The organism is Pseudomonas marginalis, from assembly GCF_900105325.1.
Classification (GTDB): Bacteria; Pseudomonadota; Gammaproteobacteria; order Pseudomonadales; family Pseudomonadaceae; genus Aquipseudomonas; species Aquipseudomonas marginalis.
Genome location: NZ_FNSU01000004.1, coordinates 1 through 57,671 on the forward strand (window position 1 = coordinate 1; position 57,671 = coordinate 57,671).

35 protein-coding genes, 2 tRNA genes and 4 rRNA genes (1 of these 41 running past the window's edge) are annotated in these 57,671 nt (G+C 60.3%); 33 read left to right on the forward strand and 8 right to left on the reverse strand.

Features of this window, described 5'->3' with window-relative positions; all coding sequences use genetic code 11:
• The 7 genes from BLW22_RS30665 to BLW22_RS30695 form a co-directional block, all read left to right on the forward strand.
• A 16S ribosomal RNA gene (locus BLW22_RS30665) occupies nt 1-982 on the forward strand; the annotation flags it as partial.
• 83 nt (nt 983-1,065) lie between these two features.
• A tRNA-Ile gene (locus tag BLW22_RS30670) sits at nt 1,066-1,142 on the forward strand.
• A gap of 30 nt (nt 1,143-1,172) precedes the next feature.
• Nucleotides 1,173-1,248, forward strand: a tRNA-Ala gene (locus BLW22_RS30675).
• Between the two features lie 249 nt (nt 1,249-1,497).
• Nucleotides 1,498-4,387: ribosomal RNA gene (locus BLW22_RS30680) — 23S ribosomal RNA — on the forward strand.
• A gap of 152 nt (nt 4,388-4,539) precedes the next feature.
• A 5S ribosomal RNA gene (gene rrf / locus BLW22_RS30685) occupies nt 4,540-4,655 on the forward strand.
• A 109-nt stretch (nt 4,656-4,764) separates the two neighbouring features.
• A 5S ribosomal RNA gene (rrf, locus tag BLW22_RS30690) occupies nt 4,765-4,880 on the forward strand.
• A 376-nt stretch (nt 4,881-5,256) separates the two neighbouring features.
• A complete protein-coding gene (locus BLW22_RS30695) occupies nt 5,257-7,137 on the forward strand; it encodes a methyl-accepting chemotaxis protein (protein WP_074848286.1) in 1,881 nt (626 codons plus the stop codon).
• Nucleotides 7,138-7,175: 38 nt separating this feature from the next.
• Here the strand turns inward: BLW22_RS30695 and BLW22_RS30700 are convergent, their stop codons facing one another.
• From BLW22_RS30700 to BLW22_RS30720, 5 genes are all read right to left on the reverse strand, one after another.
• Nucleotides 7,176-7,640: an SRPBCC family protein gene (locus BLW22_RS30700; RefSeq protein ID WP_065947095.1), complete on the reverse strand. Its 465-nt coding sequence runs from the start codon at nt 7,638-7,640 to the stop codon at nt 7,176-7,178.
• Nucleotides 7,641-7,659: 19 nt separating this feature from the next.
• The gene (locus tag BLW22_RS30705) at nt 7,660-11,037 is read right to left on the reverse strand and encodes an amino acid adenylation domain-containing protein (protein ID WP_074848288.1); all 3,378 of its coding nucleotides are present in this window, start codon (nt 11,035-11,037) and stop codon (nt 7,660-7,662) included.
• Nucleotides 11,034-11,972: a diiron oxygenase gene (locus BLW22_RS30710; protein ID WP_074848290.1), complete on the reverse strand. Its 939-nt coding sequence runs from the start codon at nt 11,970-11,972 to the stop codon at nt 11,034-11,036. Before BLW22_RS30710 ends, BLW22_RS30705 begins: the two co-directional genes overlap by 4 nt.
• Nucleotides 11,969-12,727 carry a DUF3050 domain-containing protein gene (locus BLW22_RS30715; protein WP_074848292.1) on the reverse strand — a complete coding sequence of 253 codons (759 nt, stop codon included), beginning with the start codon at nt 12,725-12,727 and terminating at the stop codon, nt 11,969-11,971. Before BLW22_RS30715 ends, BLW22_RS30710 begins: the two co-directional genes overlap by 4 nt.
• Nucleotides 12,728-13,065: 338 nt before the next feature.
• Nucleotides 13,066-13,773 carry a GntR family transcriptional regulator gene (locus BLW22_RS30720; protein WP_074848294.1) on the reverse strand — a complete coding sequence of 236 codons (708 nt, stop codon included), beginning with the start codon at nt 13,771-13,773 and terminating at the stop codon, nt 13,066-13,068.
• Nucleotides 13,774-14,039: 266 nt separating this feature from the next.
• Between BLW22_RS30720 and BLW22_RS30725 the strand changes: the two genes are divergently transcribed.
• From BLW22_RS30725 to BLW22_RS30765, 9 genes are all read left to right on the forward strand, one after another.
• Nucleotides 14,040-14,933, forward strand: coding sequence for a TauD/TfdA dioxygenase family protein (locus BLW22_RS30725; RefSeq protein ID WP_065947098.1), 894 nt, complete (start codon nt 14,040-14,042; stop codon nt 14,931-14,933).
• Nucleotides 14,934-14,947: 14 nt separating this feature from the next.
• On the forward strand, nt 14,948-15,973 hold the full coding sequence (locus BLW22_RS30730) for an ABC transporter substrate-binding protein (protein ID WP_065924670.1): 1,026 nt from the start codon (nt 14,948-14,950) through the stop codon (nt 15,971-15,973).
• A 1-nt stretch (nt 15,974) separates the two neighbouring features.
• Nucleotides 15,975-16,826, forward strand: a complete 852-nt coding sequence (locus BLW22_RS30735) for an ABC transporter ATP-binding protein (protein WP_065924671.1) — start codon at nt 15,975-15,977, stop codon at nt 16,824-16,826.
• Between the two features lie 12 nt (nt 16,827-16,838).
• Nucleotides 16,839-17,687 carry an ABC transporter permease gene (locus BLW22_RS30740; RefSeq protein WP_065924672.1) on the forward strand — a complete coding sequence of 283 codons (849 nt, stop codon included), beginning with the start codon at nt 16,839-16,841 and terminating at the stop codon, nt 17,685-17,687.
• Nucleotides 17,688-17,746: 59 nt separating this feature from the next.
• Entirely contained in the window at nt 17,747-18,667 is a 921-nt protein-coding gene (locus BLW22_RS30745) for a LysR family transcriptional regulator (protein WP_027608061.1), read from the forward strand.
• A gap of 235 nt (nt 18,668-18,902) precedes the next feature.
• Nucleotides 18,903-20,438 (forward strand): MFS transporter, encoded by a 1,536-nt coding sequence (locus BLW22_RS30750; RefSeq protein ID WP_065924673.1) that lies wholly within the window; start codon nt 18,903-18,905, stop codon nt 20,436-20,438.
• 15 nt (nt 20,439-20,453) lie between these two features.
• Nucleotides 20,454-21,512: an HlyD family secretion protein gene (locus tag BLW22_RS30755; protein WP_065940998.1), complete on the forward strand. Its 1,059-nt coding sequence runs from the start codon at nt 20,454-20,456 to the stop codon at nt 21,510-21,512.
• Nucleotides 21,509-22,954, forward strand: coding sequence for an efflux transporter outer membrane subunit (locus BLW22_RS30760; protein ID WP_074848296.1), 1,446 nt, complete (start codon nt 21,509-21,511; stop codon nt 22,952-22,954). Before BLW22_RS30755 ends, BLW22_RS30760 begins: the two co-directional genes overlap by 4 nt.
• Nucleotides 22,955-23,060: 106 nt before the next feature.
• The gene (locus BLW22_RS30765; RefSeq protein ID WP_065924676.1) at nt 23,061-23,639 is read left to right on the forward strand and encodes a hypothetical protein; all 579 of its coding nucleotides are present in this window, start codon (nt 23,061-23,063) and stop codon (nt 23,637-23,639) included.
• Between the two features lie 198 nt (nt 23,640-23,837).
• Here BLW22_RS30765 and BLW22_RS30770 read toward each other — a convergent pair whose 3' ends face one another.
• Both BLW22_RS30770 and BLW22_RS30775 read right to left on the reverse strand, forming a co-directional pair.
• Entirely contained in the window at nt 23,838-24,542 is a 705-nt protein-coding gene (locus BLW22_RS30770) for a DUF3142 domain-containing protein (RefSeq protein ID WP_074848298.1), read from the reverse strand.
• Entirely contained in the window at nt 24,539-26,701 is a 2,163-nt protein-coding gene (locus BLW22_RS30775; RefSeq protein WP_074848300.1) for a PA5441 family protein, read from the reverse strand. Before BLW22_RS30775 ends, BLW22_RS30770 begins: the two co-directional genes overlap by 4 nt.
• Nucleotides 26,702-26,881: 180 nt before the next feature.
• Between BLW22_RS30775 and BLW22_RS30780 the strand changes: the two genes are divergently transcribed.
• From BLW22_RS30780 to BLW22_RS34750, 16 genes are all read left to right on the forward strand, one after another.
• Nucleotides 26,882-28,486 (forward strand): glycosyltransferase family 39 protein, encoded by a 1,605-nt coding sequence (locus tag BLW22_RS30780; RefSeq protein ID WP_065924679.1) that lies wholly within the window; start codon nt 26,882-26,884, stop codon nt 28,484-28,486.
• A 33-nt stretch (nt 28,487-28,519) separates the two neighbouring features.
• Nucleotides 28,520-28,765: a DUF2789 domain-containing protein gene (locus tag BLW22_RS30785; protein ID WP_065924680.1), complete on the forward strand. Its 246-nt coding sequence runs from the start codon at nt 28,520-28,522 to the stop codon at nt 28,763-28,765.
• A gap of 325 nt (nt 28,766-29,090) precedes the next feature.
• Nucleotides 29,091-29,501, forward strand: coding sequence for a MarR family winged helix-turn-helix transcriptional regulator (locus tag BLW22_RS30790; RefSeq protein ID WP_065924681.1), 411 nt, complete (start codon nt 29,091-29,093; stop codon nt 29,499-29,501).
• Nucleotides 29,498-31,576, forward strand: coding sequence for an FUSC family protein (locus tag BLW22_RS30795; RefSeq protein WP_074848302.1), 2,079 nt, complete (start codon nt 29,498-29,500; stop codon nt 31,574-31,576). Before BLW22_RS30790 ends, BLW22_RS30795 begins: the two co-directional genes overlap by 4 nt.
• Entirely contained in the window at nt 31,573-31,782 is a 210-nt protein-coding gene (locus BLW22_RS30800) for a DUF1656 domain-containing protein (RefSeq protein WP_012721577.1), read from the forward strand. Before BLW22_RS30795 ends, BLW22_RS30800 begins: the two co-directional genes overlap by 4 nt.
• Entirely contained in the window at nt 31,779-32,669 is an 891-nt protein-coding gene (locus BLW22_RS30805) for an efflux RND transporter periplasmic adaptor subunit (protein ID WP_027608075.1), read from the forward strand. Before BLW22_RS30800 ends, BLW22_RS30805 begins: the two co-directional genes overlap by 4 nt.
• Nucleotides 32,666-34,108 (forward strand): efflux transporter outer membrane subunit, encoded by a 1,443-nt coding sequence (locus BLW22_RS30810; protein ID WP_065924683.1) that lies wholly within the window; start codon nt 32,666-32,668, stop codon nt 34,106-34,108. The genes BLW22_RS30805 and BLW22_RS30810 overlap by 4 nt, the downstream gene beginning before the upstream one ends.
• 81 nt (nt 34,109-34,189) lie before the next feature.
• Nucleotides 34,190-34,822 (forward strand): hypothetical protein, encoded by a 633-nt coding sequence (locus tag BLW22_RS30815; RefSeq protein ID WP_027608077.1) that lies wholly within the window; start codon nt 34,190-34,192, stop codon nt 34,820-34,822.
• A 251-nt stretch (nt 34,823-35,073) separates the two neighbouring features.
• Entirely contained in the window at nt 35,074-36,570 is a 1,497-nt protein-coding gene (locus tag BLW22_RS30820) for a YdgA family protein (RefSeq protein ID WP_065924684.1), read from the forward strand.
• Between the two features lie 300 nt (nt 36,571-36,870).
• A complete protein-coding gene (pgaA, locus tag BLW22_RS30825; RefSeq protein WP_065947308.1) occupies nt 36,871-39,351 on the forward strand; it encodes a poly-beta-1,6 N-acetyl-D-glucosamine export porin PgaA in 2,481 nt (826 codons plus the stop codon).
• Between the two features lie 12 nt (nt 39,352-39,363).
• On the forward strand, nt 39,364-41,361 hold the full coding sequence (pgaB, locus tag BLW22_RS30830; protein WP_065947309.1) for a poly-beta-1,6-N-acetyl-D-glucosamine N-deacetylase PgaB: 1,998 nt from the start codon (nt 39,364-39,366) through the stop codon (nt 41,359-41,361).
• 2 nt (nt 41,362-41,363) lie between these two features.
• The gene (gene pgaC / locus BLW22_RS30835) at nt 41,364-42,704 is read left to right on the forward strand and encodes a poly-beta-1,6-N-acetyl-D-glucosamine synthase (RefSeq protein WP_027608081.1); all 1,341 of its coding nucleotides are present in this window, start codon (nt 41,364-41,366) and stop codon (nt 42,702-42,704) included.
• A 2-nt stretch (nt 42,705-42,706) separates the two neighbouring features.
• Nucleotides 42,707-43,189, forward strand: a complete 483-nt coding sequence (pgaD, locus tag BLW22_RS30840) for a poly-beta-1,6-N-acetyl-D-glucosamine biosynthesis protein PgaD (RefSeq protein ID WP_065924687.1) — start codon at nt 42,707-42,709, stop codon at nt 43,187-43,189.
• 452 nt (nt 43,190-43,641) lie between these two features.
• A complete protein-coding gene (locus BLW22_RS30845) occupies nt 43,642-45,363 on the forward strand; it encodes a ShlB/FhaC/HecB family hemolysin secretion/activation protein (protein WP_074848304.1) in 1,722 nt (573 codons plus the stop codon).
• Nucleotides 45,364-45,392: 29 nt separating this feature from the next.
• Nucleotides 45,393-53,771 (forward strand): two-partner secretion domain-containing protein, encoded by an 8,379-nt coding sequence (locus tag BLW22_RS30850; RefSeq protein ID WP_235865635.1) that lies wholly within the window; start codon nt 45,393-45,395, stop codon nt 53,769-53,771.
• A 2-nt stretch (nt 53,772-53,773) separates the two neighbouring features.
• Nucleotides 53,774-54,349 carry a hypothetical protein gene (locus tag BLW22_RS34750; protein WP_133822175.1) on the forward strand — a complete coding sequence of 192 codons (576 nt, stop codon included), beginning with the start codon at nt 53,774-53,776 and terminating at the stop codon, nt 54,347-54,349.
• Nucleotides 54,350-54,556: 207 nt separating this feature from the next.
• Here the strand turns inward: BLW22_RS34750 and BLW22_RS30855 are convergent, their stop codons facing one another.
• Nucleotides 54,557-54,814 carry a hypothetical protein gene (locus BLW22_RS30855; RefSeq protein WP_027608116.1) on the reverse strand — a complete coding sequence of 86 codons (258 nt, stop codon included), beginning with the start codon at nt 54,812-54,814 and terminating at the stop codon, nt 54,557-54,559.
• Between the two features lie 401 nt (nt 54,815-55,215).
• Here BLW22_RS30855 and BLW22_RS30860 point away from each other — a divergent pair, with 401 nt between their 5' ends.
• Nucleotides 55,216-57,671, forward strand: partial view of a hemagglutinin repeat-containing protein gene (locus BLW22_RS30860; protein ID WP_235865636.1) — the 5' portion only. 1,603 nt of this gene lie beyond the right edge of the window; 2,456 of the gene's 4,059 nt are visible here — the first part of the coding sequence; the start codon lies at nt 55,216-55,218; its stop codon lies off the right edge, out of view.

Sequence of the window (57,671 nt, forward strand, 5' to 3'; positions counted from 1 at the left end):
TTACTGGGCGTAAAGCGCGCGTAGGTGGTTTGTTAAGTTGGATGTGAAATCCCCGGGCTCAACCTGGGAACTGCATTCAAAACTGACTGACTAGAGTATGGTAGAGGGTGGTGGAATTTCCTGTGTAGCGGTGAAATGCGTAGATATAGGAAGGAACACCAGTGGCGAAGGCGACCACCTGGACTGATACTGACACTGAGGTGCGAAAGCGTGGGGAGCAAACAGGATTAGATACCCTGGTAGTCCACGCCGTAAACGATGTCAACTAGCCGTTGGGAGCCTTGAGCTCTTAGTGGCGCAGCTAACGCATTAAGTTGACCGCCTGGGGAGTACGGCCGCAAGGTTAAAACTCAAATGAATTGACGGGGGCCCGCACAAGCGGTGGAGCATGTGGTTTAATTCGAAGCAACGCGAAGAACCTTACCAGGCCTTGACATCCAATGAACTTTCCAGAGATGGATTGGTGCCTTCGGGAACATTGAGACAGGTGCTGCATGGCTGTCGTCAGCTCGTGTCGTGAGATGTGGGTTAAGTCCCGTAACGAGCGCAACCCTTGTCCTTAGTTACCAGCACGTGATGGTGGGCACTCTAAGGAGACTGCCGGTGACAAACCGGAGGAAGGTGGGGATGACGTCAAGTCATCATGGCCCTTACGGCCTGGGCTACACACGTGCTACAATGGTCGGTACAGAGGGTTGCCAAGCCGCGAGGTGGAGCTAATCCCAGAAAACCGATCGTAGTCCGGATCGCAGTCTGCAACTCGACTGCGTGAAGTCGGAATCGCTAGTAATCGCGAATCAGAATGTCGCGGTGAATACGTTCCCGGGCCTTGTACACACCGCCCGTCACACCATGGGAGTGGGTTGCACCAGAAGTAGCTAGTCTAACCTTCGGGAGGACGGTTACCACGGTGTGATTCATGACTGGGGTGAAGTCGTAACAAGGTAGCCGTAGGGGAACCTGCGGCTGGATCACCTCCTTAATCGACGACATCAGCTGCTCCATAAGTTCCCACACGAATTGCTTGATTCATTGAAGAAGACGATAAAGAAGCAGCCCGAAATTGGGTCTGTAGCTCAGTTGGTTAGAGCGCACCCCTGATAAGGGTGAGGTCGGCAGTTCGAATCTGCCCAGACCCACCAATTTTGTGTGGGAAACGCCTGTAGAAATACGGGGCCATAGCTCAGCTGGGAGAGCGCCTGCCTTGCACGCAGGAGGTCAACGGTTCGATCCCGTTTGGCTCCACCACTACTGCTTCTGCGTTATGAAAGCTTAGAAATGAGCATTCCATCAGTATGATGGTGAATGTTGATTTCTAGTCTTTGATTAGATCGTTCTTTAAAAATTTGGGTATGTGATAGAAAGATAGACTGAACGTTACTTTCACTGGTAACGGCTCAGGCTAAGGTAAAATTTGTGAGTGGCTCTTAATTGAGTATGATCGAATTTTCGGCGAATGTCGTCTTCACAGTATAACCAGATTGCTTGGGGTTATATGGTCAAGTGAAGAAGCGCATACGGTGGATGCCTTGGCAGTCAGAGGCGATGAAAGACGTGGTAGCCTGCGAAAAGCTTCGGGGAGTCGGCAAACAGACTTTGATCCGGAGATGTCTGAATGGGGGAACCCAGCCATCATAAGATGGTTATCTTACGCTGAATACATAGGCGTAAGAGGCGAACCAGGGAACTGAAACATCTAAGTACCCTGAGGAAAAGAAATCAACCGAGATTCCCTTAGTAGTGGCGAGCGAACGGGGACTAGCCCTTAAGTGGCTTTGAGATTAGCGGAACGCTCTGGAAAGTGCGGCCATAGTGGGTGATAGCCCTGTACGCGAAAATCTCTTAGTCATGAAATCGAGTAGGACGGAGCACGAGAAACTTTGTCTGAATATGGGGGACCATCCTCCAAGGCTAAATACTACTGACTGACCGATAGTGAACTAGTACCGTGAGGGAAAGGCGAAAAGAACCCCGGAGAGGGGAGTGAAATAGATCCTGAAACCGTATGCGTACAAGCAGTGGGAGCCCACTTTGTTGGGTGACTGCGTACCTTTTGTATAATGGGTCAGCGACTTATTTTCAGTGGCGAGCTTAACCGAATAGGGGAGGCGTAGCGAAAGCGAGTCTTAATAGGGCGTCTAGTCGCTGGGAATAGACCCGAAACCGGGCGATCTATCCATGGGCAGGTTGAAGGTTGGGTAACACTAACTGGAGGACCGAACCGACTACCGTTGAAAAGTTAGCGGATGACCTGTGGATCGGAGTGAAAGGCTAATCAAGCTCGGAGATAGCTGGTTCTCCTCGAAAGCTATTTAGGTAGCGCCTCATGTATCACTGTAGGGGGTAGAGCACTGTTTCGGCTAGGGGGTCATCCCGACTTACCAAACCGATGCAAACTCCGAATACCTACAAGTGCCGAGCATGGGAGACACACGGCGGGTGCTAACGTCCGTCGTGAAAAGGGAAACAACCCAGACCGTCAGCTAAGGTCCCAAAGTTATGGTTAAGTGGGAAACGATGTGGGAAGGCTTAGACAGCTAGGAGGTTGGCTTAGAAGCAGCCACCCTTTAAAGAAAGCGTAATAGCTCACTAGTCGAGTCGGCCTGCGCGGAAGATGTAACGGGGCTCAAACCATACACCGAAGCTACGGGTATCACGTAAGTGATGCGGTAGAGGAGCGTTCTGTAAGCCTGTGAAGGTGAGTTGAGAAGCTTGCTGGAGGTATCAGAAGTGCGAATGCTGACATGAGTAACGATAATGGGTGTGAAAAACACCCACGCCGAAAGACCAAGGTTTCCTGCGCAACGTTAATCGACGCAGGGTTAGTCGGTCCCTAAGGCGAGGCTGAAAAGCGTAGTCGATGGAAAACAGGTTAATATTCCTGTACTTCTGGTTATTGCGATGGAGGGACGGAGAAGGCTAGGCCAGCTTGGCGTTGGTTGTCCAAGTTTAAGGTGGTAGGCTGGAATCTTAGGTAAATCCGGGATTCTAAGGCCGAGAGCTGATGACGAGTTAACTTTTAGTTAACGAAGTGGTTGATGCCATGCTTCCAAGAAAAGCTTCTAAGCTTCAGGTAACCAGGAACCGTACCCCAAACCGACACAGGTGGTTGGGTAGAGAATACCAAGGCGCTTGAGAGAACTCGGGTGAAGGAACTAGGCAAAATGGCACCGTAACTTCGGGAGAAGGTGCGCCGGTGAGGGTGAAGGACTTGCTCCGTAAGCTCATGCCGGTCGAAGATACCAGGCCGCTGCGACTGTTTATTAAAAACACAGCACTCTGCAAACACGAAAGTGGACGTATAGGGTGTGACGCCTGCCCGGTGCCGGAAGGTTAATTGATGGGGTTAGCTAACGCGAAGCTCTTGATCGAAGCCCCGGTAAACGGCGGCCGTAACTATAACGGTCCTAAGGTAGCGAAATTCCTTGTCGGGTAAGTTCCGACCTGCACGAATGGCGTAACGATGGCGGCGCTGTCTCCACCCGAGACTCAGTGAAATTGAAATCGCTGTGAAGATGCAGTGTATCCGCGGCTAGACGGAAAGACCCCGTGAACCTTTACTATAGCTTTGCACTGGACTTTGAATTTGCTTGTGTAGGATAGGTGGGAGGCTTTGAAGCGTGGACGCCAGTCTGCGTGGAGCCAACCTTGAAATACCACCCTGGCAACTTTGAGGTTCTAACTCAGGTCCGTTATCCGGATCGAGGACAGTGTATGGTGGGTAGTTTGACTGGGGCGGTCTCCTCCTAAAGAGTAACGGAGGAGTACGAAGGTGCGCTCAGACCGGTCGGAAATCGGTCGTAGAGTATAAAGGCAAAAGCGCGCTTGACTGCGAGACAGACACGTCGAGCAGGTACGAAAGTAGGTCTTAGTGATCCGGTGGTTCTGTATGGAAGGGCCATCGCTCAACGGATAAAAGGTACTCCGGGGATAACAGGCTGATACCGCCCAAGAGTTCATATCGACGGCGGTGTTTGGCACCTCGATGTCGGCTCATCACATCCTGGGGCTGAAGCCGGTCCCAAGGGTATGGCTGTTCGCCATTTAAAGTGGTACGCGAGCTGGGTTTAGAACGTCGTGAGACAGTTCGGTCCCTATCTGCCGTGGACGTTTGAGATTTGAGAGGGGCTGCTCCTAGTACGAGAGGACCGGAGTGGACGAACCTCTGGTGTTCCGGTTGTCACGCCAGTGGCATTGCCGGGTAGCTATGTTCGGAATAGATAACCGCTGAAAGCATCTAAGCGGGAAACTAGCCTCAAGATGAGATCTCACTGGGACCTTGAGTCCCCTGAAGGGCCGTCGAAGACTACGACGTTGATAGGTTGGGTGTGTAAGCGCTGTGAGGCGTTGAGCTAACCAATACTAATTGCCCGTGAGGCTTGACCATATAACACCCAAGCAATTTGCGTCGAAAGGCCAGATTGCGGTGTGTGAAGACGCAATGAACCGAAAGTTCGAGATTTCACAAAACACCGACAGCTTTCACATACCCAATTTGCTGAAGCGAGGCCAGCTGGCCACGACTCAGTACCCGAATTTCTTGACGACCATAGAGCATTGGAACCACCTGATCCCATCCCGAACTCAGCAGTGAAACGATGCATCGCCGATGGTAGTGTGGGGTTTCCCCATGTGAGAGTAGGTCATCGTCAAGATTAAATTCCGAAACCCCTGTTTGCTAACGCAGACAGGGGTTTCGTTTATGTAGAAGTCCATGAATTTCATCGGCACGTTGCTAAAGCAACGCTCCGGTACACAGAATTTCTTGACGACCATAGAGCATTGGAACCACCTGATCCCATCCCGAACTCAGCAGTGAAACGATGCATCGCCGATGGTAGTGTGGGGTTTCCCCATGTGAGAGTAGGTCATCGTCAAGATTAAATTCCAGAACCCCTGTCTGCTCATGCAGACAGGGGTTTTGTCGTTTAGAAGGTTTATGAACTCTGTAAGCGAGCAGCAACTACGCCTACCCAACTCCAAAATCATGTTCATGGCACTGACCTGCTTTAAGAGCACGACGCAGGTAGTAGGGAAGAATTTTTACTTCTAAATCTTGTACGACAACCTTTGGTCGGTTTCCTACGTAAAAGGGCGATTCATCCCACAATCCCCTAAGCTTTCCTTCAGCTTGGCCGAAAGCCTGATGAGCCATGCGTGCACCGAAATAGAGCGGCCCGAGACGCCGCCTATACCGTTACATGGAATGTTCCTCTCGGCACGCTCACCCCCATTTGGCAAAAAGAAGTCGATGAAATGAATCTCAAATTCAGTCATAAAATTCTGTTGGCCGCGTCAGGCGTTGTGGTTCTGGCCTTCGCGTTATTCACGCTTTACAACGATTACCTGCAGCGCAGCACCATCAAACAGAATCTGGAGTCGTCTATCCAGCAGTCCGGTGAGCTCACCGCGAGTAGTGTGCAGAACTGGCTTAGCGGTCGAATACTGGTGCTCGAAAGTCTGACGCAAAACGTTGCCCATCAGGGTAGTGCTGCTGATCTTCCAGGGTTGGTCGATCAACCGGCGTTCACCTCGAACTTCCAGTTCACCTACGTTGGCCAAACCAACGGTATGTTCACCCAGCGCCCGGACGCAAAAATGCCTGACGGCTACGACCCTCGTCAGCGTCCCTGGTACAAGCAAGCCGTGGCTGCGGATAAACCCATGCTCACGCCGCCCTATATGGCCGCCGTGGGTGGGCAGATCGTAACTATCGCTATGCCGGTGAAAAAGAACGGCGAGTTGCTCGGCGTGGTCGGCGGAGACCTGAGCCTGCAAACCCTGGTGAAAATCATCAATTCGGTGGACTTCGGCGGCATCGGCCATGCGTTTCTGGTCAGCGGCGACGGCCAAGTCATCGTAAGTCCTGACGAAGACCAGGTGATGAAAAACCTCAAGGACATCTACCCAGGCACTAACGTCCGTATTGAGAAAGTTAATCAGGACGTAGTTCTCAAGGGCCAGGATCGCATCCTGTCGTTCACACCTATCAGCGGCTTGCCCGGGGCAGATTGGTATATCGGCCTGTCGATTGATAAAGACAAAGCCTACGCACCGCTGGGCAAATTCCGTACGTCTGCATTGATCGCCATGCTGATCGCCGTAGTCGCGATTGCCGTGCTCTTGAGCCTGCTAATTCAAGTGTTACTGCGGCCCCTGACCACCATGGGTATTGCCATGCAGGACATTGCCCAAGGTGAGGGCGACCTGACCCGCCGCTTGACGGTCACCAGTAAAGACGAGTTCGGTGAAGTGGGCAGTGCGTTCAACCGGTTCGTGGAGCGTATCCACGCCTCGATTTCCGAAGTGTCTTCTGCAACACGTCAGGTGCATGACCTGTCTCAGCGTGTGATGGCGTCATCCAACGCCTCGATCATCGGTTCTGATGAGCAAAGCGCACGCACCAACAGCGTGGCCGCCGCAATCAACGAACTGGGGGCTGCCACCCAGGAAATCGCGCGTAACGCCGCCGATGCTTCACAGCACGCCAGCGGTGCCAGCGAGCAGGCTGATGATGGGCGTAAAGTGGTCGAGCAAACCATCCTGGCAATGTCGGAGCTGTCGCAGAAAATCAGCCTGTCCTGCACTCAGATCGAAACCCTGAACGCCAGCACCGACAATATCGGCCACATCCTTGATGTGATCAAAGGCATCTCCCAGCAAACCAACTTGCTGGCACTGAACGCTGCGATTGAAGCAGCACGTGCCGGGGAAGCCGGACGCGGGTTTGCCGTGGTCGCCGACGAGGTGCGTAACTTGGCTCACCGTACCCAGGAGTCGGCTGAGGAGATTCATAAAATGATCACTTCGCTGCAAGTGGGGTCGCGTGAAGCAGTGACCACCATGAATGCCAGCCAGACCTCCAGTGAGGAAAGTGTCCAGGTGGCCAACCAGGCCGGTGAGCGCCTGGTCAGCGTAACGCAGCGAATTGTCGAGATCGACGGCATGAACCAGTCCGTCGCTGCGGCCACCGAGGAACAAACTGCCGTGGTGGAAACCCTCAACGTCGATATCAACCAGATCAACCTGCTGAACCAGCAGGGCGTGACCAACCTCAACGAAACCCTGAAAGACTGCGATGCGTTGTCGCAACAGGCCAATCGGTTGAAGCAGCTGGTCGACAGCTTCAAGATCTGAGCCGCTGAGTGTACGAGTAGGAGCGAGCCCTTTCGCTCCTACTGCTTACCCAGCAAGCGGCGAACATTGTCCAGCGCGCTGTCTGCGAAGCCTTGCACAAACTGCTCAAATCCTTCCTGTGCCGTCTCCAGGGGGTCGGCAATGATAGTCCAGGTTACCTTGGAGCAGTGTGTTCCAAGCGCTTCCACTTTGATTGCTGCCCACAACCTGGCCACGCCCAGGGTGTTGTAGATCGTGGTCCAGGTCATGTGCATCGCTTGCTCATCCCGGCTATTGAGTTGTTCTACGACGCGGTTGCCATCGCGGAAAAATTTCGTGCGTAAAGCGCCCACTCCGGTGCCGGTCATTTCGATATGCGTCAAGGAAGGGATGAACGCATCGAAGCCTGCAAACTGCCCCACTATGTTCCATAGACGGTTGGCATGGCAGTCGATCACCACAGAGGACACTATCGGCTGGCCGCTAGGGTTATGAATTAACGTATCGGGTTGCAGCGGTTTCATGAAGTTGTCCTGAAGCGGTTCAAAGAAAGCCGATGGCCTTGAGGTAGTTGCAGCCTTTACTCAGCAGTGCCGGGTCTTTTTCGGGGTATTGCTCGCCCATCTGCTGAACGCCGCGTTGCGCGTTGTCATGGAGGATCATCGAGGTGTCACCGATGTCTTCATCCAGTCGATCAAGGTAAAACCCGAGTACACCAAACATCGCATTGTCCTGGCTTACCGTTCGCAGCGCCTGCTGCCAATGCGCAGTACTGACCCGCTCGAACCGGTGGCCCGCCCGGTTGAATGCATCCAGGTAGTGCTCCCAGCTCAGTGGTTGCGGGTTATGCAGGTTGAATACGCTTCTATCGGCTTGAAAGCGATTGCAGTGGAACGCAATGAAGCGAGCCAGAAAGTCCACGGGCATCAGGTCGAAATTCAGGTCCAACCTCGGCAGCAAGCCCAACTGCAGCGACCCCTTGAGCATCAACATCAGGCGATTCTTTTGTGGCTGGCAGATACCGTTATGGCTGTTGAAGCTGATATTTCCAGGGCGATGGATGTTCACCCAGGCTCCTTGCTCCACTGCACGTCCCAGGACCCGCTCGGCGACCCACTTGGACAGGTTGTAGCCATTTCGGATGTACAGCGGCAGGGTGGCTGCCGCCGGAGCTTCGAGCACATGCCCCGTCGTGCCGATGCTGCTGGCGGCCGACAACGTCGAGACAAAGTTGAAGACTTTCTTGCAGCGGGTTTCGCACAGGCGCAGGCATTCGAATATGGGGTCGACGTTGTCCCTGGCCAGTGAGGCGTAGTCCAGCACGTGGTTGACCCGTGCTGCGTTGTGCACCAGCGCGCCAAAGTCTGCGGCGAGTGCGTCATACGCGTCACAGGCCAAACCCAATCGCGGCAGGCTGACATCGGCGGCGAATACTCGTACGCGGCTCAAGTCCAGATGTTCCAGTTGGTAGTCACGCAACGCCTGGGTAAAACGAGCCATCGCAGGACTCCCCGGCAAGTCACGCACCAGGCACGCCACCTCGGTGGCACCGGCGTTCAACAACGCCTCGACAATATGGACGCCGACGAAACTGTTGGCCCCCGTCACGATCACCTTGTGCGGATTGCCTGCGCGGTCCCCTTGCAACGGATTGATTTCCCACTCCCGTTGAGCGTCCATGGCCGCTTGGGCAGAGGATGCGTCTGGCAGTTCACCATCCTCCATCAGCGTTGCGAGCGTACGAATAGTCGGTACTTCAATGAAATGGCTCAACGCGAAACTACGGCCAAATTGCTCGCGAACGCGCAACAACAGCGTCGACAGCAAAATCGAATGGCCGCCCAGTGCAAAGAAGCTTTCATCGATGGGCAACTGGCGGGTGGGCAAGCCCAGCAGCTCACCCCAAAGGTCGCTCAATCGCGCTTGAAGCGGCGTATGCGCGGCGCCGGGAGTGGCCTGCAAAATGGGGAGGAAGGGGCGCGACAGCAGCCCCTTGCGGTCGACTTTGCCGTTGTCGCTGTGCGGCATGGCTGGCAGTTCCACCCAGAAACCAGGTTGCATGTAGTCCGGTAGCCACTGGCGCGCATGCTGCTGCAAGGCCACCAGCGAAGCGTTGAGTTCGGGCTGGGCGACAAAGGCGCAGATCCTGCTTTCATGGTCGATCACCACGGCCAGCTCGCGATACAGCCTGTTGCTGCGCAGGCATTGTTCAATCTCCCGGGGGTCGACCCGAAAGCCGCGGATCTTTACCTGATCGTCGCGACGCCCACCCAGCACAATCCCTGCGGCGGTCCACTGCGCGAAGTCGCCGCTGCGGTAGGCCCGCAGCCTTTGGCCGCCCGGCACCAGCAGTTCGACGAACGGGCTGTCAGCCTGCCGCGGCGCATTCACATACCCCAGGCTCACTCCGGGCCCGACGATGTACAACTCGCCCATCACCTGTTCATCCACTGGTTGCAGATCGTCATCGAGGATCAGCACCTGGCTATTGGCGATGGGGTAGCCGACATTACGATTATTGTCATCGGGGGCGAACGTCCGGTGCGTAATCAGTACCGTGGTTTCGGTGGGACCATAGAGGTTGTGCAACTGACACCGTCCTGCCAGCCGCTCGATTACATGGGGTTCGCAGGCATCGCCACCGGTGAGCAGATGCGTTAGGCCGAGGGGGGGATCCGGCGGCAGGATGTTGAGCAGCGCAGGCGGCAGGAAGGCATGAGTGACGCGTTGTCGGCGGAGCAATTCCACCAGTTGCCCAGGGTCGCGTCGCTGCTCCTCACTGGGTACGATCAACTCGGCGCCGGCAATCAGGGCGGGGAAGATTTCGATCAATGACGAGTCGAAACCCAAGGGCGAAAACTGCAGGACGCGGCTCCGTTCATCCAGTGTCATGCAGGACCCGAACCAAGCGGTGAAATGCGCCAGGTTACCTTGGCTGAGCAGCACACCCTTGGGCTGGCCCGTACTGCCCGATGTATAGAGCACCATGCACGGCATATCCGAGCAGGGGCGATCGTGCATCAGCGAGGATGAGGAGTTGGCGTTGTGCGCCTCGACTGTGCTGACATCCAGTGAAATGAAACACTCCCGTAATGGATGTTGGCCGGCATCCAGCAATACGTGGGCCCCAGCGTTTTCGAGCATGGCCCGATGGCGTTGTGTGGGTTGATCAGGTCCCAGTGGCAGGTACACCGCGCCACTGCCCAGTACGGCAAGAATGCTGGCATACAATTCCACGGATTTTTCCAGGCATACACCGATCACCGGTGGCGCCTCAAGCGCCTCCAGCAGCGGGCGCAATCGCAGCTGAATCGCCATGGCCTGTAGGTGCAGTTGGCGGTAGGTCACGGTGTGCCCCGCAATGTTCAGCGCCGGCCGGACGGCGAACAGGACAAGGCTGGCCTGCACCCGTTCGATCACCGGTACCTGGGCTTCCTGGATCAGGGCAGGGTTTGCCGTACGATTGAATCGATGCATAAATGCCAACGGCTCAAGCCCGTGCAGGCCGTGCTCGGGCCAGTCAGTGGCAATCGCGCGTGTAGAGAGAGACTCGGGGTCACGTGAGAAGCCACTGACTAGCAGTGCGACCCAATCCACCAGCGCGGTTGTTGCCTGCCGACGCAATCGCTGGCCGTTGCCACTGGGCTCCTCGGCGATGTCCAGCACGGCGAACAAGCGTCGGCCATGGTCATAGGCGCGCACTTGCAGCGCAGACAACCCACCGTCGCTCAACGGGCCAATCCCCAGGCGCAGACTTATACAGGTGGTTTCGCCCACGTCATCCGGCAACGGCAGGCTGCCGTCTTCAATCCACAGGTCGGTGGCCTCATCCCCTGAAACATGGCCGTACTGTTCCAGCATTGGCCTGATTTCGCCCAGTGCCTTGCTTGTGCCGCACCAGCCGATGGTCAGGCACCTCATGGCGACACCGACAGGTAGTCGCTCAGCACCTGCCCCACACTCGGCGTTTGCAGCAAGCCGCTGTTTTGCAGGAAGCCCATGATATTGCCCATCAACGGGTGCTGGCGGGTGATGGGGAACGCCAGCGCTGATATTTCATCGCGCAGCACACCGCGCAGGCGCTCGCTGATGTCCAGGTGTTCGATCAGGCGCAGGTCGAAGTTTTTCTGCAGGTCGTTGGTCAGGTAATGCGTCAGGAATGTCGGCAGTACGTGAGCGATGCTGTCACGGTCATCCGGGCTCGCGGCTTGCCAGTAGATGCGCACCAGCCGCGTCCAGAACTGCGCGTGGCGACCTTCGTCAAACAGGTGGTCGTCCATCAAGCCTCGTATGGAGGCCTTGACACTGCGGTCCTTGGAAAACGATGCGACATCGTGGGTCACGGTGTTTTCGGCGATGGCTACGCCAATCAGCTCCACAGCGTCGCTCAGGTGTTCCGGAGCCTGCGCCTGCGCCGCCGGCAGCGCGCGACTCAGTTCGATATGCCCAGGCAGGTCAATCGGTTGTATGCCCGTCATTGTGACAGTCTGTTGCATGAAATCCAGGGCCACCAAGGCGTGGTAGTCCTCGTCCACCACAACCGTCATCGCATCAACGCGACAGGCAAGCGGGAAGGGCAGCGAGAAGCGATTCTTGGCAATGCTGCGCGCGGTCTTGTCGACGATTTCGGTTTCGAAAATCACCACATCGTGGATGAACTTATAGAAGCTTTGCACCAGCACGAAGTCGCGCCATTGCGAGCAATGTTCCATGAAGGTCGCGTTGAGTACCAAGGGCTGACGGCACAGTGGGTAGATCAGCTTGTCGTCGTCCTCCAACAGGCGACGAGGGCGGGTTCGGATGGTGGCGCGGCGTTCCCAGTCGTCGGCGATGGTGGTGTATCCGGCGGTATTCATGGGTGTACCTCGTGCAGCGCGGCGCGCACCTCGTCCCAGAACGTGATACGGCTTTCTACGGCGGCAAGGGCTGCGTCCTGGGCCTGTTGCGGATAAGCCGGGTCTGCACCCACCAGGCGTTCGAGCAGTTCTTCAGCTGCTGGCCCGTGATGCTCAGTGTCCAACTCGATGTGTCGCCTGAAGTAGCCACACAAGGCTGGTGCCTGGCGATGGATGAGCGTATCGGGCTGCAGGAGGTGTTCGAACATACTTGGGATGACACGCTCACGCCCATGAAGGAATGCAGCTGCTACGCAATGGGTAGGGGCTTGCAGCGCAATGTACAGCGTGGCGCTGACGAAGCGCGCGGCCCCAGCAGGAACATCGGCCATGCGCAGGGCCGTGCTTGCTTCCACGCCCTGGTGCTGCAGTGCAATGAAACGGTGTATCGCCGAGGTGCTGGCGCCGACTTCGACCATGGCTTCCAGGTACCACTCGAAGTGGCTGCAATGGCCTTGCCTGGGGTGTGAGTCTGATTCTTCGCCCAGCACAATCTCATTGATCAAGCGTGCTGCTTGCGGGTCGGCCGGTGGCAGCCAGGGTAGGCGAGTGCAGGTCAGGTCCTGCTGCAGGCGTTTGGTGAGCGTCATGAAGTCCCAGACAGCGAATACATGGTTTTCCATGAATAGTCGTAACTTTTCCAGCGAAGTTATTTCCAGAAATAACGGATGGCTGCACAACAGCCGTTTTCTTTGTTCCAGTAAAGGTGGGTACATAGTTGATGCCTATAAATTATTGCGTCGCCGCTAAAACAACGTTGGGCTTTTGTATGCCGCAAAAAGATAAGAAAGATGTAAACCAGGCTTTGCGCGCACGCGCGCTCACGCAAGTGGGACTGCACGGTCGAATTAAGTGGCTGGTTTAGTGATGAAAGATAATAAGCGGGTTAAACAAGTTGGCGAGTATATGAATGCATTAGATGTTTTTCTAAATAATATAAGCTGTCGGTAACTTACTTTATAAGAGTGAGAAGTTTCTTCTGCGCGGGGCGCTACTTGGCCAGGTAGGGCACCCCGCAGTGCTCGACGGGCAAGCCGAGCGACCTGACGCCTTGTTAGAGCGTCTTCTTTGCGGCGGCGTCCAGGTCATTGAGATAGGTTGTGATCACTTCCATCCCGCGCATCAAGTGATTACGCAGCGTCAGGATGCTTTCCTCGACCTTCTTTTGTGCCACCAGGTTCAGCAGTTCACGGTGGTCTTCCTGGGAAGTCTCGCCCAGCCCCATCGCCTCGAGGTTGAAACGCAGGAAGCGCTCCTCCTCATTCAGTCCGTGCTCCACCAGCTTGAGCAGCCGCTGGTTGGGGGCCTTGCCATACAGGGTCATGTGGAACAGGCGATTGAGACGGCCAATCTCGGTGTAATCTTTTTCCTGTTCCAGGGCAAAGATGAGCGTGTCTGCCTCGGCGATATCGGCTTCGGTCAGCAAGGGAATCGACAAACGCAGGGCTTCAGACTCCAGCAACATTCGCAGCTCATAGGTCTCAGCCGAATTGTCTTCGATCAACGGTGCAACCACGGCGCCCTTGTGGGTGACTACATGCAGCAGTGACTGGGCCTCCAACTGACGCAAGGCTTCACGCACCGGCATGCGGCTGACCCCGAACAGGCTGGCCAGCTCCTGCTGGCGCATGGCGGTACCGCAGGGCAAGCTGCCATCAAGTATGGCATTGCGCAAGGTTTCTTCAATCACGGAGCGAGCAAGATGGGCGGGAATAGGGCCGGTGATCTTGATGCTGTTCAACGGATTCGGCTTCTGCGTCACGGTTACGCTATCCTCCTTATTAAAATAGGGGTGCTAATTGGATCCAATGCACACTAGAGGCTGCCCATAGGGCTTGTCAAACGGGCACGGTTTCGGCTTGTAAGCGTTTCAACGCGCGGCTCCGGCGGCCCACGCGCGGGTTTTGCCGAGTCTGACACGCCACTGACGTGTTGCGACATTACCGCATATAGATATTCTTTAACGGTATTTAAATTGCCGTTCTTATATCTATAAAGTCACTCTCCTGTCTGACCGGGAGTGAACTCATGTCCGCCACCTCTACTGTTCCAACAGCGACCCTTGCCGCCCAAACGTTCGAGATTCGACCACTGCCCGGCAGCGTCGGTGCCGAGATTGTCGGCCTGGATTTGTCCCGGCCAGTCAACGACCAGGATTTCGCCCGCATTCATCGCGCGCACCTGGATCACCACGTGGTGGTGTTCCGCGATCAACGCATCACGCCCGAACAACAGATCGCTTTCAGCCGCCGCTTTGGCGTCCTGCAGATCCACGTGCTCAAGCAGTTCCTGCTGGCCAACCACCCGGAAATCCTGATCGTCTCCAACATCATCGAAAACGGCCAATCCATAGGCCTGGGTGACGCAGGCAAATTCTGGCACTCGGACCTGTCCTATAAAGAGCTGCCGAGCCTGGGCTCGATGCTTCACGCCCAGGAGCTGCCGTCGGAAGGCGGAGATACCCTGTTTGCCGACATGCACAAAGCCTGGGACCAACTGCCCGAGCACCTGCGCAAAGCTGTTGAAGGCCGCAGTGCCGCGCACTCTTATACCGCGCGCTACAGCGAAACCAAATTCGAAGGCAACTGGCGCCCGACGTTGACGCCCGAGCAGCTTGCCCAAGTCGCGGAAGTGGTTCACCCCATCGTGCGCACCCACCCGGAAAACGGCCGCAAGGCGCTGTTCGTCAGTGAAGGCTTCACCACCCGCATCGTCGGCCTGCCGGAAGACGAAAGCCGCGACCTGCTGGCCCAGCTCTACGCCCACAGTGTGCTGCCGCACAACATCTACCGACACCAATGGCAGCCCCACGACTTGGTGTTCTGGGACAACCGCTCGCTGATCCACCTGGCCGCCGGTTGCCCGAGCCATCTGCGCCGCAAACTGTTTCGCACCACCATCCAGGGCGACGCGCCTTTCTGATTCGGAGCATGACCATGTCCAGGAAAACCCCATTTGCACGGCTGGCCGCGACCGTCGGCCTCGGTGTCAGCCTGTTGGCCGGCAGCCTGGTGGCGCCGACGGCTGCGCAGGCCGAAGGCGAGATCCGCATCGCCGAACAGTTCGGTATCGTCTACCTGCTGCTTAACGTAGTGCGCGACCAGAACCTGATCGAAAAATACGGCAAGCAGGAAGGTCTCGACATCAAGGTCGACTGGACCCAGCTGTCCGGCGGCGCAGCGGTCAACGACGCACTGCTCTCCGGCTCGATCGATATCGCCGGTGCCGGCGTCGGCCCGCTGCTGACCATCTGGGACCGCACCCATGGCAAGCAGAACGTCAAGGCCGTGGCCTCCCTGGGCAACTTCCCCTACTACCTGGTCAGTAACAATCCCAAGGTCAAGACCATTGCCGACTTCACCGACAAGGACCGTATCGCCGTGCCGGCGGTGGGCGTGTCGGTGCAGTCGCGCTTCCTGCAATACGCCGCCGCCAAGCAATGGGGCGACAAGGAATTCAATCGCCTCGACAAGTACACCGTCGCCGTCCCGCACCCGGATGCCACCGCTGCCCTGATCGCCGGCGGCACCGAACTGACCGGGCACTTCTCCAACCCGCCGTTCCAGGACCAGGCCCTGGCCAACCCTAACGTGCATGTGGTGCTGAACACCTACGACCTGCTGGGGCCGAACTCGCCAACGGTGCTGTTCGCCACCGAGAAATTCCGTAACGACAACCCGAAGACCTACAAGGCATTTGTCGAGGCGCTGACCGAAGCCGCGCAATTCGCCCAGAACGATAAAGGCGCTGCGGCCGACACTTACATTCGCGTCACCAAGGCCAAGATCGACCGCGCCGAGTTGCTGAAAATCATCGACAACCCGCAGTTCGAATTCAGCGTCACGCCAAAAAACACCTACCCGCTGGCGGAATTCCTCTACCGCGTCGGCGCCATCAAAAACAAGCCTGAATCTTGGAAGGACTACTTCTTCCAGGACGCCAAGCCCCTGCAAGGAAGTTGAGATGAACGCGCCCTTGCAAGGCCACACGGCCAGCAACCTGCACACCGCCGCACCATTGCTGGCGGTGGATAACGTCAGCCTGGAATACCGCACCCCCGAGCGCGTGGTGCGCGCCACTCACCAAGTCAGCTTCGAGATCGACCCGGCGGATCGCTACGTGTTGCTCGGCCCATCGGGTTGCGGCAAATCCACACTGCTCAAGTCCATTGCCGGGTTTATCAAGCCCTGCGAAGGCGAGATCCGCCTGCTGGGGCAAAAGGTCGAACAACCAGGCCCGGACCGCATTGTGGTGTTCCAGGAATTTGACCAACTGCCGCCATGGAAAACCGTCAAACAGAACGTGATGTTTCCGCTGCTGGCGTCGAAAACTTTGCCGCGTCGCGAAGCCGAAGAACGGGCGCTGCACTACCTCGACAAAGTCGGCCTCTGCGCCTTTGCCGACGCTTACCCGCACACCCTTTCCGGCGGTATGAAAGCCCGCGTGGCCATCGCCCGCGCCCTGGCCATGCAGCCGAAGATCCTGCTGATGGACGAACCCTTCGCCGCCCTCGACGCCCTGACCCGACGCAAGATGCAGGAAGAATTGCTGCTGCTCTGGGAAGAAGTGCGCTTCACCCTGCTGTTCGTCACCCACTCCATCGAAGAAGCGCTGGTGGTGGGCAATCGCATCCTGCTGCTGTCGCCGCATCCGGGGCGCGTGCGCGCGGAAATCCACAGCCATCAATACGACTTGCACAGCCTCGGTGGCGTGGAGTTCCAGGCGTCGGCGCGGCGGATTCATCGCCTGTTGTTCGATGAAGCGCCCGAGGCCGAACGTGAGTTGGGTTTCGCCGACATCCGCATCGCTTACTAAGGGGACAACCCAATGCGCCAGGAATACGAAATCAACCTTGAGCCGCTGCTCAGTGTCCCCATTGAACGCGAACTGCCCCTGCGCCAACGCCTGTGGCAGCAAGGCTGGCTGCGCAAGGGCCTGATCCTGATCGTGCTCGCGATCCTTTGGGAAGCCGTCGCGCGCTACCAGAACAACGACCTGCTGCTGCCGAGTTTCCTGCAGACCTTTCACGCGCTCTATGACGGCCTGCTCAGTGGCGAACTGCTGGGCAAGGTGAGCATCTCGCTGGTGGTGCTGATCAAGGGCTACCTCATCGGCATCGTGCTGGCGTTTGCCCTGACCACCCTGGCGGTGTCGACGCAACTGGGCCGTGACCTGCTGAGCACCCTGACCTCGATGTTCAACCCACTGCCGGCCATTGCGTTATTGCCGCTGGCGCTGCTGTGGTTCGGCCTGGGCCAGAACAGCCTGATTTTCGTGCTGGTGCATTCGGTGTTGTGGGCGCTGGCGCTCAACACCTATTCCGGGTTTCTCGGTGTGTCCGAAACCCTGCGCATGGCCGGTCGCAACTATGGCCTCAAGGGCATGCGTTTCGTGTTGTTCATCCTGATCCCGGCCGCACTGCCGTCGATCCTCGCCGGGCTGAAAATCGGTTGGGCCTTCGCCTGGCGCACCCTGATCGCCGCCGAGCTGGTATTCGGTGCGACCAGCGGCAAGGGCGGCCTGGGCTGGTACATCTTCCAGAACCGCAACGAGCTGTACACCGACAAGGTATTCGCCGGCCTGGCGGTGGTGATCCTGATCGGCCTGCTGGTGGAAAACCTGGTGTTCGACACCTTCGAGCGCCTCACCGTGAAACGGTGGGGCATGCAGCGCTGATACCCCCAGCCTGCTACGATTGCGGCCAGCTCACTCCCGACTGACCACGAGTGCTTGGCATGCAACTACCCGACATGAACCTGTTGGTCGCCCTCGACGCCTTGCTCGACGAGGGCAGCGTGGTGGGCGCCGCGCGGCGGATGAACCTCAGTCCGGCGGCCATGAGCCGTACCCTCACACGTATTCGCGAAGCGGTGGGCGATCCGATCCTGGTGCGCGCCGGTCGCGGCCTGGTGCCGACGCCCAAGGCCTTGCAGTTGCAAGGCCAGGTGCGCAACGTGGTGGAGCAGGCGGCGTTGCTGTTTCGCTCGGCGGATCAGGTTGATTTAAGCACCTTGCGCCGTCGCTTCAGTGTGCGCGCCAATGACTTTTTCATCGGCGTGTATGGCGGTCGGCTGTTCGACACCATGGAGCGCATGGCGCCACTGTGCGAGCTGTGTTTCGTGCCTGAAGGCGACACCGATGATGAAGCCCTGCGCGAAGGGCGGCTGGACCTGCGCGTGAGCAACACCATGCCGGTCACTCCGGAAGTGAAGGTGCAGAACCTGTTTTCCACCACCTTCGTGGGCCTCGCGCGGGAGGACCATCCGTTGTTTGACGACGAGATCACCGCCGCGCGCTTCGCCAGCTATTCCCATATCAGTATCTCGCGGCGTGGCATCGCCCGTGGGCCGATCGACACCGCGTTGAATGCCCAGGGCCTGGAGCGGCGGGTGGCGATGATCGCCCCGGGGTTTCACGGTGCGATGTTCATGTTGCCCGATTCCGACCTGATTCTGCCGGTGCCCAAGGAAGCCCTGTTGAGCGCCAACCGCTTGAAGCTGCCACTGCGCGCGTTTGCGTTGCCGATCTCGCTGCCGACGTTGGTATTGGCCCAATCCTGGCACCCGCGCTTCGACAAAGACCCGGCTCATAAGTGGCTGCGCGAAACGATGCGTGAGAGCTGCCACGCCACCTGGCTGGAAGCTCAACCCACCTAAACATCAAGCGTACACAGTGCAAATGTGGGAGGGGGCTACACCCCGATTGCGTTGGATCAGATAGAAAATCTGTGTCTGGCGCACAGCAATCGGGGGTAAACCCCCTCCCACATGTAGATTTGTGTCGGTTTCAGGATTGTGTGTGGTGCAGTTATAAGCTGCCAATAAGTAACTTTTTGTCATGCATGTGCCTGATTAAACTGCTCGGGTATTTCTAATCCCGAGCTGCCTGTTCATGACTTCCCTCGCTGCCCCCACCCTTGCGGCCGCAGCCAGACCCACCGCCATCACCCCGCCTGTATTTGGCCCGCGCATCATCATCGGCCTGGTCGGCGTGTTGCTCGCGGTGCTGGTGTCCGGCCTCAACGAGATGGTCACCAAGGTGGCCCTCGCGGATATTCGCGGCGCGCTGTACATCGGCTTTGACGAAGGCACCTGGCTGGTGGCCGCGTACACGGCCACCTCCGTGTCGGCCATGGCCTTTGCGCCCTGGTGTTCGGTGACGTTTTCCCTGCGGCGCTTCACCCTGTGCGCTATTGGCTTGTTCACCGCACTGGGGATCCTGTGCCCGTTTGCGCCGAACTACCAAAGCCTGCTGCTGCTGCGTACCGTCCAAGGCCTGGCCGGCGGTGCCTTACCGCCGATGCTGATGACCGTGGCGCTGCGCTTCCTGCCGGCCAACGTCAAGCTGTATGGTCTGGCTGGCTACGCACTTACCGCCACCTTCGGGCCGAGCCTTGGCACGCCATTGGCGGCGCTGTGGACTGAATATGTCGGCTGGCAGTGGGCGTTCTGGCAGATCGTCGGGCCGTGTCTGTTGGCCATGGCCGCCGTGGCCTACGGCTTGCCGCAAGACCCGCTGCGCCTGGAGCGCTTCAAGCAATTCAATTGGCGCGGCCTGTTGCTCGGCTTTCCGGCGATCTGCATGCTGGTGATCGGCATTCTGCAGGGCAATCGCCTGGACTGGTTCGAGTCGGGCCTGATCACCTTCCTGCTGTGCGGCGGCAGCGTGCTGCTGGTGCTGTTCATGTTCAATGAATGGTCGCACCCGATGCCGTTCTTCAAGTTGCAGATGCTCGGCCTGCGCAACCTGGCGTTTGCCCTGATCGTGCTGGCAGGCGTGCTGATGGTGCTGACCTCGGTGATCATCATCCCCTCGAGTTTCCTCGCCCAGGTCCAGGGTTATCGCCCATTGCAAACCGCGCCGGTGATGCTGCTGATGGCGCTGCCGCAATTGATCGCACTGCCGCTGGTGGCGGCGTTGTGCAACCTGCGCTGGGTCGATTGCCGCTGGGTCCTGGGGATCGGGCTGGGGATGTTGGTGCTGTGTTGCGTGGGCAGCGCGCACCTGACCTCGGCGTGGATTCGCGATGATTTCTACGGCCTGTACCTGCTGCAAATCTTCGGGCAGCCCATGGCGGTGTTGCCGCTGCTGATGCTCTCCACCGGCAGCATTCAACCGGCGGATGGGCCGTTCGCCTCGGCCTGGTTCAACACCGTCAAAGGCCTGGCCGCCGTGATTGCCACCGGCGTGCTGGATGCGCTGACCACCCAGCGCCTGCACTTTCACTCGACCATGCTGGTGGACCGCCTGGGTAACTCGCCGCTGGCCGACGGCGATGCGCCGGGCCTGGCCCACCGCCTGCACGAGCAGGCCGTGGTGCTGACTTCTTCGGATCTCTATTACGTCATGGCCGCTGTCGCGGTGGCGTTGATCCTGCTGATTTTCTGGATGCCCACGCGGATTTTTCCGCCTCGCGCACCGACCTAGCCACAAGGACTTCTCATGAAACGCAAAGACAAAATCGCCGTCTCCGTTATCGCCGTGTTTGCTGTCGGGGTGCTGGTGTACCTGGTCGCGCCCGGCCTGTTGGGCAACAAGCGCCAGGCCACCAACGACGCCTTCGTCGCCGCCGATTTCACCCTGGTGGCGCCACGTGTGGCGGGCTTTATCAAGGAAGTGCTGGTGGAAGACAACCAGCGCGTCAAGGCCGGCCAACTGTTGGCGCTGATCGACGACCGCGATTTTCGCGCCGCCGCCCAGGCCGCCGACGCCGACACCCTGGTCGCCCAGGCCCAGCTGAAAAACGCCACCGCGACCCTGGAGCGCCAAACCTCGGTGATCGCCCAGGCCCAGGCCACCGTGGCGGCAGACCGCGCCGAAGTGGCCTTCGCCGAACATGAACTGAACCGCTACAACCACCTCGCCGGCGTGGGCGCGGGTACCGTGCAGAACGCCCAGCAAGCCAAGACCCGCATCGACCAGGCCAACGCGCGCCTGGCCAACGCCACCGCGGTGCTGGCGGCCGAGCGCAAGCAGGTGGAAATCCTCACGGCCCAGCGCGATGCAGCCGAAGGTGGACTCAAGCGTGCCCAGGCCGCGTTGGAAATGGCCAGCTATCAGCTGTCCTACACGCGCATCGTCGCGCCGGTGGATGGCATGGTTGGTGAGCGTGCGGTGCGGGTCGGTGCCTATGTGACCCCTGGCAGCAAGATCCTCGCGGTGGTGCCGTTGGCCGAGGCCTACGTGGTCGCCAACTTCCAGGAAACCCAGCTGTCCCATATGCACGCGGGCCAGGCCGTGCAGGTGCGGGTCGACAGCCTCGACGGGGAGTTGCTCAACGGCCACCTGGAGAGCCTCGCGCCGGCGACGGGTGTGACCTTCGCATCGGTCAAGCCGGACAACGCGACCGGCAACTTCACCAAGGTGGTGCAGCGTATCCCGGTGAAAATCGTCCTCGAACCCAACCAACCGCTGACCGAGCGCCTGCGGGTCGGCATGTCGGTCGAAGCCAGCGTCGACACCCAGCCGGTCGCGCCGCAGCGTGAGGTGGCCCAGCAATGAGACACCTTGCCTGGTTAACCCTGAGTGTTATCAGCCTGAGTGCCTGCACTGTCGGGCCGGATTTTCAGCGCCCGCACACGCTGCAAGCCACGCGGTGGAGCGAACCTCAAGGGCGACAAGCCGCCAGCCGAGCAGTGAGTGATCCGCTGCAAGAGCGCTGGTGGGACGTGTTCCACGACGAGCAACTGTCGGCCCTCACGCGCCGCGCGCTGACCGATAACCTCGACCTGAAGCTGGCCAGCAGCCGCCTGCAACAAAGCCGTGCGGTCCGCCAGGTGACCACCGCCGAGCGTTATCCCACTGTCGACGCCACGGGCGCCTACCAGCGCAAACGCAACAGCGGCAAAGGCTTGAGCGACCCCTCCGGCGAAAACGGCCGTTCCGCGTTCAACCAGTGGGACGCGGGCTTCTCGGCGTCCTGGGAGCTGGACTTCTGGGGGCGGGTCAAACGCGAAACCGAAGCCGCCGACGCCACCCTGCAAGTGGCGGAAAACGACCGCCGCGCCGTGCTGTTGTCGGTACTGGCCGAGACCGCCCAGGACTACATCCAGCTGCGTGGCGTACAGAACACCCGCGCGGTGACCGAGCAAAACCTCGACGTCGCCCGCCACAGCCTCAAGCTCTCGCAACTGCGCCTGGCAGACGGCGTGGCCACCGACCTCGATGTCGCCGAAGCCGCCGCCCAGGTCGCCGCCATCGAAGCGCGGCTGCCGGATTTGCAGCAACGCCAGGACCAGTTGATCAACGCCCTCAGCCTGTTGATGGGCGAGCCACCCCAGGCTCTGCACGCGCAATTGTCCAAGGACGCCGCCGTACCGCAGGCCCAACGCCAGGTCGCCATCGGCCTGCCGTCGGAGCTCGCCGAACGCCGTCCGGATATCCGCCAGGCCGAGGCGCGCCTGCACGCCGCCACCGCCAGCATCGGCGTGGCCAAGGGCGATTTTTACCCGCGCATTACCTTGTCCGGCAGCCTCGGTTCCCAGGCCATGCAACTGTCGGATTTCGGCTCCTGGGGCTCTCGTGCGTTTGCCTTCGGCCCGCAAGTGAGCCTGCCGCTGTTCAGCGGCGGCCGCCTGCAAGGCATGCTGGACCTGCGCGAAGCCCAGCAACAGGAAGCGGCCCTGGCCTACCAGCAAACGGTGCTGCGTGCCTGGCATGAAATCGACGACCAACTGACCCGCTACAACGCCAGCCAGCTGCGCCGCGACAGCCTCGCCGAAGCCGTGCGCCAGAACCAGATCGCCCTGACCACCGCACAGCACCAATACGTTGAAGGCGTGGTGGATTTCGTCAACGTGCTCACCGTGCAAAGCGCGCTGCTGGCCACGCAGGAGCAGTGGGTCGAGAGTTCTACCGGGGTGTCGTTGGCGATGGTGGGGTTGTACAAGGCGTTGGGGGGCGGGTGGGAGTCGGTCTACCCAGTGGCAATGGCTCAGCATTGAAATTGGAGTATCCGATGTAGGACCGTTCTTGATTTTTGCTGCCTTAAACCTTGGTGAACCTTGATCGTTAAGCTTTCAGTCCGATTATTACCTGTGAGTCTTTCCGATGTCTGTCATCGAAAACCCCTACGCGCCTCCACAAGCTGATCTGCGCACTCCAGTCTCCGCCATCCAACCTACATTCTTCGTGGTCGCGCCGCGCAAGCTGGTCCTGATGGTGTTGCTGTCCCAAGGTTTTTATCTCTTCTACTGGTGTTACCAGCAGTGGGCCTGCTATCGGCGGGCTACTGGCGCAAAGGTGTTGCCGCTGGTGCGAGCGTTCTTCTCGGTGTTTTTTCTGTATTCGCTGGTGATGAAAATCAGGCAGAAACTGGCGCTTGACGGTACGCCGTACCGCTGGTGGCCGCGAGCCATGGCGCTGGGGCTTATTGCGTGTGGGTTGTTACCCTTTACCTACGTTTTTTTCGTCACCGCCATGACGGCAATGAAGTTGAGCGTGTGCTTGATGATCGTGCAGGTAGCGCTGTTCGTGCAGGTGCAAGGCGCGGTGAACCTGATCGAGGGCGACACAGATGGCGAGGCGAACAATCGCCTGACTTGGGCTAACGCAATCTGGATCGTTATCGGGCTGGGCATGTGGAGCTTGGGCTTTATAGGGGCGTTTCACGAGCAAGGGCTGTCGTGATTGTCCTCAGGGCGCAGTGTTTTTTAAGACTGCAAAAGCATAAAGATGACAACGTCTTGCGTTGAACAACCTTCCTGTAGTTCCAGGCTGATCAGTTTGAACAGGATGACGATGTCTTGACTTTTCATGGGGCTCCAAAAGCGAGTGTCCTCTGTCCGCGGACAGAGGACACTTTCCTGCACAGGGTTGACACTCATGTCAACGGTTTTGCAAAAACACCACATACCCCCGAAACCACTCACTCCCCTGCAAGTACCCCGGCTCCTCCCACTCTCCACCCTGAATCAAACCGATCTTGAACGGCAGCCCCATCCGGTTCATCCGTGGCAAATATGCCGCGTAATCCGGGATGCTCTGGCGGCCCTGATAGGTCTGCACCACCACCTCATCCACCACGCCTTTGAGCTGGCTGATGGCGGTGGGGTCGGCGTTGCTGCTCCAGTCCATCAGGCCGGTGATACTCAGTTTCAGATCGGCCGGCAGGCGCTGGCGCAGGTCGCGCAGGAAGTCGGCGTATTCGTGCAGGTATTGGGTGCGGGCGTCGAAGTCGATCTGGATGCCGACCACTGGGTTGCCTGCGTCGCGCCAGCGTTGTACCTGGCCGAGCAGTTGGGTATAGACCTGTTCGGGCCAGTGCAGGGTGTGGGCGCGGTAGACCACCCAGACGTCGCCGCGGGTGAGGCGCGGTACGCTGATGCCTTGGGCGATCAGCTGCACACCGCGCTGGGGCGCGCGGCGGGTGGCGTTGATCTGGCCCTGGAGGATGTACAGGGTCTTGGCCTGCTTGAGTACCGGCTGCGGCGTGACGCCGCTCCACAGCCAGAAGGCGTCGTAGTCGCGGGCATCGACGGCACCGAATGCCGGGCTTGCCAGCAACAGCAAGCCCAGCCACAGGTGTTTCACCAGTAATACTGCAGCGATTTGCCCCACTGGGTGTCGGCGAAACCACTTTTCAGCTGGCGGAACCAGGCTTTGCGCACACCGGGTTCGACGTCCTTGCCGCCACAGCTGTTGTAGCCGGCCGGCGCGTAGCAGTTGATGGCGCGGAACAGGGCGTAGGCCTTGTCGTTTTTCGGCGCCTTGGCGTTGCCGATGACCTGTTGGTAACCGTCGAGCCGCGAGAAGGTTTCACCCTTGAAGTCCGAGGCGGTGCTGCCCAGGCTGCCGGCGGCGCGGGCCTGCTCCAGAGGCATGCCGTCCAGGTTGTTGCGCAGGATGAATTCGCCGAAGCAGTTCAGGGCCTGGGGGTTCTTCGCGTCGGTCTGCAAGGTCGCTGCGGTTTGCGCGATGCTGGGGCAGGCGTAGCCGGATTCGGCCTTGTCGCCGTTCCACTGGAACAGCTTAAGCGTCTGGCTGGCGCTGTAGACATAACCCAGGCTGGTGCCCAGCTTGTCCTCGGGGGCCTGGGCCGGCAGTTGCTTGAGGTCCTCGGCGAACGTGGCGAACTGGCCGCGCAGCAGGTCTTTGTAGAGCAGCACGAATTGCGCGGTCTGGCGTTCCAGCGGATCGCTCGCCTGGGCGATCTGCTGGCGCAGCAGTTCAGGCCCGGCAACGTTGCGCAGCAGGATGTAGCGCACCTGCCTGGCACTGATCGGCGAATCGCTGGCGAACACCTTGGCCAGTTGGCCGCTGCGCTCGTAGTTCATGGCCAGTGCCAACTCCAACTGGTCGCGTTGCAACGGCAGCTTTGCCAGTGGCAACAATTGCAGCCACAAGGCCTCGGCGCCTTTCCAGTCTTGCTTGGCTTCCAGGGCCAGGGCGCGCAGGGTCTGCTGGCTGAAGGCGAAGTAATTCAGGCTCGACGGCACGCTTTGCGGCAACTGCTTCAAGGCAGCGTCCGGTTGATGCTCGATGTACAGCGCGCACACAGCCAGCAGGTAGTCATAGAACTCTGGCTCGCTGGCGAACGCGGCCTTTTGCTTCTCGAGGTCGGCGCGGCTGAGGGCTGGCTGGTTGCCGCCGCGCATCACCATCAGGTCGCTGACGAGCTGAATCATCGGGGTCTTGACGGTATCGCTGTTGACCATCAACAGCTTGAGGTCAACTTCTTCTACCAGCTCATCCTCAGACACATTGCGCTGTTCGTCGGTGGCCGTCAGTGCCCAGGCGAACGCGTCGGCGAGCTGGGTGTTGTCATCGGCCAGCCAGTACACCCGGCGCAGCAAACCGTGGGCCGAGGCCGCGTATTCGCCCTGTGGGTAAGTTTTCAGGTAGGCGTTGAAACCCTGCTCGGCCGTGGCCAATGCGGGCTTATCCACACGGTCCAGGTGCGGTACGCCGTCTTCGTCATAGGTGTTGGCCTGGGCCTGGTTGAGCGCTGTGCGGGCGGTCATGTACAGCGCGGTTTCCTTCAGCCACGGCGACTGTGCACTGCCGACGCCAGCAAAGCCTTGCGCGGCCTCGGCGAAGCGGCCGCTGTAGAAATCGGCGGCGGCTTGCAGGTAGGTGCGAAACAGTTGGCCGCCGGCTGACTGGATCTGCTGCGCTTCGGCGATCACCGGGCCATCCCAGGTGCAGGTGGTGAGCAGTTGCAGCCGCGCCTTTGCCAGCAGCGCGCGCTCGTCCGCCGGCATGTCGGCCTTGACCACTTGGCGGATAAACGCCGTGGCGCTGTCATCGTCGTTGCTGCGGCAGCGGCTGCCTTCGCCATTGAGGAACGCTTCGCCAGCGGTTTTGTATTCCTCGCGCTTGATACCCAGGGGCGTCAGCAGGGTGTCGAGTTCGGCGGTAGGCGAATCGTCCGAGTCGGGCTCAGTCTCTGCGCTGGAGGCAGCGGCCAGGCGATACACCGGGAACGGCACCGGGCCGAAACCCTGGGCCAGGTCATCTTCGCTCAACGCTTTGGGCGCCAACGGCGCGGCCTTTTTGTCGGCCAGCAACAGGCGCAGGTTGGCCCGGCTGTCATTGCCTGGGCTCAGGAACGGCACGTTGTTACAAGGGTCCAGGCTGTCACGCGAGACACGCCAATCGGGGTAGCACGAATCGTCGGAACTGGCCTGGGCCTGCTGGGAAATACCGGCCAGCAGGGCCAGTGCGAGGGGGGAGAGAAAACCGATGCGCATGACGTGTCCTTGATCCTGGGTCCTTGGAGGGCGGCAATCATAGCGTGTTCCTGCGGGCGCTTCGGTGAAGCCCTACACAAATTGCTGATTTGTCCGATTCCAGAAGCGAACCGGGTGCTTTTGTCCTAGAGTGGCGGTGTTTGCGCTGAGGCACTCAAGGCAACAGCGGGGGGAATCGAGGTGCGCCGGTCTGTGGTAGAGCAAAACGAAAAGGTCGGGGCGTTGCCCGCATTCAATCGTCTTACGTGGGAACGCGTCGGTTGGCTGAGCCGACTGTGGTGGGTGCCGATCCTGGGGCTGGCCATGGCCCTGCGGTTTTACCGCCTGACTTCGGCGGCGATCTGGGGCGACGAGGGCTCCAGCCTGCTGCTCAGTGAATACGCCGCTGCGGACCTGTGGTTTCACGCCGCTCATGATGTGCACCCGCCGTTGTACTTCTTCATGCTGCGCGGCTGGATCGAGCTGTTCGGCGACAGCATCTGGTCGATTCGTGGCATGAGTGCCATCCCCGGCGTGGTTGCCGTGGGCCTGGGTGTCTGGCTGACACGGCAACTGTCTACCCGGCGTGCTGCCGTGCTGGCGGGGATCCTGCTGGCGCTGCTGCCCACGGCGGTGCGCTACAGCCAGGAAGTGCGCATGTATTCGCTGCTGGGCGTGTGGCTGCTGGGGGCGACGCTGGCGCTGGTGTACTGGGTGCGCCAGCCCGAGCGGCTGCGCTACCTGGCCATGTATGTGGCGTTGATGAGCGCCGGTTTCTACACCCATTACTTCACCGCCCTGTGCGTGCTGGTGCATTGGGCTTACCTGGGGGTACTGTGGCAGGCGCAGCCGCGAGGCCGACGGCTGATCGCACGCCCGGCCTGGTGGGTAGCCAATGCCGCGATTGTGCTGTTGTACGTACCGTGGCTGCCGAACCTGCTGGACCTGGTGCAGCACGTCGAACAACTCAAGGTAGGCGGGGACATAGGCTGGGAAGAACCGGTCAGCCTGTTTTCCCTGCCTTCGATGGTCTGGCAGTTCGTGTTACAGGATGAAGGTATCGGCTTCTGGCCACCGCTGTTCTGGTTTGTCCCGCTGTTACTGATGGCCGTGGTCGTGATGACTGCCGCGCGAGACCGCGAACGCCATCGGCCCGCTTGCCTGCTGGCGCTGTTTTTCCTGCTGCCGCTGTTGCTGGTCTACGGGGTATCGTTTATCTCCCCGGTGTTTATCGAGCGCTACCTTACGGTGTACGCCTTGGGTTTGCCGATCCTTGTCGCCATGGCTATCGACCGCCTGCCTGCGCGCTTGTCGCTGCTGGGTGCGGCGCTGTTCGTGCTGTTTGTCGGCGTGGAGCTGGTGGGCCTCAAAAACAACTTCACGGTGGATGAGCACGACCAATTCAACGTGCCGGTGGAGTTCGTCAATCGCAATTACCAGGAAGACGACCGCATCGTCCTCAGCGACATGATGTGGTACCTCAGCTATGTGTATTACGACCAGACCGACGCCCAACTGCAGCTCTACACCCCGCCCAGGCCCGATGGCACGCCGACCCGGCCCAACGCCTACGGCTTCGGCACCCTGGTGGACCAGGACGGCGGGCGCATCTACCTCGATCATCTGTCGGCACTGCCCGCCGACACCCGCCGCGTATGGCTGATCAGCAGCAACGAAGCGCCGGACGATTTCGCGCCACTGCCCCAGGGCTGGCGCGAACTCAGTCGCCAGGACGGTGGTGGTGCCAGGGCGCGTTTGTTCGTGTTGTGCAACGTGCCGCCACCACAACCCGAGGCCTGCCGCTAGACTCGGTTAAATACCTTTTTTCAGGAGCCCGTCATGGAATCGCCTGTGCACAGCTTGCCGTCACTGTTCAAACAGCTTGGGCTGCCGGATGACCCGGTCAGTATTGATCAGTTTGTGACCACCCATTCGCCACTCAAGCCGGATCTCAAATTGGCAGATGCGTTTTTCTGGACCGACAGCCAGAAAGCGTTTTTGCGCGAGGAAATCTTGGACGATGCCGATTGGGCGGAAGTGGTGGATGAGTTGAATCTAATGTTGCGGGGTGGGCGAGGGGTGTAAAAAAATCTTTTGGAAATTGTGTTTTTGTAAAAAAAAAGGTGAGCAGTAAAAAAATCTAGGCGCCGCGTTCATTCAGGAAGCACGCGTTATCGTTGACGTTTTTCGCGAGCAAGCTCGCTCCTACAGGAGGCGATGTAGGCTTAACTGACTGGCATCAGGGCAAGCCCCCTCCCACATTCGTCCTGCGGTGTTGCCACTGAATCGCTCCACCCATCCGCTAAATTGTTTCAAAACTTGACGCAATCCGATCCTTCCACCATATTGATAGTTAGCAAACTAACTGTATGCGAACTATCCAGTGCCTCAATCCCTCGAACACCTCCAGATGAACCTCAGCAGCAGCATGGTGGTGGGCGCCCGTAACTGGCGCAAAATCTGCCAGAGCACGTTGGTGAGCTATGGCATCTCCGAAGCCTGCGCTGTGCCGTTGTTGATGATCGGTCGCCTGGGCGACGGAGTGCATCAGGTCAAAGTAGCCCAGGCCTCCGGGATGGAAAGTCCTTCGCTGGTGCGCCTGCTCGACCGGCTGTGCCATGACGGCTATGTGTGCCGTAGCGAAGACATTCACGACCGCCGCGCCAAGGCCCTGAGCCTCACCGAGCGTGGTCGCGAGTTGGTGCAGGCGGTGGAGGTGCAACTGGTGCGCCTGCGCCGCGAAGTGCTGGCGGACATTGCGACCGCCGACATGGAAGCGGCACTGCGTGTACTGCGGGCCTTTGAGGCGGCGACGCTTTGAACGGATTTTTTACCGGTTTTCCGCCCGCCCGTGACTGGTTCTATGGGGTTCGTACCTTCGCCGCGTCGATGATCGCGTTGTACATCGCCATGTTGATGCAAATGCCGCGTCCGTATTGGGCGATGGCCACGGTGTATATCGTCTCCAGTCCGTTTGTCGGCCCTACCAGTTCCAAGGCCCTGTACCGCGCCATCGGCACCTTGATGGGGGCGGCGGCGGCGGTGTTTTTTGTGCCGATGTTCGTGCAGTCGCCGTACATCCTGGTGGTGGTGATCGCACTGTGGACGGGCACCTTGCTGTTCCTCTCCATGCACCTGCGCACTGCCAACAACTATGCCTTGATGCTGGCCGGCTACACCTTGCCGCTGATCGCCCTGCCGGTGGTGGATAACCCGCTGGCGGTGTGGGATGTGGCCGAGGCGCGGACCGAGGAAATCTTCCTCGGCATTGCGGTCGCGGCGGTGGTGGGCGCGATGTTTTGGCCGCGGCGGCTGATGCCGGTGTTCGATGGCGCGGTGGCCAAGTGGTTCAGCGACGCCCAGGTCTACAGCCAGCGCTTTCTTTCCCGCAATGTGCAGCCGGAGGAAGTCAGCGCCCTGCGCGGCGGCATGGTCGCCACCTTCAATACCCTTGAATTGATGATCGGCCAGTTGCCCCACGAAGGCGCGCGGCCGCAGACGGTGCGCAATACCAAGGAATTGCGCGGGCGCATGATCCACCTGCTGCCGTTGGTGGAGGAACTCGACGATGCGCTGTATGCCGTCGAACAGCGTGCGCCGCAGTTTCTCGAGCAGTTGACGCCGCTGCTGGAAGCCACCCGGCAGTGGCTGGAAAACACCACCGAAAGCGCACCGCTGGAACGCTGGCGCGCCCTGCGTGAACAGGTCGACGCCCTGCAACCCCAAGGCGAAGCGCTGGACGAGCGCCACACACTGCTGTTCTCCAACGCCCTCTACCGCCTGGGCGAGTGGATCGACCTGTGGCAGGACTGCCGAAGCCTGCAAGCCGCCATCCAGTGCGAAAGCCAGGACACCTGGCGCGCCGTGTACCGTCACTGGCGCCTGGGCCGGCTCACGCCGTTCCTCGACCATGGCCTGATGCTTTATTCGGCGTTTTCCACCGTCACCGCGATCATCGTCGCGTCGGTGCTGTGGATCCTGCTGGGCTGGACCGATGGCGGCAGCGCGGTGATCCTGGCAGCCGTGGCCTGCAGTTTTTTCGCTTCTATGGACGACCCGGCGCCGCAGATCTATCGGTTCTTTTTCTGGACCGCCATGTCGGTGCTGTTCGCCAGCCTCTACCTGTTCCTGGTACTGCCCAACCTGCACGATTTCCCGATGCTGGTACTGGCGTTCGCGGTGCCGTTCATCTGCATCGGCACGCTGACCGTGCAGCCGCGTTTTTACCTGGGCATGCTGCTGACGCTGGTGAACACCTCGTCGTTCATCAGCATCCAGGGCGCCTACGACGCGGACTTCCTCAACTTCGCCAACGTCAACCTGGCCGGGCCCGTGGGCCTGTTGTTCGCCTTTGTGTGGACGTTGATCGCACGGCCCTTCGGCGCCGAACTGGCGGCCAAGCGCCTGACCCGTTTCAGCTGGCGCGACATCGTCGGCCTGACCGAGCCCGCCACCCTGAACGAACACCGCTACCTGGCCGTGCAAATGCTTGACCGCCTGATGCAGCACCTGCCACGCCTGGCGATGATCGGCCAGGACACCGGCATCGCCCTGCGCGACCTGCGCGTGGCGCTCAACCTGCTCGACCTGCTGGCCTATTCGCCGCGCATCCTCGGCGTGCCGCGGGTGCTGCTCAACCAGGTGGTGGAAGGTGTGGGCGGTTACTTCAAGGCCTGCCTCAAGGCGGGTGAACGCTTGCCCGCGCCCAGCGGTCTGCTGATGACCCTCGACCGCACGCGTCGCGCCCTCAACAGCCAGGGCCTGCAAGACGAAGACGATACCCGCCTGCACCTGCTGCACGCGCTGGCCGGCCTGCGCCTGGCGTTGTTGCCGGGAGTGGAATTCATTGGCGGCACGGAGATGGAAGCGCCGCTACCCGATGGAGCGCCTTTATGATCGGTGATCTGGATATCAGCGGGGTGTTCCTGCCCACGCTGCTGGTGCTGATGGGCATTACGTACGTGTTGTTCCTGGTGGTGCACGGGCTGTTGACCCGCGTCCACTTCTATCGCCTGGTCTGGCACCGGGCATTGTTCAATGTGGGGCTCTACGCGCTGTTGCTGGGCGCGGTGGACTCACTCAGTCGATACCTGATGACATGAAAAAACCTTTTTTGACCATCGGCCGTGTAGTCCTGACGTTGTTGATCGTGAGCTTCGCGGTCGTCGTTGTGTGGCGCATGGTCATGTACTACATGTTTGCGCCCTGGACCCGTGACGGTCACATCCGTGCCGACATCGTGCAGATCGCGCCGGACGTGTCCGGGCTGATCCAGCGCGTCGATGTGCACGACAACCAGCTGGTGACCAAGGGCCAGGTACTGTTTGCCGTCGACCAGGACCGCTTCAAGCTGGCCCTGCGCCAAGCCCAGGCCGCCGTGGCCGACCGCCAGGAAACCCTGGCCCAGGCAAGCCGCGAGTACAAGCGTAACCGTGGCCTCGGCAACCTGGTGCCCAGCGAGCAACTGGAAGAAAGCCAGTCCCGCGTTGCCCGCGCCCAATCGGCCCTGGCCGAAGCGCAAGTGACGGTGGACTCGGCCCAACTCAACCTCGACCGCTCGGTGATCCGCAGCCCGGTGGACGGCTACGTCAACGACCGTGCACCGCGTACCCAGGAGTTCGTCACCGCCGGGCGGCCGGTGCTGTCGGTGGTGGACAGCAATTCGTTCCACATCGACGGCTACTTCGAAGAGACCAAGCTCGACGGTATCCACGTCGGCATGGGCGTCGACATCCGTGTGATCGGCGACAACGCCCGCCTGCACGGGCATGTGCAGAGCATCGTCGCCGGTATCGAAGACCGTGACCGCAGCAGCGGCTCTAACCTGCTGCCCAACGTCAACCCGGCGTTCAGCTGGGTGCGCCTGGCCCAGCGGATTCCGGTGCGTATTGCCTTTGACGATGTCCCGGCGGACTTCCGCATGATCGCCGGGCGTACGGCCACGGTGTCGATCATTGGCGACAAACCCAATGACGGAGCCAAGCCATGAAGCCGCTGTGGGCAACCGCTGCGCTGGGGTTGTTGCTGTCGGCCTGCCAAGTGGTGGGGCCGGATTACAAGCTGCCGCAAACGTCTGCCGTCAACCGCGCTGACCTGCAAGGGCAACTGGCGGGCAAGGGCAGCGACGTGGTGTCGGCGCCGGTGCCGGCCGACTGGTGGAAGCTGTACAAAGACCCGCGCCTGGACGAGCTGGTACGCCAGGCCATGGCCTCCAACACCGACCTGCGGGTGGCCGCAGCCAACCTGCAGCGCGCCCGTTATCAGACCCAACAGGCTGAATCCGCCGGCGGCTGGAGTGCCGGCGCCAAGGCCGAGGTGCAACGGCTGCAGGAATCCGGCGAAGCGTTTTTGCAGGCGGACAAAGTGCCGGTGGATAACATCGGCAGCGTCGGCATTACCACCTCGTATCAATTCGACCTGTTCGGCACCTTGCAACGTGGCATCGAAAGCGCCCAGGCCAGCGCCGATGCGGCCCAGGCTGCCGCTGATACCGCACGCATCACCCTGGTGGCCGATGTGGTGCGCTCCTACACCCAGGTCTGCGCGGCCAACGAAGAACTGGCGATTGCCAACGAGTCCCTCGACCTGCAAGCCCAGAGCACCAAACTGACCCAACGCCTGCGTGACGCGGGCCGTGGCGATGAAACCCAGGTCACCCGCTCGCAAACCCAATACAAATCCTTGCGCGCCGACATGCCGCGCTACGAAGCGGCGCGCCAGGCCGGGCTGTTCCGCCTGTCGATGCTGCTGGCCAAGCCAGTGGACCAACTGCCGGCGGGCACCGGCAGCTGTGCCGAACTGCCGCATATCGCTCAATTGTTGCCGGTGGGCGATGGTGCGGCACTGCTCAAGCGTCGCCCCGACGTGCGCCAGGCCGAGCGCCAACTGGCCGCCGCCACTGCGCGTATCGGCGTGGCCACCGGCGCCTTGTACCCGGACATCGCCATCGGCGCCACGGTGGGCACCGTGGGCCTGCTCGACAACCTCGGCCAGCCGGCGACCAACCGCTGGGGCTTCGGCCCGATGATCAGTTGGACGGTGCCGACCAACGGTGCCCGTGCGCGCATCCACGAAGCCGAAGCCGCGACCCAGGGCGCCCTGGCGCATTTCGACGGTGTGGTACTCAATGCCATCCGCGAAACCCAGACCGGCCTGGCGCAATACACCGCCGTGCTGCAACGGCGCGAGGCGCTGGCGGACGCCGAGCGCTCGGCCCAAGAGGCGGCAGACCAGACCCACCGCTTCTTCCAGGCCGGCCGCGAATCGTTCCTTGCCGACCTGCAAGCCACCCGCACCTACACCGCGATGCGCGCGCAACTGGCGGCGGCGAATACCCAGGTTGCCATGAGCCAGATCGATCTGTTCCTGGCCCTGGGCGGCGGCTGGGAAAGCGGACGAACGCAAGCGTCACAGCCCGGCAAACCCTGAGCGAATAGCTATGCTTGGACAGGCGGGTCGCCGTGACGACTCGCCTGACACTGCTCGCGTTTGCTCATGGGGATTCCAATAATGAAAAACCCTTATGCTCCCGCTTTCTGGTGCGTGCTCTTCGCACTGGTGTTGTTATCGGCCGCGTATTTCTACGGCGTCATGCTCGCCCATCAACTCGACAAGGCCATGGTGTTTCTCGACAGCGCCTGCCTGGTGATCGGCTCCCTGTCCATCGGCGTGGTGGCCTGGGCGTCCTACCAGAACCAACGCGTGAAGAAAAAACTCCTCGAGCAAGGCAAGACCCGCGTAGCGATCTGGGACACCAAGGTCGCCCTGCGTCGAGTCGAAACCGTGTTCGACCGCTATTTCTGGGGCAGCTATTGGCAGCCGGGACGCACCTTCCAGGAAGTCATGGGCGACCTTACCGGCACGCCCCTGGAAAAAAGCCTCGAAGTCCTGAAAAAACAGTGTGTGGCCCTCGATCGGCAGGTCGCCGATGGCCGGCATTGGCTGAATAATGCGCGGGAATTGTCCGACGTTGCCACGCAGATGGCCCGTGAGCGCTACCAACTGGACTTCTGCGACCCCAAGTCCGACACGCCCGGCAATGCGGTGATACACCGCGAGTTTGAGGTGCTGGTGTACACCTGGACCGCACGCCTGAAGAGTTTTGACCACCAGCTCGACGAGATCGAATTGGAGTATTCCTGACGTAGCAGTGGTCGAGTAGAACGAGGCCGCGTTCGAGGACGAAGTCCTCGTAAAACCAGCACGCACGGTTTTTGATAAGCCAAGGTGCGTGGTTTTACGACTGCTTCGCAGTCGAACGCGGCCTCGCTGCGCTCGACCGCTGCTACGGAGCCTATGCTAACCTCTCCCGGATTTTTCGGCGGGCTTGAGCCAACCCCAACAGGGTTCAAGGAAGACAGCCCACTTCTCACAGGATTTGATCAGGTCACTTCATGAATAAGCCAGCAGTCGTTCTTTTGGGTTTAGTTGTCGCCGTAGGCGTCGTCAGTGCAGGCGGCGCCTGGTACACCGGTAAACAACTGGAACCGGTGCTGCAAACCGCGATCCAGAACGCCAACAAGGAACTGCAGACCTCCATGGCCGGCGTCGATGGCACCGTGGCCCTGGAGCTGGTGTCCCTGGAGCGTGGCGTGTTCAGCAGCACCGCGCACTACCGCCTGAAGGGCCAAGGCTCGGTGTTCGGCGAAGAAAACCCCAATCCCGAATTGCTCTTCGTCGACCATATCGAACACGGCCCGCTGCCGTTCTCGCGCCTGGTGACGCTCAAATGGCTGCCGGTCATGGCCACCAGTCACTATGAGCTGGAAAAGAACCCCACCACCGAGAAGTGGTTCGCCGCCGCCAAAGACGTGTCGCCGCTCAAGGGCGTGGCCAATATCGGCTACAGCCGCTCGGTCAACGGCAACATCGAATTGCTGCCCCTGACGTTCAAGGACGACACGTCTTCGGTGAACTTCTCCGGCGCCAACCTGAATTTCGACAGCACCGCCGAAGGCCAGAAGGTCAAGGCCGACGGCTTCATGAACAGCCTCAAGATCGCAGCGGTAGATGCCAAGGGCGACGCCTTCGAGGCCGAACTGGCTGGCCTGACCATCGCCAGCAACCTGGAAAAATCCACCTTTGGCTTCTACACCGGGCAAAACACCGTTGAGCTGACCGACAGCACGTTCACCTTCGGCCCGCAGAAAGCCGTGCTGACGGTCAAAGGCTTCGAGCAGAAAGACTCCAGCGAAACCAAGGACAACAACCTGGCCGGCCGTGTCGACTACAAGATCGACGAGATCGGTTACCAGGGCAAACCCGTGGGTTCGGCGGCCATGGCCCTGAGCATGAAGAACGTCGACATCCCGGCCATGCTGGTGTTGACCAAGCTGTACCAGGACAAAATGCAGCCGGTGCAAGCCGCTGCCGCAGCGGGCCAGCCCGCGCCTGAGCTGCAATTGACCGAAGCCGAGCAAGCCCTGGCCGAAGCGAACGTCAACCAGGTACTGGCCGCCAAGCCGCAGATCGCCGTGGAAAACCTGTCCCTGAAAACCACCCATGGCGAAAGCAAGTTCAACCTGCTGGTGGACCTGGCCAAGCCAGCGTCCATGGAGCTGCCGCCGGTTGAGCTGGGCAAGCAGATGATTGCATTGCTGGATGCCAACCTGACCTTGTCCAAGCCGATGATCGGTGACGTTGCCGCCCTGCAAGCGCAACTCGGTGGCGTGAGCGACGCGAAAGCCATCGAGCAGCAGTCCCAAATGGCCGCTGAGATGGTCAGCGGCATGGCGGTCGGTACTCAGTTGGCGACCCTGGTCGGCAGCGACGTGGTGTCCAAGTTGCACTACGCCAACAATGAAGTGACCTTCAACGGCCAGAAGATGACCGTCGAGCAATTCATTGGTTTTGTGATGGCCAAGGTCGGCGCGGTCAGCGGCGCACAGTAAAGATTTCGCCATCACCCGGAAATAAATAATGTGGGAGCGGGAGTGCCCGCGATAAGGGTCAAACAGTCGGCGCACGTGCCGGCTGGTACCCCGTTATCGCAGGCAAGTCCGCTCCCACATTCACATTTCAGATAGGCTGCGCAATTCTGAACAATTGTTTTGGATTGGTCTTTTTCCTACTTTCCTAAGAGATAGTTCACACAGGAAAGCTAGGCCGGGTCATTGGACGCCGGCACCCTGCGGCAATTCGCTCAGGACCACCTATCGTTACAGCTTTCCGTGTGTAAGGAAGCTCACGATATGTTGCGAAACCTACCACTCAGTGCATCAGGCCGGTTGCGACTGCTCGTCGGGGCAGCCTTATGCAGCCAATTACTGATGCCCGCCTTCGCCATGGCCGATCCGGCCTATGACGCACTGATTATTCAGGCGCGCAACGGCAACTTCACCCCCGCCCTGACCCAATTGCGCCAGCTGTCTGCCGAACGCCAGACGCCAGGCCAGGTCAGCGATCATGTGGTGATCGCCGGTTGGGCCGGCCAGGACGCCGAAGTGCTGAAGGTGTACGAGGCCCAGGGTAAACATCGCAACCTCAGCACCCAGGCGCTCGCCACCGTCGCGCGTACGTATCGTAACCAGCGGCAATGGGCCCAGGCTGAGGCTGTCTATCGCCAGGCGTTGCTGCGTGAGCCGAATAATGTCGATCTGCAACTGGGCTTGGCCCTGACCCAGGCCGACGGCGGCAAGGCCAAAGAAGCCGTGCAACGCACCCGCGCGCTGGTGGCCGCCAAGCCCGATGATCCTAACCGCCGCATGGCCCTGGGCTACGCACTGACCCGCGCCGGCCTCAACTACGATGCGCTGTTTGAGTTCGACCAGGCGTTTATCCGCGCGGGCGACAAGCCTGACGTCGCCCGCGAATACATCGTCGCCCTGCAAAAGGCCCGCCTGCCGGAAGCCGCGTTGCGCCTGTCGGCCCAGCGTCCTGGCCTGCTGGACCCGGTGACCCAGCGCCGCCTGGAAGGCGACCTCGCTGCCGAGCGTGTGCGCATGGCCGAGTTCGCCACCCGCAGCGAAAAAGAACGCTACGTGATTGCCGACCGAGCCCTGGCCGATTACGACAAACTGCTCGCCCGCTGGACCCCGGACGCCAGCGCCCATGACGATGTGGTGCGCTGGCGTATCGACCGCCTGGGCGCACTCAAGGCCCGTGCGCGTACCGCTGAAGTGATCCGCGAGTACGAAGTGCTTAAGGCCGAAGGTGTGCAACTGCCGACCTACGCCGTGCGCTGGGTGGCCGCGTCCTACCTCGACCAACGCCAGCCGGAAAAAGCCGAGCCGCTGTATCGCCAGGCCCTGAGCGCCACCGACGCCGAGCCCGATGATCGGGTCGAAGACACCACCGCGCTGTTCTACGCCTTGCAGGAAAGCGATAAAGCCGAGGACGCCAACGAGGTCGCCAAGGGCCTCGCCAACAGCCAGAACCCGCGGGTCGAGCTCAAGGGCTTGCCCATCGGCAACCCCAACGACGCGTGGATGGACGCCCAGCAACTGTCGGCCCAGGCCGGCGTCTACGGCGGCGACCTGCCGGGAAGCGAAGCCGGCCTCGAAGCGCTGGTGGCGAAAGCCCCTGGCAACGTCGGCCTGCGCCTGGCCCAGGCTGACATGTACCGCGCCCGCGACCTGCCACGGCGTGCCGAAGGCATCCTGAAGGAAACCGAAGCCCAGGCCCCACGGGATATGGGCCTGGAAGTGAGCCAGGCCTACACCGCCATGGACCTGCAGGAGTGGCGCCAGCTCGACGTGCTCACCGACGATGTGCTCGCCCGCAACCCGGACAATCGCCAGGTGCAGCGCCTGAGCCGCCTGCGCGACGTGCATGACATGGCCGAGCTGCGGGTCGAGGCCTATACCGGTAAAAGTTTTGGCGGGGGCAATGACAGTGACGCGGGCGCCGTCGCGGGTAGCCGCGACTGGGGCATTGAGAGTCGGATCTACACGCCGCCCATCGACGAAGACTGGCGTGTATTCGCCGGCGCCGGGTATGCCAAGGCCGACTTCAGCGAAGGCACGGGCCAGCATCGCTGGCAGGTCGTGGGCGTGGAGCGGCGTACCCGCGACATGACCATTGAAGCCGAGGTCTCCAACCATTCCTACGGCGATGGTTCCAAACAAGGCGCCGCGGTGTCGATTGCCCGCGACATCAACGACAATTGGCAATACGGCGGCAGCCTCGGCTACCTGCTGAGCACCACGCCGCTGCGGGCGTTGAATGACGGGGTCACGGCCAACGGTGGCAGCGGCTTTATCCGCTGGCGCGCCAACGAAAGCCGCGAATGGAAACTCACCCTCAGCCCCTCCCATTTCAGCGACGGCAACGACCGCTTCGAAGCCTTGCTCAGCGGCCGCGAAGGCCTCTACAGCTCGCCGAAAGTGCAAGTGGACCTGGGCCTGGAAGTCGGCGCCAGCCGCAACAGCAAGGAAGACACGGTGTACTTCAATCCGAAGTCGGACTTTACCGTGTTGCCCGTCCTCAACATCAACCATGTGCTCTATCACCGCTACGAGACCCAGTGGAGTCAGCAGTTCCAGGTCGGTGCGGGTACGTATAGCCAGCGGGATTACTCCACCGGTGGCATCGGTCTGGTGGGCTATGGCCAACGCTTTCGCTGGAATGACGTGCTGGACGCCGGCGCCAACCTGAGCCTGATCAGCCGACCTTATGACGGGGATCGCGAACGCGATCTGCGTCTGCTCGTCGACCTCACTTACCGTTTCTAAAAGAGCCTGACCATGACCTTCCTCAGCCGTTGCTTGTTGGTTCTGGGCGTATTGCTGGCCAGTGCCTGCGCCCAGCAACCCGCACCTTTCACTCCCCCCGCCGAGCGGCCGACACCGCCCAACGAAGCGGCGTGGCCGAAAAACCACTTCCTGGGCATTGCCTACCATGACGTGTCGGACCGCGATCCTGACCAGGCCGTGGTGGCGGTGCGCACCGAGCGATTGATCGAACAGTTGGCCTGGCTGCGGGAGAACGGCTATCAGGCGGTCAGCGTTGACCAAATCCTGGCCGCCCGCCGTGGCGGCCCCGCGTTGCCGCCCAAAGCCATCATGCTCAGCTTCGATGACGGCTATTCGAGCTTCTATACCCGCGTGATGCCGATCCTGCGCGCCTATCGCTGGCCGGCCTTGCTGGCGCCGGTGGGCTACTGGATCGACACGCCGATGAACAAACCGGTGGACTTCGCCGGCTCGCCACGGCCGCGCGGCGAGTTCCTTACCTGGCAGCAGATCCGCGAAGTGTCGCAATCGGGCCTGGTGGAAATCGCCGCGCACACCGACGCCAGCCACACCGGGATCCTGGCCAACCCCCAGGGCAACCTCGAGCCGGCGGCGACCTCGCTGCGCTATGACCCGGCCACGGGCCGCTATGAAACCCAGGCGCAGTTCGATGCGCGGCTGCGTGCGGATGTCGCGGCGATCTCCAACAAGATCCAAACCGTGACCGGCAAGAAACCACGGGTATGGGTGTGGCCGTACGGCGCCGCCAAGGGCACCTCGCTGGCGATCGTCGGCGAGCAGGGCTACCAGATGGCCCTGACCCTGGAAGACGGCCTCGACAGCTCCAGTGACCTGATGAACAGCCCGCGCTTCCTGGTGGCCTCCGACCCGGACGGCGAGCATTTCGCCAACAGCATCGTCGCCGTGCAAACCCCGGCACCGCTGCGGGTGCTGCATGTGGACCTGGACAACGTCTACGACCCGGACCCGGCCCAGCAGGCGCGCAACCTCGACCAACTGGTGCAGCGCGTGGTGGACATGGGCGCCGGTACGGTGTTCCTGCAAGCCTTCGCCGACCCCAAGGGGGATGGCCTGGTGCACGAACTGTACTTCCCCAACCGTCACTTGCCGGTGCGCGCCGACCTGTTCAACCGCGTCTCCTGGCAGTTGCACACCCGTGCCCATGCCGCCGTGTACGCGTGGATGCCGGTGTTGAGTTTTGCCCTCGATCCCAAGCTGCCCCGCGTGACGCGCTGGGACCCGGAAACCGGTCAGGTCGGCACCGACCCGGACCAATATAAACGCCTGTCGCCGTTCGACCCGCAGGTGCGCAAGATCATTGGCGAGATCTATGAAGACCTGGCGCGCAACAATGCCATCGACGGCGTGCTGTACCACGACGACGCAGTGCTCTCTGACTTCGAAGACGCCAGCCCCGCCGCGCTCAAGGCCTATGCCGCCAACGGCCTGCCGGGCAGCATCCAGGCCCTGCGCGCCGACCCGGCCGTGATGCAGCGCTGGACGCGCTTCAAGAGCCGCTACCTGATCGACTTCACCAAAGAGCTGACCGCCAAGGTCCACGCCATCGGTGGGCCGCAGGTGCAGACCGCGCGCAATATCTTCGCCGAGCCGATGCTCAACCCGGCGAGCGAGGCCTGGTTCGCCCAGAACCTCGATGATTTCCTCCAGACCTATGACTGGACCGCGCCGATGGCCATGCCGCTGATGGAAGGCCAGGAGTACAAGACCTCCAATGCCTGGCTGGAGAAGCTGGTGGCGACGGTCAAGGCGCGTCCCGGCGCGATGGAGCGCACGGTATTCGAACTGCAGGCCAAAGACTGGCGCACCAAGGCCGCGCCGGATATCGACGCTGTGCAGATGGCTGAATGGATGGGTGTGCTCAAGCGCCAGGGTGTCACGAGTTTTGGCTACTACCCGGACAACTTCCTGGAAAATTCCCCGGACCTGAAGACTGTGCGTCCGGCCCTTTCCAACCAATGGAACCCTTGACCATGTTCGACAGAATCCTGGCTTTATTCGTGCTGGCACTGGTATTAGGCGTGCCCCTGGGCCTGATCTTCCTGGTCACCGGGCAGTTCCTGATGGACTTCGTGTTTTTCTACCCGCTGTTCATGTCAGCGTTGTGGATCGCCGGCGGCTTGTACTTCTGGCTGCACTGGGAGCGCCACTGGCCCTGGGAAGAAGACACCCCGGCGCCAACCCTGGCCGGCAACCCGCTGATCTCGATCATCATCCCTTGCTACAACGAGGGCGATAACGCCGCCGACACCATCCATGCGGCGCTGGGCCAGCTGTACCCGAACATCGAAGTGATCGCGGTCAACGACGGTTCCAAGGACAACACCGCCGCCGTCCTCGACGCCCTGGCGCTGGAACATCCGCGCCTGCGCGTGCTGCACCTGGCGCAGAACCAGGGCAAGGCCGTGGCCTTGCGCATGGGTGCGGTGGCCTCGCGCAGCGAATACCTGGTGTGCATCGACGGCGATGCGCTGCTGGATAAAAACGCGGCGGCCTACATGGTTGCACCGATGCTCGACAACCCGCGCCTGGGCGCCGTCACCGGCAACCCACGCATCCGCACACGCTCGACCTTGATCGGCCGCGTGCAGGTGGGCGAGTTCTCCTCGATCATCGGCTTGATCAAGCGCACCCAGCGCGTGTTCGGGCGGATCTTCACGGTGTCGGGTGTGGTGGTGGCGTTCCGTAAAAAGGCGCTGGACCGCATCGACTACTGGAGCACCGACATGATCACCGAGGACATCGATGTCAGTTGGAAGCTGCAGCTTGATCACTGGAGCATCTTCTACGAGCCGCGCGCGCTGTGCTGGATCCTGATGCCCGAAACCGTCGGTGGCCTGTGGAAACAGCGCCTGCGCTGGGCCCAGGGCGGTGCCGAAGTGCTGTTCAAGAATATCCGTGGCATCTGGCAATGGCGCCATCGCTACCTGTGGCCGCTGCTGTTCGAATACTGCCTGTCCACCGGTTGGGCCTTCACCTTCCTGCTTTCGGTGATTTTCTGGGGCCTGGGCAAATTCATCGTGCTGCCGCCGGCAATCACGGTGGACTCCCTGGTCCCGCCGGCCTTTACCGGCCTGGTGCTGGCGATGGTGTGTTTGGTGCAGTTTGCGGTGAGCATCCTGATCGACCGCCGCTACGAGAAAGACCTGTGGAAAACCCTGTTCTGGACCGTGTGGTACCCGATGGTGTTCTGGCTGGTCAGCCTGTTCACCACCCTGGTCAGTTTCCCCAAGGTGCTGTTCAACCAGCACCAGAAGCGCGCGCGCTGGGTCAGCCCGGATCGCGGTATCAAACCTGTTGAAGAGGAGGCCTGAGCATGAAACTGGTCAGAACTCGCCAAAGTACCGTGATGTGGATCATCGACGTGATCCTGACCTTGATGGCCTGGGCCGGACTGGTCTGGCTGCTGGCGCGCGGGGTCACTTCGATGCTTGAAACCCACGGCGGCCCGCGTATCGAGGCGCCGATTTTCGCGGCGCTCAATACCTTGCAGGTCTACCTGTGGATCGCACTGTTCAACGCGGTGATCCTGGTCACCTGGGCACGCTACCAGCAACGCAAGGGGCGCAAGTTTGCCCAGCGCCGCGCCGAAGCCAAGGCTCTCACCGACAAGAACCTGAGCGAGAGCTTCAGCCTCGCCGAGGGTGACCTGGAGCAACTGCGCCGACCGGGCGTACTGGTGATCCACAACGACGAAGACGGCGGCGTGTCGGAAGTCAAAGCCCACGTCTCCCGCGACGTGGAAAAACCAGGCTTGACCCTCGTGCCTGGCGCGCCTCAGAACAAAGACGCCAGCTAGTGGTGTAAACCACAATCCAATGTGGGAGGGGGCACCCCGATTGCGGTGGATCAGCTAATGAATACTTGGCTGACACCCCTATCGGGAGCAAGTCGAATCGTCGCACCGCCCCCCACATGGGGCTCTTACCCTGCCGATCCCGATTATTGCGATCCAATTCACAAAACTCCCGCGAACTTATCTGCTTTTTTCGGTACTAACTTATCTCGGCAAGAACTTGATGGCCAAGTAATAGCAACTTATAAGTTCTCCGACGAATCGCTATCAGAACAGCTGCCGCCTGTCGGAATAATATTTCCAGTGTCAGGCCGTGTATCTTTTTGATAATTTTTTATTGTTATTAATCAATGTGTTGCGTGAATAACTAGCGCGGACATGCAACTGACTCTGTTTTTTGGGTTACTGCTAGTTCGATGTTAGTTTCGCGGCCCCTGATTTTCGACGGACCGAACATGTCTTTTTTATTGCCACGGACTCGGTATTTGCTATGCACTTTGCTGCTTGCTTATTTGAGCGGCAACAGTGCCTTGGCCGCCCCTACGCCGGGGGATCAGGACCTTATCCGCGACCGCCAGAACCGGCTTCTCGAAGAGCAGCGTCGGCGCCTGGAAGAGCTCCAGGACCTGCCCGGCAAGAGCAATCAGCCACAGGCCCCGGCACAGCCTGCTGACACCCGCTGCTTCCCCATCCAGGACATCGAACTCAAGGGCGCCGACAGCCTCTCCGCAGCCGACCGTAACCGCCTGCTCAAACCCTATATCGGCCAATGCCTGGGCGTTACGCAGCTCAATGAACTGCTCAAGGTCATCACCGATTACTACATTGCCAAGGGCCGCGTCACCAGCCGGGCCTACCTGCCGCAACAGGACCTTTCCAGCGGCCACCTGCAAGTGCTGGTGGTCGAAGGCAAACTCGAAGGCCTGAAGGGCGCCCAGGGCAGCACGGTCACCGACCGCGAGCTGGCCATGGCGTTTCCCGGCAAGGTTGGCGAGGCCCTCAACCTGCGCGAAGTCGAGCAACTGGTGGATCAACTGAGCCGCCTGCCGTCCAAGCAGGCGCAAATGGAACTGACCCCCGGCACCCAGATCGGCGGCAGCGAAGTGCTGGTCAAAAACCAGCCGCAAAAACCCTGGCGCGCCAGCCTGTCGCGCAACAACGACGGCCAGAAAAGTACCGGCGAACAGCAGTGGGGCGCTGGCCTGGAATGGGACAGCCCGCTGGGCCTGGCCGACCAACTGATCCTGCGCGGCGGCCACGATGCCATCAGCGACCACCAGAAAACCTCGAAAAACAGCATGCTCTACTACAACGTGCCGTGGGGCTGGTGGAACTTCAGTTACACCTACAGTGAAAGCGATTACCGCACGCCGGGCAGCGTCGATGACTTCAAATACAAGCAATGGGGCGACAGCCAGAATCACCAGCTGCGCGCCGAGCGTGTGGTGCATCGCGATGACGTGAGCAAGACGTCGGTCAATGTCGGCCTCACTCATTTGCGCACCAACAACTACATCAACGACACACGCCTGGGCGTCAGCAGCAACCGCCTCAGCGAATTCCAGGTGGGTATCAGCCACGGGCGCCGTATCGGCAGCGCGTTCGTCAACCTTGATGTGGGCATGCAAAACGGTATCGGTGCCTTCGATGCGCAAAAGGATGAGCAGACCCGTATCCGCGGCAACCTCACGCCCACGCCGCGCTACCGCAAATACACCGCCACCCTGAGCTACCTGCAGCCGTTCACGCTGTGGGGCGAGTCATTGAGTTTTTCCAGCCTGGCCACCGGGCAGCGCAGTGAAGACGTGCTGTACGCGCCGCAACGCATGAGTCTTGGCGGCTCGTACTCGGTGCGGGGTTTCAAGGACCAGCAGTTGAACGGCGACAGCGGCGGCTACTGGCGCAACGAAGTGCGTTGGGCGCGCCCGGTGACCCTCGACTGGATGCGCCCGGCCTTCGCCGAGTACGGCGCCAGCGTCGGCTACGACCAGGGCGTGATTCGCAACGATCGCTACAACGATGACCAGCACGGCCGGGTATCGAGTAACTCCCTGGAGCTGTTTGCCCGTGGCAAGCACGTCAGCACCAGCGTGACGTTTGCCCATTCGCTGGAAAGGCCTGGCGTCGTGACCGAGCGCGAAGCGCCGATTTATTTCCGCCTGGATTTCTTCCTGTAATTCAACACCGCTGCCTTGAGATTTTGAATATGGACGTTCGCCCTGTTACTGCCCTGAAAAGCCTGAGCCAACGCGGCCTGGCCCTGATCCTGGCCAACGCGTTGTTCTGGCAGCCGCTGCTGGCCCAGGCCGAGGGTATTGTGGTCAGCGGCCCCGGCACTACCCTCGGGCAGGCGGGCAACGGCGTTCCGGTGGTGAACATCGCCACGCCCAATGGCAGCGGGCTGTCCCATAACCAGTTCAAGGACTACAACGTCGGTCCCAACGGCGTGATCCTCAACAACGCCACGGGCATGGTGCAGAGCACGCAGCTGGGCGGGATCATCGTCGGCAACCCGAACCTCAAGGGCGGCGCTGCGAATGTCATCCTCAACGAAGTCAACGGCGGCAGCCCCAGCCAGTTGCGCGGCTACACCGAAGTGGCGGGGCAGTCCGCCAAGGTCATCGTGGCCAACCCGTATGGCGTGAGCTGTAACGGTTGCGGCTTTATCAATACCCCCAACGTCACCCTGACCACCGGCAAGCCGATTCTTGACCAGACCGGGCGCCTGGACCGCTACCAGGTGGATGGCGGTGCGGTGACCATCGACGGCCAGGGCTTGAACGCCAGCAACGTCGACCGCTTCGAGATCATTACCCGTTCGGCCAAGATCAACGCCAAGATCAATGCGCGCCAGCTCACCGTGATTGCCGGACGCAATGACGTCGACGCCCAAAGCCTGAAAACCACCGCGCGCGCCGACGACGGCAGCACCAAGCCGGAACTGGCCATCGACTCGTCGGCCCTGGGCGGCATGTATGCCGGTGCGATCAAACTGGTGGGCACCGAAGCCGGCGTGGGTGTGAAGCTCGACGGCACACTGGCAGCCAGTGGTGGCGATATTCAGCTCGACGCCAACGGCCACCTGAGCATGGCCCAGGCCGCCGCCAGCGGTGCGGTGGACATTAAGGCCGCGAGCCTGGAGACCAAGGGCGCCGTGTACGCGGGCACCACCCTCAAGGCACAGACCAAGGGCACCCTGAAAAACAGCAAGACCCTCGCCGCCCGCGACAGCATCACACTGACCAGCAACGGCCAACTGACCAACAGCGGCATCGTCGAGGCCGGGGTCAACGCCGATAACACGCGCAACACCGTCGGCGACGTCAAGCTCGAGGCCCAGCACATCAGCAATACCGGCACGGTGATCGCCAATCGCGAGCTCGGCGCCACCGCCAATACCCTGGACAACCAGGGCGGTACCATGAACGCCAAGCAGGTGTTGAACGTCACCGCCGCCAGCGTCGACAACCGCAACAACGGTCGCCTGCTCAGCGACGGCACGCAGACCCTCACCGTCAGCGGCCTGCTGGACAACAGCCAGGGCGGCATCATCGACAGCACCGGTGCCTTCACCCTGCACGGCGATACCCTGGACAACAGCGCCGGCAGCCTCACCGGTGGCGGCGCAATCACCCTGGACCTGATCGGCGACCTGATCAATCGCAATGGCAAGCTGGCGAGTGCCGGCCCGTTGCTGATCCAGCGCGCCGCCCACGTTGACAACCAGGGAGGCAAGCTCGCCAGCCAAGGTTTGCTGACCCTGTTCGCCAACAGCATCGACAATCGCAACAACGGTACCCTGGCCGCCAACGATGGCCTGACCCTGACCACCAGCGGCCTGCTGCAAAACGGCGGCAACGGCCTGATCCACAGTGAAAAGTCCGGCGTGACCCTCACCGCCGGCACCCTCGACAACGACGGTGGCCGCATCGCCGCCAAAGCCGGTGATGCGCAGATCGACGCCACTGACTTCAACAACGGCAGCGGCGCGCTGTTTGCTCGGGATCGTGTGCACCTGACCGGTATGAATGTGGATAGCGGCGGCGAGATCGCCGGCAACCGGATCGACGTCAGCCTGACCGGGGCCCTGGTTAACCGTGGCCTGATCGAGAGCGCCACCGCCCTCGACGTCGACACTGCCAGCCTCACCAACAGCGGCCAGATGCGCGCCCTCGGCACCACCGGCAAGACCCGCTACGCCATCGGCGGCCTGCTCAACAACAGCGGTAGCCTCGAGACCGCCAACGACCAATTGAGCCTCGCCGCCACCCGCTTCCAGAACACCGGCGGCAAGGTATTGCACGTGGGCACGGGTGCACTCGACCTCAGCGGCATCAGCCTCGACGATGTCGGCGGTAGCCTGGTGACCAATGGCGACCTGATCCTCGATAAAGCCAACTGGACCAACAGCACCGCGATCCAGGCCGGGCGCCTGACCGTCAACGTCGATAACCTGCAACAGACCGCCACCGGCAAACTGCTCGGCATCCGCGCCCTGGTCGGCAGCGGCAAGGACTGGACCGTGGGCGGCAGCGTCGCCAGCCAGGGCAGCCTGGATCTTTCGGTGGACAACCTGCTCAACGACCACGGCCTGATCTTCAGTGGCGGCGACATGAACCTCAAGGTCGACCGCCTGAAAAACCTCGGCGCCGCGATCTACGCCATGGGCAACCTGCGTGTCGATCGCGACGGCCAGGGCGGCCTGGCCACCAGCATCATCAACAGCTCGGGGACGATCGAGAGCGAGCGCAACCTGATCCTGGCGGCCAGCACGATCCAGAACATCCGTACTGTGCTCACCACCGAGTCCGGCATCTACAGCGCCTCCATCACGCCCATCGCCTGTATCGACGGGGTGACCGGTGGCGACTGCGAAGGCGGCAAGCAGAACCGGCCGTTCCAGATTACCCAGCGTGATCACTTCATCGTCAGCGATGCCACGGCAGCGTCCAGCATTACCTCGGGCGGCAACATGCTGCTCACCGGCGGCGAGCTGCTCAACAGCAGCAGTAGCATCGCCGCCGGCGGCAACCTCACGGCCATCGTCAACCAACTCACCAACGTCGGCGTCGTGACCCACGATACCCAGTATGACCGCGTCTTTACCTCAGCCCGCGAGCGCAAGCCCGGAGGCTGGTACCGTGAAGCCGCGGCCTTCACTCAACGCTATTCGGCAGGCCAGGACATGACCGGCGTCGAAGCCGGCCTGGCGTCGTTCATTGGCAAGATGGAGAGCGAAAAGACCGACCTGCGCAAAACCACCCAGCTGATGGTGCCCGACCAGAGCTACGCCGCCGTGATCCAGGCCGGTGGCAGTGTGGACGTGAGAGCCCAGGCCGGCATCGACAACAGCGTCGTGCAAGGTGGCTACACCTACGTCGGCAGCGGCGCCAACACCAAGGCGCCGGGCTACTCGACCCTGGTCAGCCTCAACGCGCAACTGCCAGCGGACGTTGCCCAGCAACAGGTCAACCCGCTGGGCCTGCCCGGCTTCGACCTGCCCACCGGCCAGAACGGCCTGTTCCACCTCAACGACAGCGATGGCGCCAAAGGCCTGCCCACCAGCCAGTTCGCGGCCAACCCGCACAAGTACCTGATCGAAACCAACCCGCTGCTCACCGACATGCGCCAGTTCATGAGCTCGGACTACATGCTGACCAAGCTCGGCTACGACCCCGACACCGCGCAACGTCGCCTGGGCGATGGCTTCTATGAACAACGCCTGATCCAGCAAGCCGTGCTCGCCCGCACCGGCCAGCGCTTCATCGATGGCCAGACCAGCGACGCCGACCTGTTCAAGCACCTGATGGACAACGCCATCAGCAGCAAAAGCGCCCTGAATTTGTCCGTAGGCGTGAGCCTCACCGCCGAACAAGTCGCTGCCCTGACCCACGACATCGTGTGGCTGGAAAACGCCACCGTCGCCGGGCAACAAGTGCTGGTGCCGGTGCTGTACCTGGCCCAGGCGAATAACCGCCTGGCACCCAACGGTGCATTGATTTCCGGCACCGACGTCAACCTGATCACCGGCAGCCACCTCAACAACGCCGGCACCTTGCGCGCCACCGGCAACCTGCTAGCGAACGTCGGCAGCAACCTCACCAACAGTGGGTTGATGGAAGCCGGTGGTCGCCTCGACCTGCTCAGCGGCAACAACCTGACCAACCGCGCAGGCGGTGTGATCAGCGCGGGCAACGTCAACCTCGCCGCCGGCGCCGACCTGCTCAACGAACGCAGCGTCACCACCCACGAAAGCGCCAGCAGCTACCGCAGCGAACGCAGCGACTTCGTCGACAGCGCCGCGCGCATCGAATCGGCCAACGATCTGGCCATGCAGGCTGGCGGCAACATCAACAACGTCGGCGGCGTGCTCAAGAGCGGTGCCGATGCCACAGTCAAGGCGGCGGGCGACGTCAACATCACCGCCTCGAAAAGCCTCGACAGCGGCGCCATCGGCAACCGCTCCAGTTTCACCACCATCGCCCAGCAAGGCTCGGTGGTCGAGGCCGGCCGCGACCTGCATGTGATTGGCGGGCGCGACATCAGCGCCGTGGCCAGCCAGGTCAATGCCAAACGCGACGTCAACCTGATTGCCACCCGCGACCTCAACGCCATCGCGGCGGCCAACGAGCAGCACTCCACGACCAACACGAAAAAGGTCAAGAGCATCGAAGACCACGTGCAGCAAGTGTCCAGCGTGATCAAGGCCGGCGGCGACGCCACCCTGAGCGCCGGGCAGAACCTGCAACTGGTCGCCAGCCAGGTCAATGCCGGCAACGAGGCGTACCTGGTATCCGGTAAAAACCTCGAGCTCAAAGCCGCCGAAAACCAGGACTACAGCTTCTACAGCAAGACCAAGAAAACCTCCCAGGGCAAAAAATTCCGCCTGGATGAAACCGATGTGGTGAACAACGTTGGCAGCCTGGTCAGCGCGGGGACGAACAGCACCCTCGTCGCCGGTGCCGACCTGCTGCTGGCTGGGAGTGCCGTCACTGCTGAAAAAGGCGCCACACAACTCGTGGCCGGCCAGGACGTGAACATCCTCGCCGTCAGCAACGCCGACAGCGCCCGCCACGAACGCAAGGAAAGCAAAAGCAGCTGGGGCGGCCTGAAGTCGAGCAAAGTCCAGGACAAAGTCGACGAAAAACGCACCACCGCCATGGGCAGCATGGTCTCCGGCGAAACCGTCACCGTCGCGGCCAAACGCGATGCCACGGTCACCGGTTCCAACCTGGTCAGCACCGGCGACCTCGCCGTCCAGGCCGGCCGCGACCTGACCATCGACGCGGCGCAAAACACCTTCGCCCGCACCGACATGCACAAGGAAAAAAATCGCGACCTCACCGGCGTGCTGACCGGCAACAAGCTCGGTCTGGACGACATGACCGGCAACCAGAAGCTGTACATAAACAGCTCGAAGCACAACGGCACGGCCAATGAAATGACCTTGACCGGCAGCACGATTGGTTCGAGCGCGGGCAATGTGTCGTTGACGGCGGGGCGTGAGTTGAAGGTGGTGGCCAGTGATCTGGTGAGCACCAAGAACATGGAGTTGAGTGGGGCTGATGTCACCGTTACTTCGGGGATGGAGACGGCCAGTCAGACCAGTAAGGACAGTTCCAAGAGCTTGGCGGTTGGGCGAGTGATTGCGGGCACCGTGGTCGACACCGCCAACAGCATCCGCGACGCAGCCGAGGCGGCGCGCAGCTCCGACGATCCGCGCCTCAAGGCCGTGAAGATCGCTCAGGCGGCGCTGTCGATGTACAACCTGAATAACCAGGCGGGCGATCTCGCTAAACAAAGTACCGGCTTCAAGGACAAGACCGGTGGCTCTGCCGGCAACGGGTCACTGATCAAGATCGGTACCGAACTGGCCAACACCCGCACCAAAAGCAGCAGCGAATACACGGCGCAGGCCGCTCACCAGAGCAACCTCAACGCCGGGGGTAAACTGTCGATCATCGCCGCGGGCGATGCGCCGGGCACTGTGGGTGACTTGACGATTACCGGCAGTACGTTGAAAGCCGACAGCACGTTGCTGTCCGCGAAAAACAACATCCTGATGCAAAGCGCACAGAACACCACCGACCGCAAAAACGACGGTTCACGCAACAGGACCGCTATCGGTGCCAGCTTCAACATAGGCGAGCAAAACGGTTTCACCATCGACCTCGGTGCACAAACCGCCAAGAACCTTGGCTCGGGTGGCTCGGTTACCCAGGTCAACACCACTCTGGACACCGGCTCGCTGGTGCTGCGCAGCGGCCAGGACACCAGCCTGATCGGCGCGCAGGTACGCGCTGACCGTATCGATGCCACCATCGGCGGCAACCTCAACATTCTGTCGCGCCAAGACACCGAAACGTCCAAGAGCAAGCAGAACAGCGCAGGCTTCGGTGCGAGCATCTGCATTCCGCCGATCTGTTATGGCTCCCCGGTAACCGCGTCCGCGAACCTGGCGGCGTCGAAGATGAACAGCGACTACCAGGCGGTGACCGACCAGAGCGGCTTCTTTGCCGGTAAGGGTGGCTACACCATCGATGTGGCGAAAAACACCACCCTGCAAGGTGCGGTGATTGCCAGTGAAGCCACGGCCGACAAAAACCTGCTGCTCACCGATCGGCTGCTGGTCAGCGACATCAAGAATAAGAGCGAGATCAAGAGCCAATCGGCCGGCGTCAGCGTCTCCGGTTCCTACAGTGGCGGCGCGACTACCCTCACGCCGGGTGCCTTGTATGGAATGTCGCTGAACGATTCGGACCACAGCTACACGCGCAGTGCCGTCAGCGAAGGCACGATCGTGGTGCGCAACCCTGAAGGCGCGGGTGACCTGGTCGGCCTGAACCGCGACACCGCCAACGCCAACCAGCGTCTCGACAAGCCTGATGAAAAGGCCATGCAGGAACGCATGGATCTGATCAAGAGTTCGATGGAGTTGACCAAGGGCATTGGTGATGCGATTGCTGCGGCCAGGATCAGGGCCGCTGACGACCCTAACAGTGACGTCAACAAAGCCACGCGCCTGAAGTTGATTGATGAGGGTATCGCCAATCCGACACAGGCTCAGATCAGCCAGCGTGCCCAGCAGGATTATGGCGTTGGCAGCAGCTTCCAGAAGGCCAGCCAGGCAGTGACTGCCGTGGTGCAAGCGGCGATGGGTGGCAGCGTAGGTGGGGCGTTGGCGGGGGCGGCGGCGCCATATCTGGCAGAAACAATCAGGGACAGGACCAAGGGCGACCCTACAGCCAATCTGATGGCCCATGCGGTACTGGGTGCTGTGCTCGCCAAGGCTGGCGGTAACTCAGCACTCGCTGGTGCAGCCGGTGCTGTGGCGGCAGAGGAAACCGCACGTCTGATCAAAGAGAACCTGTATGGCGATGTCAGTAACGAGAACCTGACCCAGGCGCAAAAGCAGACGATCTCCAGCCTCGCGACCTTGGCGGGTGGCCTTTCAGGATCGTTGTCCGGCAAGGGCGCACTGGATGCGGTGGCAGCGGCTCAGGTTGGGAGGAATGCGGTTGAGAATAACTATCTCAGCGTGCCGGAAGCGACCCGTAAGTTTGTGCTTTCACGCAAGCAAATGCTGGGCACCATCACTGACAAAGAAAAAGATGAACTCGCGTATATAAACGTTATCGATAAAGATCGAGATGAAGCGATTCGCGATGCCTGCACTACCGGAAATTTGTCCAGTTCCGCTTGCGGTCGTTTGATCGAACCTGCACGTCAGGCTCTTGCGGAATACGAGGCTCCTGTCTCTGTCCGTCTGCTTTATAAAGAACTTTACCCGGCTGATGCAAAAAATGCCGAGGCTGCATTACGTGGCTTAGACGATGCCAGCATTCTCCACGACATCGTGATAACGGACCTTGCGAGCCGTTCTGAGAAAACGCGGGCGGAAGTTGAGCAACAGTATGATTTTGTCATGACGATGCATGCCATCACGGCGGCGATTGCTGGGGGGTACGGATTAAAAGGGTTAACGTCTACTACAAAAGTGCCTGCATCGACTTTGATTTCTGGAGAGGCCAAAGTTGTCGGAACCGGAAAATCAGCAGCAAACGACGCGAGCTTTAATGTTCCCAAAGGCTACACACAAGAAATTGATGGAACCGTGAACGGCCCCGGTGGTGGGACTTACAAACCTACCGGAACGCAGGACGCCAATGGCAATCAGGTGTTTCTGGCCGGTAATGGTAACTACTACACGTTGACCGAGGATAGAGCGACGCGAATTGTTTCTCCTAATCCGTCCGCCGGAATTGGAGCAACAGGGAAAATCGGGGAGGATGCCCTAAAACCATTGGGTGGTCAGTCTCAAGTTACCTTCCAAACGACCCAAGGCGTGCGTGTCGTCGACCAGCTAGCTCCAGGTGCTTTGGCTCATGAGTCCAAGGTTGGATACACTTCACTCGACGCCAATACAGCCCTTCAGGTGATGAAGGATACGGAGCTCCTGAGCCGCGGTATGGTTAATGGGGTAACATGGAATTTTTATAGGAGCCCCGTCACAGGACGCGTTGGACCTGCGCCAGCCCTTGAAAAAGCTTTGTCCGACGCGGGAATCAAAATTAAGGTGCATTGATTATGGAATTTACAACCGCCTATACGCCAGTCACAGATTTTTTTTCATCTATGAATTCGAAAGAGCTAAATAGTTTTTATGAACTCTTTATGCTTAATAAACCCTACTGTTTAGATGAGTTAATTCAAGCTGTTTGGCATACGCCGGGATATGAAAGCTGGAACGCGGATTTTTCCCCGGAATCTTTAGATGGTGTGGCTGAGTGGTTAGCTTCACGGATTTATAAAGAGCAACTGTCATCAACGGTTAACGAAACAGGAAATGATTCAATTGCCGGCACGGCTGATTTGAACACACCTGTTCTATCCGAAGAGGCAATGTCTTTGGCTGTTTTAGTTGGAATGTATTATGGTGAAGTGGCGGTTCGAAATAACCCTGAACTGAGCTGGAGTCAGTTAAAAGGTAATAAGAAACAGGCGGATTACGGGCAGCCTGTTATATCCGCATCTGGCTCGCTGCCTACCAATCCAGTAAGAGTTGCTCATGCATTCGCGTGCGCTATTGCTGATGGATCAAAGACATTAGGTCGGCTTCGAGAGACATATAACTATTGGATGCAATTAATAAAGGCTAAATAAGATGTGCAGTGACGTGCAAGTATTTCACTGTGTCGTTTGTCGTAACTGTGATTGCGCTATCCATTAGGGGGCAGGCCACGTTTTTGTTTGAATGCTTGTGGAGAAGCAAATCTGGAGGTGTTACGTTCTTTAATAATTGGCTTTTTTATTTCATTTGTCTGGGAAGTTTTTAAGCTGGGCGGTTTTTAAAATAACCGCCCATTTTATTTATGAAATTTTTGAGTTCAACTTCCGGCCAATCACATCCAGCAAATCACACCCATCTCGCAGCGGAATTGCCAGTAACAGCGCAAAATCGTGAAGCACAATCGCATCACTGCTGATCTCTTCCCGAAACGCGAGGTTCTCCAAAAACTGAGTCACCGCACGAATGCGATACGCGGCGGCATCATAGAGAACATCTAGGGGCGCTTGCGTGTCGATCACCAGCGCGGGGATGGTTGAGTCATGGCCTGTAAGCGGCATGTATCTATTCATAGGTAAAGCCTCGGTCGATGTAATGAAAGCTGTCACCTATCGTCGCCAAACGAATGGGTGACAGCTGTACGCAGGTTGGCGAACCGGGACCGAGTTCCGGCAGACCCGAAGGTCTCCCGCGCACAGCTGCCATAAAGCAGCGATGCGGGTACGGAAACCCCTGCAAGCAAGCAGAAAGCTTTCGCATACGGTCAACGGATCGCCAAATCCGATCGCCCTTTTGGACGACCGGCGGACTATAAGTCCTCAGCGTAAAAACACGCAAGGCATCAAAAGGCCAACGTCGCCCTGCGAGCCGGCGCCAACCTCAACGCCATCGCGGCAGCCAACGAGCAGCATTCGACCTACAACTCGAAAAAATCAAAAGCATCGAAGACCACGTGCAGCAAGTGTCCAGCGTGATCAAGGCCGGCGGCGACGCCACCCTGAGCGCCGGGCAGAACCTGCAACTGGTCGCCAGCCAGGTCAATGCCGGCAACGAGGCGTACTTGGTATCGGGTAAAAACCTCGAGCTCAAAGCCGCCGAAAACCAGGACTACAGCTTCTACAGCAAGACCAAGAAAACCTCCCAGGGCAAAAAATTCCGCCTGGATGAAACCGACGTCGTGAACAACGTCGGCAGCCTCGTCAGCGCCGGCAAAAACAGCACCGTCGTGGCGGGTGCAGACCTGCTGCTGGCTGGCAGTGCTGTCACTGCCGAAAAAGGCGCCACCCAACTGGTGGCCGGCCAGGACGTGAACATCCTCGCCGTCAGCAACGCCGACAGCGCCCGCCACGAACGCAAGGAAAGCAAAAGCAGCTGGGGCGGCCTGAAGTCGAGCAAAGTCCAGGACAAAGTCGACGAAAAACGCACCACCGCCCTGGGCAGCATGGTCTCCGGCGAAACCGTCACCGTCGCCGCCAAACGCGACGCCACGGTCACCGGTTCCAACCTGGTCAGCACCGGCGACCTCGCCGTCCAGGCCGGCCGCGACCTGACCATCGACGCGGCGCAAAACACCTTCGCCCGCACCGACATGCACAAGGAAAAAAATCGCGACCTCACCGGCGTGCTGACCGGCAACAAGCTCGGTCTGGACGACATGACCGGCAACCAGAAGCTGTACATCAACAGCTCGAAGCACAACGGCACGGCCAATGAAATGACCTTGACCGGCAGCACTATTGGTTCGAGCGCGGGCAATGTGTCGTTGACGGCGGGGCGTGAGTTGAAGGTGGTGGCCAGTGATCTGGTGAGCACCAAGAACATGGAGTTGAGTGGGGCTGATGTCACCGTTACTTCGGGGATGGAGACGGCCAGTCAGACCAGTAAGGACAGTTCCAAGAGCTTGGCGGTTGGGCGGGTGATCGCGGGCTCGGTAGTGGACACCGCCACCAGCATGCGCGACGCCGTCAAAGCGGCCCGTAGCGCTGATGACCCACGACTCAAGGCAGTCAAAATCGCCCAGGCAGCCCTCGCCGCTTACAACCTGAATGGCCAGGCTTCGGACGCCAATGCGCAAAGCTCCGGCTTCAAAAACAAAACCGGCGGCACGCCCGGCAACGGTTCGCTGATCAAGATCGGTACTGAACTGGCCAATAACCGCAGCAAGAACAGCAGCGAATTCAACAGTGTCACCGCCAAGCAGAGCACGCTCAACGCAGGGCAAGACTTGTCGATCGTTGCCACGGGCGCAGCGGCGGGTACTCAGGGTGATATCCAGATCACCGGCAGCAGCTTGAAAGCCGCCAACACGTTGTTGTTAGCCAAAAACGATGTGTTGATGCAAAGCGCACAGAACACCACCGACCGCAAAAACGAAGGGTCGAAAAATAAAACCGCCATTGGCGCCAGCTTCAATATTGGCGAGCAAAACGGCTTCACCCTCGACCTCGGAGCGCAGGGTGCCAAGAACAATGGCAACGGTAACTCCGTCACTCAGGTCAATAGTACCCTCGATACAGGCAGCCTGTTGTTACAAAGCGGTGGCGATACCACCCTCAAAGGCGCCCAGGTTCGTGCGGACCGTATCAAGGCAGATATTGGCGGAAACCTCAATATCATCTCCCTCCAGGACACCGAGTCGTCGCGCAGCAAACAGAGCAGCGCAGGCTTCGGCGCCAGTATCTGCGTCCCTCCGTTCTGCTACGGCTCTACCGTAGCGGGCTCGGCGAACCTTGCCGCCGCGAATATGAACAGCGACTACAAGGGCGTGACCGACCAGAGCGGTTTGTATGCGGGCACGGGCGGCTACGACATCAATGTCGGCAAGACCACCACCCTGCAAGGCGCGGTGATTGCCAGTGAGGCGTCAGCTGATAAGAACCGGCTCAGCACGGATCGGCTGATCGTCAGCGATATCAAGAATGTCAGCGAGATCAAAAGTCAGTCTGCTGGTATTTCGGTGTCTTCCAGCAGTACCAGCGGTGCCTCGATGGGCGGCAGCATCCCGATAGCGCTCAAGGAGAAAGACCATAGCTACACCCGTAGCGCGGTCAGCGAAGGCACGATTGTGGTTCGCAATGCCGAAGGTGCCAATGACCTGGTGGGGTTGAATCGCGACACCGCCAACGCCAATCAGAAACTTGACCGGCCTGATGAAAAGGCCATGCAAGAGCGTATTGACCTGATCCAAAGCTCGGCGCAGTTGGCCAGTGGGGTGATCAGTGCGGTAGGCAGGGCGAAGGCCGATGAGGCCAAGAAGCTTGGGCAGGCGGCGAAGGAACAAGCAGACGCAGGCGCGCCTGGTACTGCTGATACCGCCCGTGCCGCCGATCTGGCTTATTCGGAAGCCAAGCGTTGGCAGTTCGGCGGCGACAAGAAAATGATGGCCGATATCGCGACGGGACTGATCGCCGCGGGCCT

What these genes read in the sequence shown, in the direction of transcription:
- BLW22_RS30710 (WP_074848290.1), bottom strand. Translation starts at nt 11,972, where the DNA reads ATGAATACCGCCGGATACACCACCATCGCCGACGACTGGGAACGCCGC.
- BLW22_RS30810 (WP_065924683.1), top strand. Translation starts at nt 32,666, where the DNA reads ATGAAGCCGCTGTGGGCAACCGCTGCGCTGGGGTTGTTGCTGTCGGCC.
- BLW22_RS30700 (WP_065947095.1), bottom strand. Translation starts at nt 7,640, where the DNA reads ATGAAACCGCTGCAACCCGATACGTTAATTCATAACCCTAGCGGCCAG.
- BLW22_RS30735 (WP_065924671.1), top strand. Translation starts at nt 15,975, where the DNA reads ATGAACGCGCCCTTGCAAGGCCACACGGCCAGCAACCTGCACACCGCC.
- BLW22_RS30695 (WP_074848286.1), top strand. Translation starts at nt 5,257, where the DNA reads ATGAATCTCAAATTCAGTCATAAAATTCTGTTGGCCGCGTCAGGCGTT.
- pgaD (WP_065924687.1), top strand. Translation starts at nt 42,707, where the DNA reads ATGAAACTGGTCAGAACTCGCCAAAGTACCGTGATGTGGATCATCGAC.
- BLW22_RS30765 (WP_065924676.1), top strand. Translation starts at nt 23,061, where the DNA reads ATGTCTGTCATCGAAAACCCCTACGCGCCTCCACAAGCTGATCTGCGC.
- BLW22_RS30790 (WP_065924681.1), top strand. Translation starts at nt 29,091, where the DNA reads ATGAACCTCAGCAGCAGCATGGTGGTGGGCGCCCGTAACTGGCGCAAA.
- BLW22_RS30855 (WP_027608116.1), bottom strand. Translation starts at nt 54,814, where the DNA reads ATGCCGCTTACAGGCCATGACTCAACCATCCCCGCGCTGGTGATCGAC.
- BLW22_RS30845 (WP_074848304.1), top strand. Translation starts at nt 43,642, where the DNA reads ATGTCTTTTTTATTGCCACGGACTCGGTATTTGCTATGCACTTTGCTG.
- pgaC (WP_027608081.1), top strand. Translation starts at nt 41,364, where the DNA reads ATGTTCGACAGAATCCTGGCTTTATTCGTGCTGGCACTGGTATTAGGC.
- BLW22_RS30705 (WP_074848288.1), bottom strand. Translation starts at nt 11,037, where the DNA reads ATGAGGTGCCTGACCATCGGCTGGTGCGGCACAAGCAAGGCACTGGGC.
- BLW22_RS30800 (WP_012721577.1), top strand. Translation starts at nt 31,573, where the DNA reads ATGATCGGTGATCTGGATATCAGCGGGGTGTTCCTGCCCACGCTGCTG.
- BLW22_RS30715 (WP_074848292.1), bottom strand. Translation starts at nt 12,727, where the DNA reads ATGTACCCACCTTTACTGGAACAAAGAAAACGGCTGTTGTGCAGCCAT.
- BLW22_RS30740 (WP_065924672.1), top strand. Translation starts at nt 16,839, where the DNA reads ATGCGCCAGGAATACGAAATCAACCTTGAGCCGCTGCTCAGTGTCCCC.
- pgaB (WP_065947309.1), top strand. Translation starts at nt 39,364, where the DNA reads ATGACCTTCCTCAGCCGTTGCTTGTTGGTTCTGGGCGTATTGCTGGCC.
- BLW22_RS30850 (WP_235865635.1), top strand. Translation starts at nt 45,393, where the DNA reads ATGGACGTTCGCCCTGTTACTGCCCTGAAAAGCCTGAGCCAACGCGGC.
- BLW22_RS30815 (WP_027608077.1), top strand. Translation starts at nt 34,190, where the DNA reads ATGAAAAACCCTTATGCTCCCGCTTTCTGGTGCGTGCTCTTCGCACTG.
- pgaA (WP_065947308.1), top strand. Translation starts at nt 36,871, where the DNA reads ATGTTGCGAAACCTACCACTCAGTGCATCAGGCCGGTTGCGACTGCTC.
- BLW22_RS30725 (WP_065947098.1), top strand. Translation starts at nt 14,040, where the DNA reads ATGTCCGCCACCTCTACTGTTCCAACAGCGACCCTTGCCGCCCAAACG.
- BLW22_RS30730 (WP_065924670.1), top strand. Translation starts at nt 14,948, where the DNA reads ATGTCCAGGAAAACCCCATTTGCACGGCTGGCCGCGACCGTCGGCCTC.
- BLW22_RS30805 (WP_027608075.1), top strand. Translation starts at nt 31,779, where the DNA reads ATGAAAAAACCTTTTTTGACCATCGGCCGTGTAGTCCTGACGTTGTTG.
- BLW22_RS30745 (WP_027608061.1), top strand. Translation starts at nt 17,747, where the DNA reads ATGCAACTACCCGACATGAACCTGTTGGTCGCCCTCGACGCCTTGCTC.
- BLW22_RS30775 (WP_074848300.1), bottom strand. Translation starts at nt 26,701, where the DNA reads ATGCGCATCGGTTTTCTCTCCCCCCTCGCACTGGCCCTGCTGGCCGGT.
- BLW22_RS30755 (WP_065940998.1), top strand. Translation starts at nt 20,454, where the DNA reads ATGAAACGCAAAGACAAAATCGCCGTCTCCGTTATCGCCGTGTTTGCT.
- BLW22_RS30760 (WP_074848296.1), top strand. Translation starts at nt 21,509, where the DNA reads ATGAGACACCTTGCCTGGTTAACCCTGAGTGTTATCAGCCTGAGTGCC.
- BLW22_RS30785 (WP_065924680.1), top strand. Translation starts at nt 28,520, where the DNA reads ATGGAATCGCCTGTGCACAGCTTGCCGTCACTGTTCAAACAGCTTGGG.
- BLW22_RS34750 (WP_133822175.1), top strand. Translation starts at nt 53,774, where the DNA reads ATGGAATTTACAACCGCCTATACGCCAGTCACAGATTTTTTTTCATCT.
- BLW22_RS30820 (WP_065924684.1), top strand. Translation starts at nt 35,074, where the DNA reads ATGAATAAGCCAGCAGTCGTTCTTTTGGGTTTAGTTGTCGCCGTAGGC.
- BLW22_RS30750 (WP_065924673.1), top strand. Translation starts at nt 18,903, where the DNA reads ATGACTTCCCTCGCTGCCCCCACCCTTGCGGCCGCAGCCAGACCCACC.